Raw genomic sequence first — 57,671 nt, forward strand, 5'->3', positions numbered from 1 at the left:
AGGCATTCATGCGGTAGAGTCCATAACCCAGTCCAAAACTGGAACTGACCTGTATCGCATTGAACAACAGATAAAATCCTGCACACATCATGGCAAGTCCAATAAAAAATTGGCCAATACCGCCCTGTGTTCCTCCCGCTCCCTTCATACCAATCCTTTCTATTGACGTTGTTGAATCGCTTTGTCGACAGCTTCTTTAAGCTGTAGGTCCTCTGCAGCCTTTTTGGCTTTCTCGTGGGCTGCCAACTGTTTATCCGCCTCGGCCACGCAGCGCTGTTTATCTAGCATGGGCTCGTAGGGGTCGACATCTGTCCGGGCGGAACAGGCCAGCTCCGCACAGCCAGAGGTCAACAATAATGTGGACAAGACTAACATAATCAAAGGGGTTTTCATCTTCGGCTCCTCAACAAAATAGCTACACTTAACCAAGCTAACATTGGCAAGCTTTACTTGAGCTGTATCGATTATGTGCTCAACCATGTTGACACAGATCCACGAAAGGCAAACACTGAGTGATGTTTTTTTATCCACCAATGACCGACGCCCCATTGGTTCATCACGGGGCTAATTAAGACAAGGACTGCGCTTGAATACTCTACTCTTAGGTAAAGGTGAGCAACAGGTTCACTTAAATCTTAAATATGCCAACCGCCACGGACTGATCGCAGGTGCCACGGGGACGGGCAAAACCGTTTCGCTGATGACCCTCGCCGAAGGCTTCTCCCGCCAAGGTGTGCCGGTATTTATCACCGACATTAAAGGCGATATCTCTGGCCTTGGCGTTGCGGGCACACCAAACGACAAGCTATTGCAGCGGGCGGCCGAAATTGGCATTGAAGATTATCAAACCGAGGCTAATCCCTTGGTTTGCTGGGATCTCGCAGGGGAGCAAGGGCACCCCTTACGCACAACCGTGAGTGAGATGGGGCCGACTTTACTCGGGCGCATTCTCGAACTCAATGACACCCAAAGCAGTATTCTAGATATCGTCTTTCAACTGGCCGATGACCAAGGTTTATTGTTACTCGATCTCGACGATCTTCGCGCCATGCTCAACTTAGTCGCCGATGAGCGTAAAGAGGTCTCCGCCAAATACGGGCTTATCAGCGCCCAATCCCTCGCCGCGATTCAACGTTCGGTCCTCGGCTTAGAACGCGATGGTGGCAAAGACTTTTTCGGCGAGCCTGCGCTACAACTCGAAGACTTGATGCGTACTAACTTGCAAGGGCGCGGCATTATCAATTTGTTAGCTGCCAATAAGTTAATCCTGACCCCTAGCCTCTACTCCAGCTTCTTACTCTGGCTGCTATCAGAACTGTTTGAAAACCTGCCCGAAGTCGGCGATCTCGATAAACCCAAGTTAGTCTTCTTTATCGATGAGGCGCACTTATTGTTTGAAGGCTGCCCAGCAAGTTTGCTTAAACGCATAGAACAAATTATGCGGCTTATTCGCTCCAAGGGCGTTGGAGTGTATTTTTGCTCGCAATTCCCTGACGATATTCCCAATGAGATCTTAGGTCAGCTCGGTAATCGCATTCAGCATGCCCTTCGGGCGTATACCCCAAGGGATCAAAAAGCCGTTAAAACCGCGGCAGAGACCTTTGTGCCCAACCCTAAATTGGTGGTCAGTGAGGTGATATCACAACTCGCCGTGGGGGAAGCTTTAGTCTCGACACTCGCCGAGAAAGGCGTGCCCACTATGGTGGAACGCGCCCTAATTGCGCCGCCTCGCTGTCGTATGGGGCCAGCAAGCCCAGAGGAGTTAAGCGCCATTCGTGCCAAGAGCCCCATTGGTGGTAAGTACGATACCTTAATCAACCGAGAGTCCGCCTACGAGCGACTCAATCAGCGGCACGCCGAAGCGGCCAATGGCGCCACTAGCTCGAAAACGGCGAATACGCCCGCTACCCAAGAGGCTGAACAGGGCTGGTTTAGTGAACTGATTTTTGGCAATAAACGCCGCCAAGGGTTAGCCGAGACACTCTCTAAACAAGCGGCTCGAACCGTGGGTAATCAACTCGGCAAACAAATATTGCGCGGACTACTCGGCGGCATACTCGGCAAGTCGACCCGCAGGTAACGGTGCAGGGCTAAAACCGTGCGCTAAACCGCATATTTTATATACACATTGGCACTACCATTAGCGTGAATTATTCTAAGTAGTGAGTGGATCTTAGTTAGGATTTAGGTGATAAGATTATTTTGCGAGTACCGCTCAGAGAGGCAAATAAATTCAAGTAATTTACCAATAGTTTTAAATAGTTGTGATTTAAAAATGGTGTAATTCGAGTTTAATCGTTTCGTTTTAATCAGGACATCATGGAACGGGTTTTACGCAAATGGCTTACATGATTAGCCTGATGAACAACCACTGAAAGTACATGGAGTTAGCTATGAGTAAAGAGCAAAAAAATCGCAAAGAGGCCAAGAAAAAGCCGTTAATGACGATGAAGGAAAAACGTGCCGCAAAACACGCCAAAAATGCGTCTAAAGGTCTCCTCGATAACGTTAAATAATATTGTGGCACTTTAGGGTGCGCCTCCAATATCAACAATTAAGGGTTAACTGCGGTTAGCCCTTTTTATTGGCTCGCTCTCGGTTATTGGTTATTAATCCCGCAAACAACACAGATTCAGTTATCAATAAGGTGATGATTTAATTAGCCTAAGCCCTTAACAGAAAATGTCACCTAGACTAAAGCAACATGCACATTGCTTGAGTCTTTTGCTAAGGTTTTATTTACCTAGATCACCCAGAACCACAATCGCAGCTAAGTTACCGATTTATCAGCTTATTCCATTTTAGCCATCACAGCACCCGACGCTCGCTAGCCCTAGTGGAATATTGACGATAAGCCTCATAAGTCACGATTTAGACTGCATATAAACTCGTGTCAAAGCCTGTATTTTGAGCAGATTTGGGTATATAAGTAGTGATACTAAAGTAGCAATCAAACAGTCCGATTTACCTTACCCTATATAACACAATAAAAAATAAGGATATTTCAGCATGAAAATCAACAAACGTTTTATCGCCGTTGGCGCAGCATTAACACTCTCACTCAGCGCCGCCTCAATGGCGGCCGCACCTGCCTTTATCAATATCTTAACTGGCGGCACCAGTGGCGTGTATTACCCCATTGGTGTGGCACTGTCGCAGCTCTATGGCTCAGGCATTGAAGGCGCTAAAACCTCGGTGCAAGCCACTAAAGCCTCGGTTGAAAACCTCAACTTGCTGCAAGCGGGTCGTGGGGAATTGGCCTTAGCCTTAGGCGACTCGGTGGCTGCAGCCTATCAAGGCGATGCCGATGCCGGCTTTAAAAAGCCATTAGACAAGGTGCGCGTGCTCGCAGCCGCTTACCCTAACTACATTCAAATTGTGGCCAATAAGGAATCTGGCATCAAAACCTTAGCCGATTTGAAAGGTAAACGTATTTCTGTCGGTGCGCCTAAGTCGGGCACTGAACTCAACGCGCGCGCAATTTTTAAAGCCGCGGGTTTAAGCTACGAAGACATGGGCAAAGTGGAATTTTTACCCTATGCCGAATCGGTCGAGCTGATTAAAAACCGTCAGTTAGACGCGACCCTACAATCCTCGGGTTTAGGTATGGCGGCGATCCGCGATTTAGCCGCGACTATGCCAATCAACTTTGTGGAAATTCCCGAAGATGTGATCGGCAAGATCAATAACCCAGCCTACCAACATGGGGTGATCCCAGCAGCCACCTACGAAGGCCAAACCGCCGATGTCTCTACGGTTGCGATTCAAAACCTGTTTGTGACTCAAGCGGGTGTGTCTGACGATTTAGCCTATCAGATGACCAAACTGATGTTTGAGCATTTAGACCGCCTCGGCAACGCCCACTCAGCGGCGAAAGCCATTCAATTAGACAAGGCCACCAAAAACCTACCTGCGCCACTGCACCCAGGTGCTGAGCGTTATTTCAAAGAAGTTGGCGCACTCTAAGGGTGTAACCTCAATCTGTGCGACCCGTTTTTCACCTAAGCACTTGAGTGATAGCGTCACTCAAGTGCTGCGTCGCCCTCTGTAGTCTAATGCTGTGAGGCATAAATATGAGCGATTCCGAACAAGGACTAGGCGCTAAGACCAGTGACTGGCCCAAGGCACTGTTTTATACGGCGCTAGTTTTCTCCATTTTTCAAATCATTACCGCCGCCTTTCATCCCGTATCGACCCAAGTATTGCGGGCAACCCATGTGGGCTTTTTACTGTTAATCGTATTTTTAAGTTATCCAGCGGTGGGTAAGTCTCGCCCTTGGCAACCCTTGGGCTGGGTGCTTGGCCTTGCGGGCATGGCAACGGCCGCCTACCAATGGTTTTTTGAGGCCGATTTGATCCAACGCTCGGGTGAACTCACCGATGCCGATATGGTGATAGGCGTAGTGTTGATTGTCTTAGTGTTTGAAGCCGCGCGGCGGGTAATGGGCTGGGCACTGCCGATTATCTGCTGTATTTTCTTGGCCTACGGCTTATTCGGCCAATATCTCCCCGGTGACTTAATGCACCGCGGCTACGGCGTTGATCAAATTATCAATCAGTTATCCTTCGGTACCGAGGGCCTCTACGGCACACCAACCTATGTGTCGGCCACCTATATCTTTCTGTTTATTTTGTTTGGCGCCTTTTTAGAGCAGGCGGGAATGATCCGTCTGTTTACCGATTTTGCGATGGGATTATTCGGCCATAAACTCGGCGGCCCGGCGAAAGTGGCCGTGGTTTCTTCGGCTATGATGGGCACAATCACGGGCTCGGGTGTCGCCAACGTGGTGACCACGGGGCAATTTACCATCCCCTTGATGAAACGCTTCGGCTACCGCCCCGCCTTTGCTGGCGGTGTAGAAGCCACCTCCAGTATGGGTAGCCAGATTATGCCGCCCATCATGGGCGCGGTGGCCTTTATCATGGCCGAAACCATTAACGTGCCGTTTATTGAAATCGCCAAAGCGGCGTTAATCCCCGCATTATTGTATTTCAGCTCAGTGTTCTGGATGGTGCATCTGGAGGCAAAACGCGCCAATCTCTGTGGCTTACCCAAGGACCAATGTCCCGATCCCTGGGCAGCAGTGAAGGATCGCTGGTACCTGCTGATCCCGCTGTTTATTTTGATTTACTTGCTGTTTTCGGGTCGTACGCCGCTGTTCTCTGGCATGGTCGGTTTAGCACTGACTTCGATAGTGATCTTAGGCTCTGCGATTGTGCTTCGCCTACCTTCTAATGCGATGCGCTTCGCCTTTTGGATTGCCCTTGGGGTGTTGTGTGCTGGCTTCTTCCAGATGGGTATCGCCGTCGTCTTTGGGGTTATCGCCTTACTGGTTGCTGTCTGTTGGTTTATCAAAGGGGGCAAAGATACCCTGATCATCTGCCTGCACGCCTTAGTCGATGGTGCTCGCCATGCGGTGCCCGTGGGGATAGCCTGCGCCCTGGTTGGGGTGATTATCGGTATCGTCTCACTGACGGGGATTGCCTCAACCTTCGCCAGTTACATCCTCGCCGTCGGTCAAGATAACCTCTTCCTCTCACTGGTGTTAACTATGCTGACTTGTATGGTGTTAGGTATGGGTATCCCGAGTATCCCTAACTACATTATCACCAGCTCGATTGCCGCACCTGCCCTGCTGGACTTAGGTGTGCCGCTGATCGTCTCCCATATGTTTGTGTTTTACTTTGGGATTATGGCCGACCTCACGCCTCCCGTCGCCTTGGCCTGCTTTGCCGCCGCGCCAATCGCAAAAGAATCGGGACTGAAGATCAGTCTATGGGCGATTCGCATCGCCATCGCAGGCTTTGTGATCCCTTTTATGGCGGTTTACGACCCAGCACTAATGCTGCAAAGCGATAGCTGGCTTGCCATCGGCTTTGTGATATTAAAAGCCACCGTGGGCATTGGTATCTGGGGCGTGATCTTTACCGGTTTCTTACTGCAAAAGCTCTATTGGTGGGAACGCGTTATCGGCTTCCTCGCCGGAGCCAGTTTAATCCTTGCGACACCGCTCAGTGATGAAATCGGCTTTGGACTGGCGCTACTCTTTATCGTGCAGCACAGCCTAAGAGCGCGCAAACTGAAACGTCTTGCCGAGCAGGGGTAAGGTTTTGAGCGTATGCAAAGGTAAGGCAATAAGATGCTAGGTCTATGTTTAGGCCTAGCGGGCACACTGTGGGCACAAGTGCCCACAGAGCAGTTCACCCTAGCATGGAATCACAGCATAGAAAAAATCCGCTGGGAAGAAGACTATCGAGTCACCACTCAAGGATTACGGCTCACAGAAGCCAGAGTCAAAGGCACGGGGGCGGGAATGGAAATCCCCGATGATGCAGTGTTTAGCAATGGCAGTTGGCATTATCAACCTAAGCTGCCCATGCTGCCGAGTTTACGCTTAGGGCGCACACCCGAGGCGGGGGATTTTGAGCTGTGCTTCACTCGGGCTTCAGGAGAGGCGCAATGCCAAGCCATGAGTCATTGGATTGGTCCACCGAACAAACAAGATGCCGCCGTTGAGGTGTGGGGCTGTGAGCTGTAAATATCACAGTAGGAGGGCGCGCAAGCAAGGCGCGTCCGCCGCCCATTAGCGGTCAATAGTACTCTCATTCCGTGAGAAGCTGTAGCCGTTTTTCCCTTGATGTTTAATACGATACATAGCCGCATCGGCGCGATCGCAGCTTTGGGTAAAACGCTCGCCGTACTCAAAAATATCGATACCGATACTCAAGCTAATCGCCACTTCACAGCCATCGAGCAAGAAACGCTGTCGATAAACATCCAGTAAGGATTGCGCGAGCATGCCTAAGGCTTCGGTATGCGAAGTGGGCAGGACAATCACAAACTCGTCCCCGCCGAGCCGCGCGATCTTCGCCTGCGCGCCCGAATGCTCTACTAAGGAATGCGCCACGTGCACCAATAAGTTGTCGCCAAACTTGTGACCATGGTGATCATTCAAAGCTTTAAAACCATCAAGATCGATAAAGAATAACGCCCCGCGCTGGCCGGGTTGCAATAATTCATCGAAGGCCTTGGCGATAGCTTGGCGATTCATCAGGTTCGTGAGTGGATCGCTATGGGCTAGGCGGGCTAAATCCAGCTCGTAGCGCTTTTCTTGAGTGATATCGATATGGCTGCCCATCATCCGCAGCGGCGTGCCATCGGGGAGACGCTCAACAATGCGGCCACGATCCGACACCCAAGTAATGCTGCCATCTTTGTGCAGCATACGGTGCACGACCTGATAATAATCGGCCTTGCCATTCACATGGTCTTCAAAGGCTTTGATTACCCAGTCTTTATCATCTGGATGAAGTTTGCTTTTCCAGCTGTCGACATGGGCGCGAAGCTCCTCGCGGCTAAAGCCGAGCAGTTCGCCCCACTTCACATTGAACAGAGTGAGATTGCCACTGGGAACATGTTGCTCCCACAAACACAAGCCATTGCCATCGAGGGCGGCAAAGAGTTTTTCTTCGGCACGATTATTGAGCGCCGTTAACCGCGCATTTTCACGTTTAAGCTCGGCGATTTCGGCCTGAAGTTGCTTTATTTGTGCTGCAGAATCCGCTACCACGAAAAATCTCTGTCATTAAATTGGGGAATTTTCGTCCAGTGTAAAACAGTTCATGCTGAAGGGACATAGTAAAAAGGATAAAGCCAAAAGGGAGAGCGCAAGCCGCGTAAAAGGAGTCAGCCAAATGCTGACCCCATCTTCAACGCGTTACGCTTAATCGCGGGTGAGCACTTCAAGCAATTCAATCTCAAAGGTGAGGTCCGAATTCGGCTTGATATGGGCACCAATTTGGCGCTCGCCGTAGGCTAAATGCGCGGGAACAAATAACTTACGTTTACCACCAACCTTCATGCCCATCAGTCCTTGATCCCAGCCTTTAATCACACGGCCAGTACCGATCACGCATTGAAATGCCTGACCACGGTCAGAGGAGGAATCGAACTGAGTGCCATCCTGCAAAAAACCGCGGTATTGAGTGGTGATCAACGCGCCTTTTACGGCTTCTTTTCCTTCGCCGATAATCAGATCGACAACTTCTAATTCAGTCATTTAATTAATCTCTTCGCCGTCACTTATATTCAAGTGATTGATCAAAGCGCCTATTCTAACATAGCTAGCCGAGCTTGTCGGTGCAGCTCATCCATTTTGTGGCGCAGGTTTAGATACGTCTTTACCTCCCTTTAAATTTGCCGCAGCGCCCCAATATCTACAGCATGCATTGAGCTAAGGAGCCATTCCATGATTATTGCCTGCCCCCACTGTGACACCTTAAACCGCGTGCCCCAAGAGCGGTTAACTGAGCAGCCGACCTGCGGCAAATGTAAACAAAATCTGTTTGCGGCGGCGCCCATTGAGCTCACGAGCGCCAATTTTATCAATCACGCTCACAAGTCAGAGTTGCCACTCGTTGTCGATTTTTGGGCCAGCTGGTGCGGCCCCTGCAAAAGCTTTGCGCCCACCTTTTCGGCGGCGGCAAAAGCATGGGAACCACAATTTCGCTTCGGCAAGATTAATACTGAGGAGCAACAGGCACTGGCGGCACAATTTGGGATCCGCTCTATCCCTACGCTAATGATATTCAAACAGGGGCATGTTATCGCCCAGCAAGCGGGCGCCTTACCCAAGTCGGCGCTCGACCAATGGCTGCAGAGTTATAGCTAGAATCTATAGTTTCGCCCATAAAAATACCCAGCCTAGCTGGGTATTTTATTTGAATGAATCAGGCGCGTTTACACTTCCCAGAAGGTGTGAGCAATAATGCCCAGCACTATCATGCTGAGGAAGTTAATTATCATGCCCACTCGCACCATTTCCGACTGCTTGATATGGCCAGAGCCATAAACAATCGCATTAGGCGGCGTCGCCACTGGCAACATAAAGGCGCAGGAGGCTGCAATACCAATCAGCACGGAGAGCATCACAGGGGATACTCCTAATGCTTCGGCAATCGCCGCAAATACCGGCACTAACAGCGCCGCGCTCGCGGTATTACTGGCAAACTCGGTCAGCATCACCACAAAGGCGATCACCGCAAACACGAACAGTGACATATGGGTGCTGCCAAAAATATCCGTCATCCAGTGCGCGAGGAACACGCTGGTACCAGTGCTTTTGAGCACGGCACTCAAGGTCAAACCGCCACCGAAGAGGATCAACACGCCCCAATCTGTAGTCGATTCAATCTTCTTCCAACCCACCAGTCCTAAACCCGCCAGCAGCACGACCGCACCGAGTGCAACGACGGTATCAAATTGTGTAATTCCGCCGAGCGCTTTTGCCAGTGGCACACTGAAAATCCAGCAACAAACGGTTGCGAGAAAGATAACCAACGTCAGTTTGCCTTGGAAGGTCAGCTTTTGATCTTCAACCGCCAACTCGCACTTAGCCGATAAATCTGGCTTAAAGTACCAATAGAGCGCCAGCAGCATCATAGGCAACATTAAGATCACGGTTGGGATCCCAAACTTCAGCCAATCGCTAAAGCTCAGCCCCACCTGTGCCGCGGCAATCGCGTTTGGCGGGCTGCCGACTAAGGTACCAATACCGCCGATGTTCGCGGAATAGGCAATACCCAATAACAGGAATACATAAGTGCTGTGGTATAGCTTGCGATCGAGTTGCTGCAAAATCCCCAGCGCGAGTGGCAACATCATCGCCGTGGTGGCAGTGTTACTGATCCACATAGACAACAGCGCCGTTACCCCAAACAGCATTAAACAGGCAATGCTGAGTTTACCTTTGGAGGCCAGCAGGAGTTTTTGCGCGATCAAAGTATCGATCTTTTGATGGTGCAGCGCCGCCGCAAGTACAAAGCCACCGAAAAACAAATAGATAATCGGATTGGCAAAGTTACTCATGGCTTCTTTGGTTTCAAACACCCCAAAGAATACCGCCAAAATAGGCACTAAAATCGCCGTGATACTGATGTGAATCGCTTCGGTTAACCACAAGATAGCGGCGAACACTAAGATAGCCAGACCCGTATTGACCCCTTGGTCAAAGGGTAAACCGTAATACAGCGCAAATAGCAGCAAAATATCCGCGACTAAGATCAGCATTTTTTTCTTTTCAAGCCCGACATTCGCGGACGAATGATTGGGGGGAACAGACTTTGATTGCTCTAAGGACATGGTGACAACCTTCATACCATTATTTTTTTAGGCAAATTTAGGGCATAGGTCACACTAGTCAAAGCAGTTTATTTTGTTGTTTTGCTACCCAGCAACCACAAATACTGCTGACAAAAGGCGCACAAACGCCATTTTCGAGATAAAAATCACCTGTTTTTGATCTGAACTTATGTACATAATTTTCAAACGGATAAAATTTGAGCAAAAGACAGATAAAGCTGTAACTGAATAAATGTTTAAAACTGTGACCCATGTCAAACTTCAGTTTTACACCAAGTGATAAAGGCTGAATTTAACCTTAATAACAGTAGTTAAAACCACAATATCGACCGTATGAACGAAATTACAGATAAACATATCGACAAACCATTAACAGCATCACTATCGATTTAATTACATTCAAACAACATGTATCGCTTGTCGTGCATTTGTTCGGGTCGCCACTAATCACTTTGCAACAAAACTATGGTGAGTAAATCACCCATAGCGATCTTCAATTCCGGCTCGCACACAGCGCATAACAGCCGGTCAAGATTTAACCAAAATTCAACAAAGATTGCAGAGGTTGCCAACTCCACTTATATTTCAGTTTGAACCTCAATTGGGTATTTAAAATATCGCTTTAAATAGCCAAAGGCTTTAAGGGGCATAAGTATGGAAAGAAGATTCAACCCTTTAGACTTATCTGATAACGCCCAGGGACATCAGATCTGCCTTCCTGTCGAGTTTGTGCAAGCGCTCGCAGTGGCGAATTCACTTCAAGAAGTACTCGATACCGTTTCCCAATGGCTCTACCAACTGTTTGATGCCGAAAGGGCCAGCATTACCTTGAGGGACGACGCCAACTTTCTCAAAATCTATTCCATCCGTGGTAACAAAGCGATCCCGCTCGATTTCAGGGTACCTATCGCCAATACCCTTGTGGGTCGCGCCTTCACGGAAAAGACGGTACTCATCTGCGATGAATTAGATAAATCCACCGAACTGGACTGCATCATGCTGGCGCAACACGGCATGCAAACCTGTATGGATGCACCGCTGCTTTATGGCGATGTCTGCCTAGGCACGCTCAATGTCGCTCATAAGAAATCATCCTATTACAGTGAGTTACATGCCATAGAGTTGCAATGCTTAGCCAATTGGATTGGGCTTAATATTAGCCTGCGACTACAACTGAAAGAACTCGAATACCTTGCCTCGACCGATCACCTGACTGGCGCCGCCAATCGACGGGTGTTTACTCAAAAAATCCGCCAAGCCATTACCGAGTTCCATGAAAATGGCCAATCGTTTTTCTTTGGCTTGATGGATATTGACCATTTTAAGATGTTGAATGACCAATTTGGTCATAGTGCAGGCGACTATGTGTTGCAGCGCATCGTCGCTATTTCCGAAACTATGATGACTAGCCCGGGGAAATTCTTTCGCATTGGCGGTGAGGAGTTTGCGATTATCTTCCCCGAGCAAAGCGAGTATGAGCCCTTGCGGTTTTTTAACGATATCAGGGAAGCGATCGCCCTCGCCGCGATGGATTACGATGGCATACCTATCAGTGTGAGCGTGAGCATTGGGTTTACCGCAATGCACATTCATGACAATACCCCAGAATCCTTGCTGAGGCGCTCGGATAAGGCGCTCTACCAAGCCAAACCCGCTGGCAGAAATCGCGTGCTCATGTTTAACAGTGCGCAGGCATAAAGGTAAATAACAGGGACGTTATAAATCCTTTGCAGAAAAAACGCACAATAAAACTGCAAGTTGGTAACATTTAAAACTCATTATCTCTATGAATAATAAACACAAAAATTATTCACCATCTCAGTCAATCTAACTCACTTTACCCTGCACAACATTCGGCCTAAAGTCGCGCCCGTAATCTCCTTCTGTTTATTTTTTTACCTGTTTTGGTACCGCCAGTGGAAAATATCGCGTTAACGCCATCGACTCAAAAGCCTGGGCTGTTTGTGCCTGTAGCAGGCTTAAGCCTATTTGCCCTCGCCTCGGGCTATTTGATGAGTTTGATCCCGCTCTCCCTCAGTTACTTTGAACTCAGTCTCGATCTCGCGCCGTGGCTCGCGAGTATTTTCTACTTAGGCTTATTATTGGGCGCACCTTGTATCGCCCCCATAGTGGCACGCATCGGCCACAGTAAAGCCTTTATTCTGTTTTTGAATGTCTTATTGTGCAGCGTTGTGGTGATGGTTTTGCTACCACAGAGCAGCGTTTGGTTAGCCGCCCGTTTGGTCGCGGGCCTCGCCGTGGCGGGGATTTTTGTGGTTGTCGAGTCTTGGTTGCTAATGGCCGATACCCAAAAACAGCGGGCCAAACGCTTAGGACTTTATATGACCGCCCTCTACGGTGGTACGGCAATTGGACAACTCGCGGTCGATTATTTAGGTACCACGGGCAACCTCCCCTATTTAGTGGTGATAGGTTTACTGGCCGCCGCCAGTTTGCCCGCGTTATTAGTCAAGCGTGGTCAGCCGCAATCGAGCGAGCAACACTCGATTGCCCTGTCAGATCTTAAAAACCTGAGTAAACCCGCCGTGGTCGGTTGTTTAGTTTCGGGATTATTACTCGGCCCCATTTACGGCCTATTGCCTGTGTATGTGTCGCAGGACATGGGATTTGCCCAGCAGACGGGGCAATTTATGGCGTTAATCATTATGGGCGGCATGATAGTTCAGCCCTTGGTGAGCTATTTATCTCCACGCTTCCAGAAGAGTGCCTTAATGGCCGCCTTCTGCTTAATTGGCGCTGCGGCACTCTTCTTACTGACGCAAAAATCCCTTGTTGGACTCTGGCTAGGCTTTGTGTTGCTGGGCGCCTGCGCCTTTGCCCTCTACCCTATCGCCATCAGTCTGGCCTGCGATCATCTGCCCAGCAGTCAAATTGTGTCTGCAACCCAGATTATGTTGCTCAGTTATTCCGTCGGTTCGGTTATTGGCCCGGTTGCCGCCAGTCGCTTTAATCATATCGAACATGGCTTGCTACTCTACTTAGCCGCAAGCTTTGTGCTGACCTTTGGTTATCTTGGCGCGCACTTACTGCTACGGAGCAAACCCCGCTTACCGACGGCAAAAGCTTAGTGCTGGTTGGCCGAGTGAATAAAAATGGGCGCAGATAAGGGCGCCCATTTTATTAGGAAGTTTGTTGCCTTAACTCAGTTACTGGCTCAGCGCAGGGAATGGCCCAGACACTGTCCTGCGGGCCGTTGAACACGCGCTGGCGCGTCAGTCGGTATCCATAATAGAACACACAACTAAAGGCGAGCGCCACCAGATCGACTCCAAGCGTTGCCAACGAATGGGGCGCCCATAAGCCTAAACTTGGCACTAACAGCCCAATCATAGAAGTAATAGGCATGGCCAAAGTCGCTAAGGCGCACAGAGGTAAAATCAGTAGCGCCGCCCTCGCCGCGCCGCGCCAGAAGGCATAAGCCACTAAGGCAGCGAACACCAGATAATACAGCCACAGGTAAATATGATTAATATTACTCACATGCGCGTAAAACCATTTGCCCAGCAGCATGCTCACCGCCAGAGCGGCAACCGAACCCAAGCAAATCCCCACGGTGGCGCTCGCCATTAACCGACTGGCGCGGGTCTGCTCACTAGCCTGTTTTTTACGTCGCTTTTCCAGCCACAGCAAATTACCACTATAAAATAAGAAGGCGCCGCTCAAGCCTAAGAAGAAATATACCCAACGCCCGAGGTCGCCCCCATAACTGCCAAAATGCAGTCCAAAGAATACCGCGACCGATCTGGCCCAAATGCCATTTTCACTCGCATCAATCGTGCTATTCGACACTTTCAGATTATAAGGGTGCATGTATAAGTAGTCGGTGACTGGCCCACGCATAAAACCATTGGGGTTATATAAGCCTAAACGTAAGGTCGCACGGGGATTATTCAAGTTCATAAAGGTCATTTCATGCACTTGATACTCGGGCGCCAACTCCTGCACCTTTGCTAGAACGGTTGTGATCTTAGGTAAATCGGCGAGAGTGTAAGGCGTTCTGTCGGGCGCTGGCTGGGCAAATAATGGTTTTTCACCATAAACCATATGCTTAAGCCCATCATAAAGCTGATCATGGAAGGCAAACACTATCACGGTCAAACTGATCACCAGATGAAATGGCAAACTAGTGATGCCGACTAAGTTGTGGGCATCGAGCCAGAAACGACTCTCGCCCTTATCTTTACGTAGGGCGAAAAAGCTTTTAGTTAAGGTGGGCAGTAAGAAAATCACTCCAGAAACCAGCGCCAAGAAGTATAAGAAGGCGGCGACGCCGAGCACATAGACGCCCGCTTGATCGTGACCCACTTCACCGGCAATCCCCGCAGTGCGGTGTAATTGGTCAATCAGCTCGGCCAGCTCGCTTGGGGTACTCAGTTGAGTCACTAATTGTCCCTGCTCGTCGAGGCTAGCATGCCAAAGCTGGTTGCTCATGCTGAGTTCACGCTCCGAGCCCTGCTGATACCAAGTCATCGGCGACTGATGTTCATCATTCAAATGCAAACTAAAGCCATTTTTCGCCTTATCGTCCCGCGCTAACACCTGCAACACTAACTCATCGAGCCTATCAGCAGAGACTTGCGGCAAAGTCACAGAGGGCGGCATTGACCAAGCGTCAATCGCACCTTTAAACATAGTGAGCGATCCGGCATAAAAACCGATAAACAACACTATTCCGGCGATGATCCCAGTCCAAATATGGATAGACTGATACACCCGTAACACATCACTGCGAACTTTCATCCCTTATCACCTAAAGGTATATAAAACTATATAAGTCAAAATGTTAAGCAGGCCTAAATAGCCAATGGCCCTGAGTCCTGTTTTAAAGAGAAAACTCAAACTTAAGACAGATAACCAAATGGGCGCGATCAACCACATATTGACCTGCACCTTAGTATCGGCATCTATTCCGCCCGGACCAAACCAGGCAAATAATCCCACTAGCCCTAGGGCTAAGGTAAAACCTAACACTAACCCTGCCAGTGACTTAGTCCACCAGTCGGGTTGTAACTTGTCCTGTTCAGCTATACGCGCCATGGCTTATTTCCGACCGATAAGAGAGATAAAAGGCACTAAGCCCGAGAGCAACATCAACAGGGCTATCCAGAGAAACATTGCGGCACTGAAGGTGAACAGACTCAGCCAACCAATCAAGCTGGCGAGGGCAAGCCCATAGGCGAGTAACCGCCAAGGCCGCTTAGGCAAAGGGCGAGCTAATCGTTTTTGCTGCTTATTGGTCAGATAACACAACAGGCAAGCCGTCAGCGTCGACAACAAAAAGATAAGTTGCAACACGGGATTTATCCTCTCACGACAAAGTGTTAGCACAATTAAACTCACTGAAATCTATCGCCTTTTCGCCTGATACCCACAAAGCAATAACGGGCGAAATGATAGAAAATTGAGTTAATTTCGGGACTCTAACTTTGGTGAGAATAGTTCGCAATAACATTTACACTGTAAGGATAAGCAATGACATCTGGGTCACACATCGACAAGTCCAATGCAGTCTTGTTGCCTCATGTTAACCATTAAGATACATTTTGCTGCAAAATGTAACACCAAGTGATTAAAACTAAACCGTATTCCGCCCCAATAAATTCGCCATCGCAACATATCAGCAAAGGAAGCGACATGATAAAAACTGAACTTAACCTGCCAAGCTCTATTGGCCTCTCTAAAATCATCCCCCTGGTGATTTTACTGATCCTCTTTATTTCACTCTTTGGCAGTTGGTACACGGTCGACCAAGGTGAGCGCGGAGTGATTCTACGCAACGGTAAGATCATCGGCACCGCCGAGCCAGGGCTCGGATTTAAAATGCCACTGTTCGATACAGTAGTGAAAATCTCAACCCAAACCCACACTACCAGCTACAGCTCATTGCAAGCCTACAGCCGCGATCAACAACCCGCGACCCTCAATGCTTCAGTCACCTTCAACGTGCCGCCGGATCGTGTCGAAGAAGTCTATGCCAACTTTAAGAGTATCGATGCCATGGTGGCTCGTCTGCTCGACCGCCAAGTGCCAACGCAAGTTGAGAACATTTTTGGTAAATACACTGCGATTTCGGTCGTGCAGGAGCGGATCAAATTCGGTATCGATGTCACCAGCGCCATCACTAACTCGGTCAAAGGCCCCATCGAAATCACCTCTGTACAGATTGAAAATATCGACTTTTCCAATGCCTATGAAAAGTCTGTAGAAGACAGAATGCGCGCCGAAGTTGAGGTACAAACCCAACTGCAAAACCTCGAAAAAGAAAGAGTCAGCGCACAAATCGCCGTGACCCAAGCGCAGGCGGAAGCCGACTCACAACTCGCCCGCGCTAAGGCTGAGGCCGAAAGTATTAGGATCAAAGGGGATGCAGAGGCGTCTGCCATTAAGAGCCGCGCAGAGGCACTGGCACAAAATCAAAACCTCGTCGAACTGACCAAGGCCGAGAAGTGGGATGGTAAGCTGCCCACCACAGTGCTACCAACGGGCACTCTGCCCTTTATCGATGCTAAAAAGTCGAACTAATAAACGACTGAGCATCAGGCGTCGCTCTGCCGCGTGAGCGGAACCATTGAAGTGTCACAATAAAAAATCCCCAGTCATTGCTGGGGATTTTTAGTTAGCGTTAGCACTATGAGCAGCAGTCGCTACGGCGCAGCCAACTTCTTGGGATCTTTTCAAATACCACTTTCGCCATCAGCAGTGCGAGCACTATGCCTGAGGTAGCAACTAGCCACTCGGGCAACATTTGATGTTGCTCACCAATCTGTGGCATCACCTCAAAACCAAAGTTAGCGACCAGATAGTTCACCAAAGCGCCAGCGACTAAGGCAACACCCAAGACACCACCAAGATAGCCATAGAGCGCGCGCTTACCCAGCTCCTTAGTCACCACGCCTAAAGTCGCGATATTGGTTGCAGGACCTGCCATCATAAACACCAGCACGGCGCCGGGGGAGACACCCGCCAGTAGCAAGCCGGCGGCAATCGGCGTCGAAGCTGTAGCGCAGATATACATAGGCACAGACACTAGCACCATCACCAACATGGCCAGCAATCCATCGCCCCACTTAGCTAAAAAGTCTGCTGGAACATAGGTTTGTACTATGGCCGCGAAGAATAAGCCCACCAGCAACCAAAGTGTGGTGTCACGCACCAGATCCGTTGCCGCATATTTAAGCCCTATGCCTACACGTGCAATCACAGACTCAGACTTAAGCTCGGTCGCCATATCCTGTGTTGATGCGCAGCAGCTCTCGCCTTCGACTTGATGGCTGTCAGCCGTTTTCGCGCTTGAGCTACCACAACAAGCACCCTTTTTCACTACAACTATTTTTTCAGGCGCGGCAGTTTGAGTGCCACAGCATGAACCAGCATTTTCAATCTTAACCGCACTAACTTTAGCCACATTAACCATACCGACAGCGCCCATGCTTGGGCCGCCAGTTGCCATTAGACTTGGCGCCGCCATCGGCGTCATTTTGATTTTGGGCTCGGTTGCTGACGCTTTCGCGTTTTCACTGCCGCAGCAGGAAGACTTAACCGGCGTGATTGCGGGCGTCTTAGTCGATGCGCAGCAGCTTTTTACCGCTTCGGTTTTGACCACTTTCTCCGCCGACGGGGATTTTGAAGCACAACATGAAGCGACAGGCGCAGTGCTAGCGAATGCCTTGTCTGACTGAGCCTCGGCCTTAGCCGCAGGTTTGCCATCGTCATCATCTCGCCCGACTAAAAGGCCCGCAACAATAGCGCTGGTGATCGCCGCAATCGGCCGTACTATCGCCATAAAAGGGCCGAGCAAAACGTAAGAAACCGTTACAGAGTCGACTCCAGTTTCAGGGGTGGAAACTAAAAAGGAAGTCGTTGCCGCTTTCGATGCGCCAGAGCGGCGCAGCCCAACGGCCGCGGGGATCACCCCGCAGGAACACAGAGGTAATGGCGCGCCTAACAACGCCGCCTTCACCACGGTTTTAAAGCCATGCCCGCCGAGCTGCTTTTGCATCCAAGCCATGGGCACAAACACTTTGAGTAGGCCCGCCAGAATCAAGCCGAGCAACAGCCAAGGGGCGGAATCTAAAAACAGATCGATAAAATTCTTCAATAACATAGTTAATTCCCTGACTTATCTAGGGTTGTCGCATCTGGAGTTTGGCCATGGTCGTGCTCCACACGCACTCGCTCTGTGCTCGACTCCAGCGCCTCTAAAATCGAGCAATGTTCGGCGCTACGCGGCCCGCCGCAGCAGGCATCCGACAGTTTTTGCAAACTGGTTTGAAAATGCAGCAACTCGGCAATCTTAGTCTGCACCTGAGCCAACTTGACGTCGACCATGCCCTTCACATCGGCACAGGCCCAATTGGATTTATCCAACTCGATAGAAAGCAGCTCGCTAATTTCACTCAAGCTAAAACCCACCGCCTTCGCCCGCAGAATAAAACGCAGCCGTGCGGCATCGGCATCGGTATAGACCCGATAGCCAGAGTCGGTGCGGCTCGAAGGCGAAAGCAGGCCGTGTTTCTCATAAAATCTGAGGGTATCGGCTTTCACTTCGCATAAATCGGCTAACTCACCAATGCGGTACATAGTTCTATCCTTTGTAGCTTAGCTTGCCTCATGCCAACCTAAGCTGACAATCAACATCATGGTGCGAGTATAAACCTTAGAGCCTACTCCAAGGTCAAGGGCTATTTTTAAATTTATCCCTCAGTCAAAAACACGGCACTTTGTTCTGATATCAATATTGTGAAATCGCGCAGAAAAAACACCCGTAAATCCAGTTTTACGGTAGAATACGCGCGCCTGACGCTGGGACAAAAAATATAAGTAGGACCAAGGGGCTTTTGGAAAGCAGAATCCGATGGAAGTTGTTCTGTTTTCCGAAAGATCCTTGAAACTAAAATAACTGGACCCTGTACCCAAATGACTGTTGCAAATAATGCCAGACCCATTCGTCGCGCGCTGTTAAGCGTTTCAGATAAAACCGGAATTCTCGAATTCGCCAAAGCATTACACGCCCAAGGCGTTGAACTGCTGTCAACGGGCGGCACCGCTCGCTTGTTAGCGGATAACGGCGTGCCTGTTATCGAAGTATCTGACTATACAGGACACCCTGAGATCATGGATGGTCGCGTTAAAACCCTGCACCCTAAAGTGCATGGCGGCATTTTGGCGCGTCGCGGTCTTGATGAAAATGTCATGGCTGCCAACAACATCAATGCAATCGATCTGGTTGCGGTTAACCTCTACCCCTTTGCCGATACCGTTGCCAAAGCCGGTTGCACCTTAGAAGATGCGATTGAAAACATCGACATCGGTGGCCCGACTATGGTGCGCGCTGCGGCGAAAAACCATAAAGACGTGACTATCGTGGTAAATGCGGCCGACTATAACCGCGTATTAGCCGAAATGGCCGCCAACAATGGCAGCACGACTCACGCGACCCGTTTCGATTTAGCGATTACCGCCTTCGAACACACTGCCGGTTACGATGGCATGATCGCCAATTATTTCGGCACTATGGTTCCTGCGCATAGCACTGATGAGTGCTTCGAAGACTCTAAGTTCCCACGCACCTTCAACACTCAATTAGTGAAGAAGCAAGATCTGCGTTACGGTGAAAACAGCCACCAAACTGCAGCCTTCTATGTTGACACTAAGATCGACGAAGCCTCAGTCGCAACGGCAGTTCAACTGCAAGGTAAAGCACTGTCTTACAACAACATCGCCGATACCGATGCCGCCCTAGAGTGCGTAAAAGAGTTCAGCGAACCCGCTTGCGTTATCGTTAAACACGCTAACCCATGTGGTGTTGCACTGGGTAAAGACTTACTCGATGCCTATAACCGCGCCTATCAAACTGACCCAACGTCAGCCTTTGGCGGCATTATCGCCTTCAACGGCGAGTTAGATGCAGCAACCGCTAGCGCTATCGTTGAGCGTCAATTCGTTGAAGTGATTATTGCCCCAGTCGTGAGCCAAGCTGCCCGCGATGTAGTGGCCAAGAAAACCAACGTGCGTCTGTTAGAGTGCGGTCAATGGGATACTAAGACCAAGACCTTAGACTATAAGCGCGTAAACGGTGGTCTGCTGGTGCAAGACCGCGACCAAGGCATGGTTGGCTTAGATGACATTAAAGTCGTGACTAAGCGTCAACCGACCGAGAGCGAGCTGAAGGACTTAATGTTCTGCTGGAAAGTGGCTAAGTTCGTTAAATCTAACGCCATTGTTTACGCTAAAGACGGTATGACCATCGGTGTCGGCGCCGGCCAAATGAGCCGCGTCTACAGCGCTAAGATTGCTGGTATCAAGGCTGCCGATGAAGGCTTAGAAGTGGTTAACTCTGTGATGGCGTCCGATGCCTTCTTCCCATTCCGCGACGGTATCGATGCCGCAGCGGCGGCGGGCATCAGCTGCATCATCCAGCCTGGTGGCTCAATGCGCGATGCTGAAATCATCGCTGCTGCCGACGAGCACGGCATGGCCATGGTAATGACGGGCATGCGCCACTTCCGTCACTAATGCCACCTACAGCCAGCACGCCATGTGCTGGCTGTTTCGTTTATCGCACTCTGTAGCGCTAAAAATCTAACCACAAGAATTTAAAACTCAAAGGGATGACTTAACATGAAAGTATTAGTTATTGGTGGCGGCGGCCGCGAACATGCCCTAGCTTGGAAAGCGGCACAATCCCCACAGGTAGAGCTGGTTTATGTTGCACCGGGTAACGCGGGCACAGCCCTCGAGCCGAAGTTAGAAAACCTCAACATCAGCGCGACGGACATTCCTGCCCTGCTCGATTTTGCTCAAACCAATCAGATCGAACTCACCATCGTTGGCCCAGAAGCGCCGCTGGTATTAGGCGTGGTCGATGCCTTTAACGCTGCGGGTCTACCCATTTTCGGCCCAACCAAAGCGGCAGCACAGTTAGAAGGCTCTAAGGCGTTCACTAAGGACTTCTTAGCACGCCACAATATCCCAACGGCGGGTTATAAAAACTGTACCGAAATCCAAGACGCTAAAGCCTTCGTGCGTGAACTAACGGGCAAGACAGGTTACCCAGTCGTAATCAAGGCCGACGGTTTAGCCGCAGGTAAAGGCGTGATCATCGCGCAAGATCAAGCTGAAGCCGATGCCGCCATCGAAGATATGCTCGCAGGCAACAAGTTTGGCGATGCCGGTTCTCGCGTGGTTATCGAAGAATTCTTAAAAGGCGAAGAAGCCAGCTTTATCGTTATGGTCGATGGTAAAAATATCCTCGCGATGGCAACCAGCCAAGACCATAAAGCCCGCGATAACGCCGATCACGGTCCAAACACTGGCGGCATGGGCGCTTACTCACCAGCACCCGTGGTCACCCAAAGCGTACACGATTGGACAATCGCCAATGTTATTCGCCCAACGGTGGATGGCATGGCCGCCGAAGGCAATGTGTACACTGGCTTCCTGTATGCAGGCCTGATGATCGCACCAGACGGCAGCGCCAAAGTACTGGAATACAACTGCCGCTTTGGCGATCCAGAAACCCAACCTATTATGATGCGCTTAAAGTCTGATCTGGTTGAGCTGTGTTTAGCCGCCACCCGTGGCGAGTTAGATAAAGTCACCGCCGAGTACGATGCTCGCGCCGCAGTCGGTGTTGTATTAGCCGCTGGCGGTTACCCAGACGATTACCGCAAAGGCGATGTGATCCAGGGTTTAAGCCTAGGTAATCACGATGCCAAGGTCTTCCACGCAGGTACTGAGATGAAAGACGGCCATGTGGTCACCAACGGCGGCCGCGTGTTATGTGCGACAGCCTTAGGACACACAGTGACCGAAGCACAAAAAGCCGCTTATCTGCTGGTTGATGAAATCCACTGGGATGATGTGTATTTCCGTACCGATATCGGCTATCGCGCCATTGCCCGTGAACAACAGGGCTAAAGGCTAAATCATTCAAAAAAACCGGCTGTTAGCCGGTTTTTTTATGCCTTAAAATTGACGAGCGTCAATTTTAAGATAATGATTTATATGGAATTTAATCAATATACATCTACTTTTACCCAGATTATTCCTATACAATGCTACGCAAATGTTAATTACCTACAAATGCTAAGGACTCTCCATGGAGATTAGACTCATTTCTGCCACCATCGCCTTAATACTCGCGGGTTGTGGCGGAGGCTCAGAGGACACGGGTAGCACACCACCGACAGAGCCGCCAGTCCAACCTCCAGCGGTGACTCAATATATGGCGAGTACAAGTTCGGTCTTAGGTGGCAAACTCGCTCCCACCAGTCAAAAAGTCGATGCAGGTAAAAGTGCCAGCTTTAGTGTTCAAGCCGATAACGGTTTTGTGCTGGATAGCATTAGCGGCTGTGGCGGTACGCTAACAGAACTGACCTACACCACGACGGCTATGAGTGCCGATTGTGCTATCACCCCAAGCTTTATCAGCAATGCTGAAAATGCCATTCGCCATCAAGACCATACCCTTGCCAGCGCCCATGAGCTGATTGATTTCAGCACAGCCGAACTTGCCAAAGTAGATGCTGCCCGCAAGGCGCAAATCACCGAACTTTATCAAGGTGTGGGTAACAGCATCAGTTGGCATCCGACCCACGATTCCATCACCTTTTCGAGCTTTATGCCGGAAAACACTTTTACCTTACTGCCATCCAATGTGGATGGCAGTGGCGCCAGCGCCGTACGCGGTTTAGTGATGGCGGGCGAACAACAGGGCCAGCGTTATGCCGCCATGGGTGGCAACCTGTTTGCGGTTAATAATTCGGATCAGAGCGATAAGCTGCTGAAAAACCTCATCGGTTGGCTAACCAAAGGCGGCGATCAGCAGGATGCCCTTAGCATAGTCACGGCACAAATGCCGAGCCGTGCCGACAGCTGGTATTTCCCCCATAACGAAGGGATCCGCACTTGGCTAAGCAAGTACTACCCCGATGCTCACAGCATCAATGCCGCCAATAGCTGTGATTACAGCGCCCTTGCCAGCTGTATCGATACCTTAAAACCCGATTTAATCGTTATCAGCGATATTGATCGAGATGGCCTAGGATACGCGGGCATTCAAGCGGCCATAGCTAAAGCCAAGGCCGCGGGAATTCCGCTGCTAGTTTCAAACTACTGGCGTAATCAAAGCCCTATGCTCTCGCCACTATATCTTGAGATGGGGCTCTCTACCGCGGGAAACTATTGGTCCAAACTCAACGCCGATAATCTGAGTGTGAGCACTATTCTGGCGGAAGATAAAGCACTAACAGATGTAGAAAAACTACTTGCCAATCTGCGGGAACAACGCTTCGACACGCAAGTCCTCAATGACTGCAGCGGTAACTATTTAAGCTGCAACAGTAGCGCCTTTGTCGAGGCCTTTAAGGCGGGCGCGGATTGGTATCGCAGCAATGCCGAAACCTTAGATAACAATGATATAGATGCTTTTAACAGCCCTAATTTCAGCTTGATGAAAGCGGGGTTACTGCTCGCCGACAAGTATCGCAGTGAAATCGATTACCCCATCGCCTACACCGAATCCGCCCAGTGGCAACAGGCCCTGTTTGCAGATTGGACTGTCAGCTACGCCCGCGCCCACAACCTCGCCCAAGCTGACTTAGGTGAGTATGTTACCGCCAGGGCCAATCTAAGCAAGGACAGCAATGCCCATTACGCTTATCCTGCCACAGTGACGGAACGTAAAAGCATCACAGTGCCTTACTCCGGCCAGTGGACAACCACGGGCTGGTACGCCTTACCCGGACAGACCATCACCCTCAGCCGCTTAGATAGCACAAACGCGAATGTCGAAATTAAGCTGAATTATCATAGACGTAATACTAACCGTGCCTATGAACAAAAGGTTTATCGCGCGCCATTGGAACTTGCCCAGCAACGCCTCAAGCTCACCAAAGGGCAAAGTATTGAGTTTTCAACCCCCTATGGCGGCCCCATTTACCTCTATATCAGTGGTGGCGAAGGAGCGCTTAGTGTCGATGTGCAAGCCAAAAATGTGGCTAAGCACCCCAGCATTATGGATTTTTCCAATCCCGCGGAAATAACGGCCTTTAACGATAAGATCCAAAATACTGAGTTGCCCCATGTGGATCTTCGTACCGATGGCGCCGAGCAACATTTGCGCCGCGACCGTTTTATGAATGCGATTGGCGGTAAGATCCCGGATGTCAATGCGTTGCTTAAGAGCATTGTCGAGGATCATATCAACAGCGTGTATACACTCGCTGGGCTGAAAATCCAAGGTAAGAGCTTAAGTGAGTCTCTACCTGCGGATGTGCTTACCAGCTGTCAGGCACTGTTTGGCGCCGATTGCACCGATGCCAGTTTGCATACCCGCAGCATCATCCAACACGCTAACTATGACCAAAACGCCCACTGTGGCTCAGGTTGTAGTGGTAATCCATGGGATGCGGCTTGGAATATTTCACCCACGGGTTGGGGAGATAACCACGAACTCGGCCACAATCTGCAAACCAACCGCCTCAATGTGCAATATGCCACTGCCGCCAATAGCGACAATTGGACAGGCTATGGCAGCCGCGCGGGGGAAAACTCCAACAATATCTTCCCCTATGTGGTGCTATGGAAAACCCATTATTTGCGTGATGGTAATACCAACACCATCACCGATGGTCATATGAATCACAAAGATCTCTTCTATGTGTTTATGTCCGATGCCGCTGGCACCACGGATACCAGTGGCAAACGCGTGGTCTTCGGTGCTAACTGCAAAGTGCTCGATGCGGGCGAAGACAGATACACCGCCCCTTGGGCCAACAATGCCTACGCGGTACACAACGGCTATCGCATGGCGTTTTACATCCAAATGGCGCTAAAAGCCCATGGCATGACACTCAGCGACGGCACCAGCTTAAGCAATGGCTTCAATATCTTCACCCTGCTGTACCAGCACAGCCGCATCTTTGGCAAATACGCCAATAATGCCAGCGACTGGGAGGCTAACCGCAGCAAACTGGGCTTTGAACTCTTCCCATACGAAGGTCATAGCGTTTACGGCGGCAAAACGGTGAGAGATATTCCAGGCAATGACTTTATGCTGGTATCACTGAGTAAGCTCACAGGCAAAGATTGGCGCAGCCATTTTGATGTGTTGGGCCTGCGTTACTCAAGCCTCGCCGCGGCGCAGGTGATGGCAAACGCCAGCCAAGGTAAGGTGCCTATGGGCATGTATGAGCTTGAAACCGATTTACCGCCAGCAAATATGAGCCAAGGTTTAAACTTTATCCCTCTGTCACTTAGCGATGGCAGCACATTGTGGAAGGGCACAGGCTCACCTAGCCAATGTGCTAAACCTTAATAGGTAATAGATGTCGAGAGCCTGACACCTAAGCCCAATCACCAATAAACCTCGCCTATGCGGGGTTTATTTTTGCCCTAAAGCGTGAGCTAACGCACACAAGTCCCCCTTTGGCGGGCGCACTATCTAGACCCAACAAAAAATATCAGGGGGTATTTATGGGATATTCGATCAAAGACATTATTTATCAAGGGGAAAAGTCTGGCGTGCACAATTGGCAGACGCTATCGGGACAGAATTTTTATTGGCATCCCGACTGGCTACATATCGCAGAGGATCTGACTGGTCACAAAGCCACCGCCCATATTCAGGCCGATGGCGATAAGGCGACCCAAAGTGAGGCCGAGCAAGCCATAGTGAAGCACCTCAACCGCGGCAAATAAGCGTCAATGGCCCGACGCAATCGCCTTACGGGCGATTTTATCGATTAAACCCGGTGCAATCAGCTTTAGCCAGCGCCCGAGTCGGCCACGTAGCGACGTAATAAGCTGCCGACCTCGGGTAGCGATCACAGGGAGCATCATGTTCGCGCATTGCTCGGCGGTGATAATTTTGGCTTCCTGCATCGGGGATTTACCGAGGGGCTTACCCTCGCCGTCGAGGGCACGCTTATGAATTTGCGACACGACAAAATCGGGACAAATCACAGTCACGGCGACATTATCATCAGCAAGTTCAATCCGCAGTGAATCAAAAAAGCCGATAACCGCGTGTTTAGAGGCGGCATAGCCACTACGTGTCGGCACGCCCGTTAACCCTGCCACAGAAGCGACCACCACCACCTGACCTTGGCTCGACTTTAAATAGGGTAAAGCGGCGTGAGTTAAATACGCAGGACCTAAATAGTTGACTCGCATGATATCTTCGAGCACAGACAACTGATTGAGCTCATCGAAACGTGACCACATGGTCATGCCCGCGTTATTCACGAGAATATCGAGGCGACCATAATGGGCAATAGTGGCTTGAATTAAGGCTTCACATTGGGAGGCGCTACTGACATCGGCGGCAAACACAAATGGAGTCGGACCATAGTTCGCGATTTCGAGGGCAAGGGAGGCTAAACGTGTTTCATTGCGGGCACTGAGCACCAGTTGGCAACCCACCCGTGCCATAGCGATCGCCAGCGCGCGGCCAATACCTTCTGAAGCGCCCGTAATAATGACTACTTTCCCCCTCAGTCCATCCATAACTATTCCCTTGTTACCAATGTGTTAATTATGCTCCGAGGTAAATTGGCATAATCATCTTAAAAGCGCAATCCCCTAGGCGCGTTGTGCCGCCTGCATATCAAACTGCTGGCAATAACTGGCCAAAGGTTGCGGTCGTCCGATTGCATAGCCTTGAGCGTAGTTAATACCAATCACTTGTAATCTATCGATAATCTCTTGGTTTTCGACAAACTCGGCAACCGTTTCAATCCCTATCACTCGGCATACGTCCTGAATAGATTTAACGATAGCGTAATCCTTGGCATTGACCGCGAGGTTCTTCACGAAGCAGCCGTCGATTTTGACATAATCCACCGGCAGTTCACGCAGATAACCGTAGGATGCAAAGCCACTGCCAAAATCATCCAATGCGAAGGAAAACCCGAGTTTACGCAGCTGCCTTAACATCTCCATGCCGCGCTGGCGGTTTTGAATCGCCGTAGTTTCGGTGATTTCAAAGCAGACACATTGGCTCGGAATATCGAAAATATGTTGCTGCTGAGCTATGTATTCCACCATGCCTTCGGCGCCTAGGCTATTGCCAGAAAGGTTGATTGAAATACAGTGATCTGGCCACAACTGTGGATTTAACGACAGCCATAAGAAGGCCTTACGTATCACCTCTTTATCGATTTCAGGCATTAATTTAAAGCGCTCCGCTGCCGCAATAAACTGCGCTGGCGCTAAAATACGACCGCAGGGCTCTTGGATCCTCAGCAGGATCTCCATCCGTTGCCGTTTGGAACTCGCCCCTAAACCGCGGATCGGTTGGTAGTAGAGCAGCTGTTCGTTTTCCTCAATCGCTTGCGCGATACGTACCGCCCATTTAGGCGCGTTACGCTGATAAGTCAGCTCTTTATCCTTATCATCGTAAAAATGGATTTGGTTTGTGCCCTTAGCTTTGGCGGCGATACAGGCAATATCCGCATCCTTGAGCAGCTCCAAAGCATTGATATAAGGCGCACGGCCAAAGGCAACCCCGATACTCAAGCCGACCTTATAATTGCAGTTTTTATCGTGCAACACCTGCAGCGAAACCTGAGCAATGATCTGTTTTAACTGCTGCGCCACAGATAAAGCGGTGCTATCGCAGATCACTAAGCCAAATTCATCACCCCCGAGGCGGGCTAACAAGGTCTGCGGCCCGAGACAAGATTGAATCGCTCGTGCAACTAAGGCCAACATGCGGTCACCGGCTGTATGCCCACAACTATCGTTAATCAACTTAAACTGTTCTAAATCCAGATAACATACCGCGATGCGCTTAGCCTGACTGGCAAACTGCGGTAACTGCTCTTCAAAGGCTTGGCGATTCAATAAGCCAGTAATGCCATCGAAATTCGCGCGTTTTTGCAACTGGCGTTTAAGCAATTCTTCTTGGGTGATATCCCGCAGCAGCACCACAGTACCAGTAATTTCTTTATCATGATTCAACACATTACTGATGCTGCGCTCAATAATCCGTGGCGTGGCGGTTAAAAGCTTGATCTTGGCGACTTGCGGCGTGGTCTCACCTAAGCGCATACAGTGGAATACGGCTTGATTTAACTGCTCCCCCGCTTTTAATAACGACGCTAGGCTCTGACCCACGGCGTAACAACTAGCGACATCGAGTAAGGACTCGGCCTTGGGATTCATGTAGATCACTTTGGCATCGATATCGGTCAGGAGCACCGCCTCGGCAATCGACTCCAGAGTCGTCTTACCACGTTCTTTCTGCTGATAAATGCGGGCAAGTAAGCTGTTCACTCGGCTGGCCAACACTTCTAACTCGGCGTTGCCTTCGCCGCTCACAGGGCGATACACGCTAGCCGTAGGGTCGACCAATGCCAACTGCTTCATCATGCTCTTAAAAGGCTTTAATAGGCCTGCGCGCAGCCAAATGTAACCCAGCGCTACAATCAACACGCCGAGTAGAATAATCCCCACCGAAACCCAATCGAGGTCGAGCTTGACCTCTTGGAAAGGTTCAGTTGAAAACTGCACCTGCAGATACAAGGGAGTGTTATTCAGTAAACTCGGGATTTGAACAAATCCGACATAATCCTTTGCCGTTGCCAGATTGCTGCTGCTCATTTGCACCTGAGTGACTAATGGCACTTGGGCATATTCTAATAAGTCTTGTGCCGATAACTGGCGCACCAAGAGCACGTATTCTTCGGGGGCGACCGCAACAGCGGTAACAACAAGCCCAACATCCCCAGCAAGATAAGCTCCTGCAAGCAGAGGTTTATCGGCGGCAAGTACCGCGCGGGCTATTTCCTGTTGTGTTGGCAAGGCAATGCTAGAGGTATTGGCGAGGACACTGTGCAGTTGTCCGCCTTGCAGAATAAACCAATGCAAATTGGCGGATATGGCACTCTCACGCCATGATGATTCGATTGACTCTAGCAGATCGCCATCGACCCGAGACAGAGGCGAAGCGTAGATATTAGTCAGGAAACTTAAGCGGTCGAGATCGATATGAAACTGTTGTTGAACATTGGTCAGCTCATGCTGCACATTGTCTTGGCGCAACTGCTCGACCCTATGGTCGAACCAATAACCGAGGCAATAGGACACAAGCACAACTGCAGGCAGACAAAACCCCGCAATAAATACCAATATTTTGTTGCCTATGCGCATCTTCTACCACGGCTTTCGTAATTAAATTGATTAACGGCTTTACATAGTCCCTTATAGCGCCATGCAACATAGCTTATTTGCAAATAGGATTAAATATCACTTTGCTTTATCCGTTGCTAAAGTAAGCAATAGCATGCATTTAATTGTTTAAAACACCTTTGATTTAGCACAGCTATTCGATAAATAAGTTTCTAAAAGTTAGATGTTAATCAAGATCCTATGTTCTAAATCCGTTTGTAAATACTTTGTTTCCCATATTGTTTTGATTGAGCTGCGCGTTATCAGGCAGTGTATTTCGCGCTTAATCAATCCAGCTCAGCGAAGGAAACACAGCAATAAAAAACGGACCCTAGGGTCCGTTTCTTCTTCAGTATCGCTTACTTATGGTACTGCTTAGATTGAGCATGAACCGCCTTGATAAAGGCACCCGCATGCTCAGGGTCAACGTGCTGGTGAATACCATGGCCTAAGTTAAACACATGGCCTGTACCTTCACCGTAGCCCGCCAGAATTTGAGCCACTTCTTCTTCAATACGTGGAATTGGCGCGTACAGCATAGATGGATCCATGTTGCCTTGCAGTGCCACTTTGTGACCAACACGGCGACGGGCGTCGGCAATATCGACAGTCCAGTCTAACCCTAAGGCGTCACAGCCCGTTTCAGCCATGGCTTCTAACCATAAGCCACCGCCCTTAGTGAATAAGGTCACAGGCACTTGGCGACCATCGGCAAAGCGAGTCAGGCCATCGACAATCTTCTGCATATAACGCAGTGAGAATTCACGGTAAGCCGTGTGCGATAACGCGCCGCCCCATGAGTCGAAAATCATCAGCGATTGCGCGCCGTTAGCAACCTGCGCATTCAGGTACAGAGTCACTGAATCGGCTAACTTGTCGAGTAACATATGCAGCGCCGCTGGCTCTGCGTAGGCCATCTTCTTAATTTTTTCGAAGGTTTTGCTCGAGCCACCTTCAACCATGTAAGTCGCGAGTGTCCAAGGAGAACCAGAGAAACCAATCAATGGCACTTGGCCATTCAGTTCACGGCGAATAGTGCTAACCGCTTTCATCACATAACCCAGATCATCTTCTGGATCGGGAACGGCTAATTTTTTAATGGCATCGATAGTGTCTGTTGGGCGCTCAAAACGTGGGCCTTCGCCCGCCTCAAAATACAGACCTAAACCCATCGCATCGGGAACAGTCAGAATATCGGAAAACAGAATCGCTGCATCCAGCTCGTAACGACGCAGCGGTTGTAGCGTTACTTCACAGGCCAATTCATGGTTTTTGCATAAAGACATGAAGTCACCCGCTTGAGCGCGAGTCGCTTTGTATTCAGGAAGATAACGACCTGCTTGACGCATCATCCACACTGGAGTCATATCAACAGGCTGTTTTAGTAGGGCGCGTAAATAACGATCATTCTTTAATTCTGCCATTTGGCTTGATTCCTAGACTTATTGAGATCCGCTGGGTCGGTAGTTTAGCATTTACGCGAATAATGTAACCAATATGAGCTAATTTATGTGAGCTAATCCCCATCATTGCTGTCCATTTAAGCACTTATCGTCAAAATGCTAGCCAGATAACATACTGTTTATTAATCGAACCCAAAGTCACACTAAGACAGAAAAAAGTTGCGCTGGTTTCCTGCCTTTGGTATAAAAAGTTTGCGCTAGCAAGAACAATCAAGAAGCTCGTCGCATCGAGCCTGCTATATACATTACTCGCCCAACGATAGGTTTCTATCGTTGGGCTTTTTATTTCCGCATTTTTTTATACAAAACAGCTGGTTTGTCCATCTGCCAATTCTCGCAAATCCCAACAAAAAGGGTTGATCCAAGAGCTATTTCTCCCCTACATTAGAGTCATGTCCTGGCACTTAAATGGAATGCATCATGCTGAGAGAACTCGAAAAAGCAGAACAAAAGTGGGGCGGTTCAAATAAGCTTATAGATCAATGGCTAGAAAATCGTCGTAAACTCTTGGTGCATTACTGCCAGATAGCGGGCCTTCCTCCCTATGGGAAAGCCGAAAAATCCCTTCCTTCCTTCGACCATGTAAAATCCTTTTGTGATTTATTAGTCGATTACGTCTCCGAAGGCCATTTCGAAGTCTATGACCAAGTGGTCAATGCCTGTGAAAAGTTTGGCGCCTCGAGCAAAACCTTAGCCCAGCAAGTACTGCCAAAGATCACCCCGACCACCAATGCGGCGTTAGATTTTAATGATAAGTACGCCGAAGCTCAGGATGACCAAGTGTTATACCAGCTCGATAAGGATCTTTCCGAACTGGCCCACACTATGGAAACCCGTTTCGAATTAGAAGATAAATTACTCGAAGTGTTACATAACCAGTATTCAGAGCACGCCCAACAAGCCTAATTAGTGCTAACCGTTATGCGCCGCGAGTCGCATGATGACTCGTCGCTTGGGGCAAGTCGCCATCCTTGATAAATGTTTGAGATTGGCATTCACCTCTTAACCAAGCACTTAGCAATAAAATCCACAAACAAAAAAGCCAGCTTTCGCTGGCTTTTTTATTGTCATATCAATCAATTATACAGCTGATTGAAAGATCACTTGTGATGCTTTCTTAGTGTAAGAATCGATTTGATCGAAGTTCAAGTAACGGTAAGTGTCAGCTGCTGTTGCATCTAACTCTTTCGCGTATTCTTGGTATTCTTCAACCGTTGGCAGACGACCTAACAGGGCTGCAACTGCCGCTAACTCCGCAGAGGCTAAGTAAACGTTAGCGCCTGTACCTAAACGGTTCGGGAAGTTACGGGTAGAAGTTGATACTACAGTTGCACCTTCGGCCACACGTGCTTGGTTACCCATACACAGTGAACAGCCTGGGATCTCGATACGCGCACCAACGCGACCGAAAATACCGTAGTAACCTTCTTCGGTCAGCTGGTCTTTATCCATCTTAGTCGGTGGAGCAATCCACAGACGAGTTGGCAGCGTCTTAGCGAACTTGTCTAACATCTTACCGGTCGCACGGAAGTGACCGATGTTAGTCATACAAGAGCCAACGAATACTTCGTCGATTTGCGTTTGCGCAACAGAAGACAGTAATACTGCATCGTCCGGATCGTTAGGCGCACACAGGATTGGCTCTTTGATCTCGTTCAGATCGATTTCGATCACAGCAGCGTACTCAGCATCCTTATCGGCGCTCATCAGCTCAGGATTCGCTAACCACTCTTCCATGCCTTTGATACGACGTTCGATAGTACGACGATCACCGTAACCTTCGGCGATCATCCACTTCAGCATAGTGATGTTCGAGTTCAGGTACTCGATGATTGGCTCTTTGTCTAACTTGATAGTACAACCTGCTGCAGAGCGTTCTGCAGAAGCGTCAGACAGTTCGAAAGCCTGTTCTACTTTCAGGGTTTCTAAGCCTTCGATTTCCAGTACGCGACCAGAGAAGATGTTGATCTTACCTTTCTTCTCAACGGTCAGCAGACCCATTTCAATGGCTTTTAATGGAATCGCGTGTACTAGATCACGTAGGGTGATGCCAGGTTGCATCTTGCCCTTGAAGCGCACTAATACTGATTCTGGCATGTCCAGAGGCATCACACCGGTCGCCGCTGCGAAAGCAACTAAACCAGAACCCGCTGGGAATGAAATACCGATTGGGAAACGCGTATGTGAGTCACCACCAGTACCGACTGTGTCTGGTAATAACATACGGTTTAACCAAGAGTGGATAACACCGTCACCTGGACGCAGAGACACACCGCCACGGTTCATGATGAAGTCTGGCAGAGTGTGGTGAGTGTTAACGTCTACTGGTTTTGGATAAGCGGCAGTGTGGCAGAATGACTGCATAGTCAGGTCAGCACTGAAACCTAAACAGGCTAAGTCTTTCAGCTCGTCACGGGTCATAGGGCCGGTAGTGTCCTGAGAACCCACAGAGGTCATCTTAGGCTCACAGTATTGGCCTGGACGCACGCCAGCAACACCGCAGGCCTTACCGACCATCTTCTGCGCTAAAGTGTAACCTTTGCCAGAGTCAGCGATGTCTTGAGGACGTACGAATACGTCAGAGGCTGGTAAACCTAACACTGCGCGCGCTTTGTCAGTTAAACCACGACCGATGATCAATGGAATACGACCACCCGCACGCACTTCGTCTAACAGTACGTCGGTTTTCAGGCTGAACTCAGAAATCACTTCGTCTGAGCCATGACGCTTCACTTGGCCAGCGTATGGGTAAATGTCGATCACATCGCCCATTTCCATTTTGCTAACGTCAAGTTCGATTGGCAGTGCGCCCGCATCTTCCATAGTGTTGAAGAAAATCGGTGCAATTTTGCCACCTAAGCAGAAACCACCAGCACGTTTGTTAGGTACGAATGGGATATCATCGCCCATGAACCACAGTACTGAGTTAGTCGCAGACTTACGTGATGAACCTGTACCCACAACGTCGCCCACGTAAACTAATGGGAAACCTTGGGTTTTCAGTTCTTCTAATTTCTTGATTGGACCTACGCTGCCAGGTACATCTGGCTCGATACCATCACGCGCGTTTTTCAGCATAGCTAAAGCGTGCAATGGGATATCTGGACGTGACCAAGCATCGGGTGCTGGTGACAGGTCGTCGGTGTTGGTTTCACCTGAGACTTTGAATACGGTCAGGGTCACTTTGTCCGCTAATTTTGGACGGCTTAAGTACCAGTCTGCATTTGCCCAAGCTTCAACGACTTGTTTAGCATAGGCATTACCCGCTTCCATTTTCTCAACCACATCGTGGAAAGAATCAAACATCAGTAGCGTGTGAGATAAGGCTTTAGCGGCTAAAGGCGCCAGAGCAGGGTTATCTAACTGAGCGATCAGCGGCTCGATGTTATAGCCACCTTGCATAGTGCCTAATAACTCAGTCGCACGTTCGGCAGACAGGATGGGTGAAGTTGCAGTGCCTTTAGCAACCGCATCTAAGAAAGCGGCTTTTACGTAAGCAGCTTCGTCAACACCTGGGGGAATTCGATTTTCTAGCAGGTCAAGAATAACGGCTTCTTCACCAGCGGGGGGATTTTGAACCAATTTAACCAGTTCAGCCACTTGATGTGCATCTAATGGCTTAGGGACTACGCCCTCTGCAGCACGTTCTGCGACGTGTTTACGATATGCTTCTAGCACGGCAACATTCCTCTTTGTTTGGCGCTCTAACAACGAAACTGCACGTCTTCTCAATTGAAGCTGACAGTCCGACATGATCGACCCGTATTTCCGGCCAGCAGTATACTACAGCTTTGCAAAAGTATGAATCAGGTCACACTCGGCGAAAGACGAAATAAGGGCTAAATCCGGAGGTGCAGCTCAACTTACGGCAAGAATAAAACAAGGGAAATTAGACAATAGTTTGAAAACAGACAAAAAACCATAATCGACAAATAGTTAACATAAGTTAATCAATTTAAAATCGAACGATTATTTTTTTGCTCACAACCGCAGGTTAAGCGTAAATATTTTTAAACTATGCGCTTTTAGACTTTGAAGATGCCAAGCTTAAACATACACTCAAGTTCCCAGAGCATAGCGCTTAGTAATCCTTCCCATCCCTTGGAGTAGTAATGACATCCCTTAGTATTCAAGCTGTTATTTTTGATATGGATGGTGTGTTAATCGATTCAGAACCCCTTTGGCAGCGGGTTGAATATGAAGTGTTATCGGCGCTTGGCGTGCCAGTCACTATCGAAACGATTCAACAAACCACGGGTTTACGCATCGACCAATGTGTCGACTATTGGTATCACAAAGCCCCTTGGGCCGATTACGACAATGCTAAGGTGAGCAAAGCCATCGTCGATAGAGTCGCAGAGGAAATCCTGATAACGGGCGAAGCCATGCCAGGGGTTCAGCAGGCGATGGAATACTGCCAAGCCAAAGGCTTAAAGATAGGCTTAGCGACCTCCTCTTTTTACACCATTATCGAAGCCGTACTCAGTAAACTCGGCCTCAGCGATAAGTTTATGGCGGTACAATCCGCCGAAGGACTCACCTATGGCAAGCCGCATCCCGAGGTTTACTTAAATTGTGCGGCCGCCTTAGGAGTCGACCCGCGTTATTGCCTCGCGATTGAAGACTCTTTTAATGGTCTGATCGCCGCCCGCGCCGCCAATATGCAAACCGTTGCCATTCCCGCACCAGAGCAACGCGGTGAGGCGAAATGGATTGTCGCCCACCACCAAGCCGACAGCCTGTTAGATTTACCGGCGATCTTGGGCTAATCACAGCACCAAATTGCGAAAAGCAAAAAGCCAGACATCCGTCTGGCTTTTTCATTTTCATCCTATGGATTACCAGATTTTCACGCGCTCTTCTGGTTTTAAGTACATCTTGTCGCTCTCTTTCATCTCGAAGGCTTTGTAGAAGGCTTCGATATTGCGAGGCGTACCCATAGCACGGTAGTGGCTAGGTGAATGTGGATCCGTCAGTAAACGACGACCTAACTCTTCATCACGGTAGTTACGGCGCCATACCTGTGACCAACCGACGAAGAAACGCTGCTCGCCCGTTAAGCCATCGAGCACTGGCGCAGATTTACCGTTTAAGCTCATCGCATAGGCACGCGCCGCTACGGTTAACCCGCCTAAGTCACCGATGTTTTCGCCTAAGGTTAAATCACCGTTCACAAACTTACCGGGCAAGGCTTCATAGCCAGAATACTGAGCCGACAGTTGCTTACCGCGTTTTTGGAATTCTTCACGGTCTTTATCCGACCACCAGTCACGCAGGTTGCCATCGCCATCGTATTTAGCACCTTGGTCGTCGAAACCATGGCTGATTTCGTGGCCAATTACCGCACCGATACCACCGTAGTTGACCGCATCATCGGCTTCCATATTGAAGAATGGCGGTTGCAGAATCGCTGCTGGGAATACGATTTCATTACCTACAGGGCTGTAATAAGCGTTGACCGTTTGTGGCGTCATATGCCACTCGGTACGGTCGATTGGCTTACCTAGCTTGTTGATCATGTCTTGATATTCGAAGTTGGCGTAACGCATATAGTTACCCACCAGCTCATCAGGTTTGATCTCTAAGGCTGTGTAGTCTTTCCACTTGTCTGGATAACCAATCTTGTAGGTAAACTTAGACAGTTTTTCCTGAGCCGCGACTTTCGTTTCTGGCGTCATCCACTCGAGTTCATTGATGCTGACTTCGAAGCCCTTGATCAGGTTTTTGATCATGGTTTCCATGCGGGCTTTCGCTTCTGGCTTGAAGTATTGCTTCACATACTCCTCACCCACTAATTCACCAATCACTTGGTCGGCACCATCTACAGCCTTTTTCCAGCGTGGTTGTTGCTCTTCAATACCCATTAAGGTTTTGCCTTTGAAGGCAAAGTTAAGGTCTACGAAGTTTTTGCTGAGTAGCTCAGCATAGCTATCCACTAAGTGGAACGTTAAGTAATCCTGCCAAGCAGAAACAGGGAAGGCATCAAAATTAGCGCCTAACTTTTCTAAGTAAGATGGCTGACGCACGATGACTTCAGTCACTTTATCGCCAAGACCTGCGCTAGTCGCAAAGGCATTGATATCAAACTTGCCGGTCAGCTTTTGCAGCTCTGCACGGCTCAACTTGTTGTAAGACTTGTTAGCATCGCGAGATTCAACGCGGCTCCACTGGCTCTTCGCGATCATCATCTCGATGTCGGCCACGTTTTTCGCCGCGCGTTTAGCATTCTTGTAGCCGGCTTCGGTCAAAATATCAGTCACATATTTCGCCATCGCTTCGCGGGTTGCGGCAAACTTAGCGTCATCTTTGAGGTAGTAATCACGATCTGGCAGAGTTAAGCCCGACTGGCTGATATACACCGCATATTGGGTAGAGTTTTTCGCGTCGTTATTGACGTAGAAACCAAAGGGAATGCCTGAGCCGCTGGTCAGCAATTTGCCCATCACAGCGGGTAATTCGCCGTGGGTTTTCACCGCCGCGATATCCGCCAGCAAAGGATTAAGCGGGGTCACACCTAAGGTTTCGAGCAAATCGGTATTCATAAAGCTGGCGTTAAAGTCACCGATTTTTTGATTATTAGAGCCAGGAGCAGCATCTTTTTGCGCTGCGGCGGCATCGATGATTTTTTTCAACGCATCTTGGCTTTGATCGTACAGCACAGAGAATGCACCGTAGTTAGACTTGTCGGCAGGGATAGGCGTATTCGCTAACCATTTACCGTTCACGCTGTAGTAAAAATCGTCTTGATGGCGAACTGAGGCATCAAAGTTTTGTAATTCAATGCCAGAAACCGCGGCGACTTCAGTTTTAGGCTCGCTGCTGCAAGCGGCTAAACCTAGGCTCAGGGCAATCCCCAGCGCCAGTGTGCTAATCTTCTTCATTGTTTTCCCCAGCTTCCGTTGAGAGTGTTGTTATTTTTTCCAGCAAAACCTTAGCATTTTGCCTAGTTTGGCTGTAGCAAGATTTTGTAAAAGGTTATGACACTTAGTGATATTTGCGCAAACGAGTATAAACAGGATTTTCAGGCCATGCGGGATAATGTGCCGATAAAAAGATGAAGGGCATAACCTCAGTTATGCCCTTCGCTCAATTTAGAAGGCTTTACCGACGAATAGATACAGGGATTTATCACCCATGTCAGTCACACCAAAGCCAAGTGCAGCCGGCCCCATGGAAGTATCTGTGCCTATGTAAAGGCTAGAAGCATAGATAAGATCTGAGAGCGAGACTTCATCCCGTTCAAACCACACGTTACCCGCCTCTAAACTTAAGCCTAAATAGAGTGGATAATCCGTCATTCCGAGGGCATCGCGACCTAAATCATACTGATAGACAAAGGCACCGAAGAGCTTATGGGCGCCTGTTAACGAGTCTTTGTGATAACCAGAAAGATTTAAGAAACCGCCTAAATCCGACAAGTGCAAGGTATTGAGCCCATCGTTATTGTTGGTCGCTATCGAGGCTTTCCCCACAAAGGCATGATTGCCAACACTCAGCGCCCCTTTCCAATCGGCCTCAATCTGCACGCTATATTCGTTCTCATTGTTGTCGACGAGATCGTCAAAATCCTCATTGCGCACATACACATTTAAGGTGATTCGGTTACCCGATGTCGGGAAGCTGATACTGTCTAAGCTGTCATAACCCGCTCTTAAGTAGGCGCCGTAGGATTTAAAATCGAAATCCTTAATCAGCCAGGCATCGTTGACAATAACGCCCTTTTCCGCCACAAGACCAAACTCGATAAACCCTTGTAAAACATAATTATAGCCAATACCTAGTTCAACTGTGTGAGTCTTCTTGTCGAAGATTAGGGCGCGGTTGTTGTTATCGTACAAGTCCCAATTATGGATATCGTATTGATAACGGGCTCGGCTATAAAACTCTTGGTCCCTGTCCAAGGGTTGATAAAACTCAGTCGCAAATAGTTTTTCAAAGCCTAATTTGACTTCGTTACGCCACTCGCCGCCATTAAAGGTTAAGTCGGTCATGGTATAAGCCATGTCGAAACTGATGGCCGAATCGGTACTAAAATCATCTTCCCAGTTAAAGCCAAGTTGGAAGTAATTTGGCCCCCAGGATTTCGCACGGGTAGTCACAGTCAGTACCCGGCCTTCTTCGCCTTCCACAAACTCGGCATCCACGCGCTCAAATTTGTTTAAGGCATAAATCCGTTTTAACGCCTCGTTTAGCTCATCCTTAGTGACAGCTTGGCCGGCTTTCAGATCTAAGGTTTCCTTCAATAGGTTCAGACTAACCTTAGACTGGTTATCGAATACGATTTCTTTAATAGGATGCGCCACATCCGCCATTAATAACTTGCCCTTGGCCTTCTTCGCATCCACATAGGCGGCATATTCTTCAGCGCTGACACTCATGCCCTGCAATTTATCTAGCTGGCCGTTGGCGGCTTCTTTCCCTAACGTCAGGGCCAAGGGCATGATGGTAAAGTCTGTGGTGCTTAAGGCATCGATAGCGGGACGGATCAATACGTCTTTATCTGTTAGTAATTGTTTTTGCTTTTCGGTACTGGCATTGGTCAGGAAGTTAGATAACTGGTCGAGCACCGCAATCGTGCTATCCAATTTGTCTTTTTTCACCAGCGGCGAGCCGATATCTACGGCAATGATGATATCCGCGCCCATAGCCTTAACCACATCCACGGGCATATTGTTGGCAATACCGCCATCGACTAATAACTTGCCATCGATCTGAGTCGGTTGCAGTGCACCCGGCACAGTCGCAGATGCCTGCATGGCTTTGACTAAACTGCCGTGGTCGATGACGACGGGCAAACTGGTTTCTAAATCCGTCGCGACCGCACGATAGGGAATGGCTAAGGCATCAAAATCGCCAAATTGCTGTACCAGATCGGTTGATTGGCGTAATAGCTGCGACATGGTTTGCCCACGCAACAATCCACTCGGTGCCCTAACCTCTCCTTCGTTGTAACCTATGTTGAGCGGAATATTGTAACGATCACGTAACTGCTTATCTCGATAACTCAAGACGTTACGCGGAATGGTATCCGAATAACCGCTGTCCCAATCGACCCCCATCATAATGGCTTCGACTTCACTCGCGCTGTAGCCCAAAGAGTACATGCCAGCAACATAGGCACCGATACTGGTACCTGCGATGTAGTCCACGGGAATATGATGTTCTTCTAGGATTTTAAGCACGCCCACGTGCGCAGCACCTTTAGCGCCGCCACCACTGAGTACCAGCCCAACCTTAGGTCGTTCCGCCGCATACAAGGGCGTTAGCAAAAAACATAAAAAGACAGAAGCGAGTATTCGACGCATCATAATGGGCTACTTTTTATTGGATAAAAAATTCAACTTATCTTAACAAATTTATTGATTTAACCGTCAGCGATATTTTATCTGAACCGATGAGTGATTAAGCAATACAAGATAAACACAGTTCGCTATTCCGCAACGAAATAGCGAAGTGAATGCAATAGACAAACGCTCAAAATAACGACCAATATTTCACAAGTAAACCGCATCAGCATGACTTGGAAATAACCCTAAACTTAAGATCCAAGAGTCGTTTTTTGCAGTAAATATCGTTCGAACTCTGTCACCGACATAGGCTTAGCAAAATAATAGCCCTGCACTATATAACAGCCGCGGCTAAAGACCTGTTCCAACTGTTCGACCGTTTCGACCCCTTCGGCCACCACGGTTAATTTCAAGTTGCGAGCCAGCTCGATAATACTGCTAACAATCGCCTGATCCGCAGAGTTAGTCGCGATATCAATCAAGAAGGAGCGGTCAATCTTCAAGGTATTCACATCAAAATGACGTAGGTAAGCCAAGGAAGAATAGCCAGTGCCAAAGTCGTCAATAGCCACTTCAATTCCCAATTCTTTAAGCTGAGTCAGATGGCTTTTTGCCGCTTGCACTTCCTTCATCAACACGCCTTCGGTGATTTCTAACCCGAGGGATGAGGTCGGCATTTGGGTATCGGCTAAGATTTTTTTCAAGCCTTCGATAAAATCCGGCTGGCGGAAATGCACCGCAGAAATATTCACCGACAATTTAAAGGGGGCCGCACAACGTTTTACCCACTTAGCGCCCTCCAAGCAGGCGCGGCGGAATACCCAGCGGTCGATTTCAACCACTAAACCACAGGCTTCGGCGACCTTAATAAAAATATCGGGGCGGATATAACCTTCCTTCGGATGGCGCCAACGGATTAAGGCTTCCATCCCAATAAATTTATCGCCCCGCAAGATATCAATCTGAGGCTGATAATAGAGCTCAAACTCTTCGCGCTCGATGGCCTTACGTAAATCCGCCTCCAAACGTAAATGATAAAGCGCTTGGGCATTACGCTCCGACGAATAATATTTAAAGTTGCCGCGCCCTTCTTCCTTGGCGTGGTACATGGCAAGGTCGGCATTTTTAATAAAGGCTTCTGGCTGCACCGCATCGTCGGGCCAAATACTGATCCCGATACTGGTGGAGATATAAAACTCCCGACCAAACAATTTAAATGGCGCCACAATTTGCGCCAGTAACCGCTCGGCAATGTGGTTTATCTCGTTTAAGTTATTGGCGTTTCTTAGCAGGATCACAAACTCATCGCCACCGAAGCGACAGAGCAAATGTTCGCTACCGATGCAAGACTGTAAGCGGTTGGAGGCTTCCACCAGCAAGGCATCGCCCATACTGTGGCCATAGGAGTCGTTTACATGCTTAAAGCGGTCGAGATCGAGGAATAACAGCGCCAGCTTTTCGCCACTCTGCTGCGCAGTCTGAATCGATTGCAATAAACGGCTGGAAAACAGCGAGCGGTTTGGCAGCCCAGTTAGCACATCATAATTCGCCAGCCGCCTTAAATCCGCCTCGGTACGTTTCCGCTCGGTGATATCTGAAAAAACAATCACATAATGCAGTGAGCTATCGTTAGCCGATTGCATCACCGAGACGTTAAGCCACACTGGGCAAATCAGTCCATTCTGTCCCACTAACTCGCGCTCACCCGTCCACGAACAGTCTTGGCCGAGCAACTGATGCACTTCGGTCGAGAGGCCATCCTTCATTTGCACAAATTGAGAGAAAGATTGGCCGACAAGATCATGCTGCTCTGAACCAATAATCTGCTGCGCCGCATGGTTTGCCACTCGAATATTTTCATCCACATCCAAGATCAGCACACCCTCCGAGGTATTCTCAAAGGCTTGGGCGAGGAGATTAATTTCATCCTCTAGCTGACGCTGCAGGGTAATATCACTGTAGATCCCCGCCACCCGCTCAATCACTTTGGTATGGCGATTGCGCGACACAGGGCGCCCCCTCACCCTTAGCCAGCCCCAGTTACCGTCTCGACGTTGATAGCGATACTCGGCCTCAAATCTGTCAATCTCGCCAGCCAACATACTGTTCCACTGCGCGAGGGCCTTATCCCTATCCTCGGGGTGAACGGGGAGTGTCTCGAGGGAAACGACTATCTCATTGGCATGGGTGCCCAGCACCGCGCCTCGGTTATCGAGGTAAAAGCTTTGGGTATCTCTATGCCACTCCCAAAGATCGGAATCACTGCCACGCAGTGACTGCCGCAAACGATCATCACTCTCGGTCAGCGCTTGGTTCATCGTCATAAAAGTGCGCACCTGACGCTGACGATACCAAGCAAGGCTCAGGGCGATGATCGAAAACGTTAGCAATAATACGCCTTTAAAACCCTGAGTCAGCCACCAATGCTGCTCAACATAGAAGGGATAGGCGAAGGGTTTATCCGACCAGATGCCATTCACTTGGCTTAAGATTTCCAATTCATACTCGCCCGCCGCCAGTCCCGCGAGGTTTATCTGTGACTCGCCTTGCAGCAGCACATAGTTATCCTCTTCCCCCTGGTAACGCAGTCGGTATTTAAATTGGATAGGCGAATCATCGAGATAATCGAGGTTAGTGATCTGCAAACTCACCATATTGGCATCGGGTTTGACGACCATCATAGGTTTTGGCAGTAGCGAAACTTCCGTGCTGTTATCGTAATAGACAGACACTGACTCGAGCATTACATGATCGTCGGTAATACGGTTGACTAACTTGTCCACATCGAGGTGCATCACCCCTTCCGGGGTGCCGAGATACAAACCGAACTCGGGCGAATAAAAGTAAGCCCCCTCGTTCAACTCATTGGAAATCAAGCCATCGAGCTGATCGAACATAGCGATGTGGCCAGTCGCGATATCTTGGCGGATCAATGAATCGGCGCAGGCGACTAGATTAGCTTTAGGCGTCTTTTGGATAAAAAACACTGAGCTGCAATTCACTTGCCACAGGGCTGTGAGCGAGACCAGCTCACTGCTATTGAGGTGATACTCGAATAATCCCTTTTCATAGGAGCCAAACCACATCACCCCGGGTGACATTTCTTCAATATGGCTCACAGTCGGCATGGCACTTAAACCATTGAATAAGTTTCGTTGATCATGGAACTCATTCGACTCGTCGATATAGCCGAAGACCCGTTTGCCACCTACCCACAGCTTACCGTCGGAGGCTCGATACAAGGTTCTAATCGCTGGGCGTTTAGGCTCTGCATCCCCTTTCACAGGCTTATCGATATTAAAGGCTTGCGGCGTTAATAACCCCGGCTCCCAGAAGTACAGCCCTGTAGAACTCGCTATCCACACACGCCCCTTCAATTGAGGATCGGCATAAGTGCGATAGATGAGTTTATTTTTAAACTCATCACGCCCATCGAGCCACTCGGCAAAACTTTCGCCTTTTAGAGTTCGCCTATCGACAACAAATAAGCCACTGGTGCTTGAAACCAGCAATGAATGATCGGCAAACTCGCTAATATCGTAAATGCTCTCGTGCGATAGCAAACCTTCGATCTGGATATCTATGGCTTGCTGGGTGTCCTTGGCAATAAACATCACACTCGAAGAACCAAGCCACAACCCCTCCGGAGTGGCAAGCACTGACCAAATCATGGCATCGCTTAGTGCGTAGGGTTTGTCTGCAGTATAGGTCTCTAAGATAAAATCGGGCTGGGATGCCAGTAACGCCAAACCATCACCCGAGCCGCCCACCCACATCAGGCCTGACTCATCGAAGAGCATGGCCTTAAGGATTTCCATATTGGCTTGTTTTTTCAGTTCTTCTTGATAGTTTTCTATCTGGTGTGTCTCTGGCGTCCATTTTAATAAGCCAAAACGACTGGCAAACCACAGTGCGCCCTTAGGACCTTCGACAATCACAGTGCTCCAATCGGGCAATTCAGGCACGGGTTCAAGTTGCTGCGAGTTAGTATCGAGTCGATACACCCCGCGACTCGTCGCCAGCCAAACTCGATTTTTAGAATCCTCAAGCATATCGAGAATACTGCCCATAGACTCAGTCCAAGGGTATCGATGCACTGTCTTGCCCGCATTATCGAGCAGCTGTAACTCAAACTGCCCAGCCAACAACATCTGTCCATTAGGCAGAGACAGCAGCTTGCGCCAAGGCAGATCGCGATTAACCGTCAGTTGAGTGACTAGAGTGAGTTCAGCTTTAACAGGCGAGTATTGATAAATCTGTCCATTATCAATCAGTAATAACCAGTTTTGTGCATTCATCCGCGCAGCAGAGACGAGAGCACCACCGGGAAAATGTGGAAATAAATTGGGGGAGCCAAACAGAATAAATTGGTTATTACTGATATCGTAGAGATACAGTGCTGCGTTAGTGCTCACCAACAGCTTATCTTGCCCAACATTGACTACCGAGTTGAGGAAATCATCCGCAATGCGGGACTCAGTACCCGTTTTGTCGATACGTCTGACCTTAGAATTGCTCACACGATATAAGCCCTGCTCGGTCGCCGCCCAAACAAAACCATGGTCATCTAAGGTCAAGCCGCGGATACTGGTGGCGGCTAATCCATCTCTATCGGTGAATACACGTTGCACAAATCCACCAGCCCAAACCATGTTCAGACCAGAGATAAAAAGGATGAAACATGCCAGAAGTGTTTTAGTTATTCTTGTTTGCATTTGATGGCTTACTTCATACATATACCCAAACCACCTCAAAATGCAGAATTCAGCGGGAATTTAACGCACTTTAAGCAAGGCGGCTATTTGTAGGCCTAGTGGGCTAAGTCAAAAATAGCCAACACGGCATAAAGTGCGTTAAACCCCGCCGGGACGGAGCGCCTAGAGCACTCCACTTCCGTGTTGCATCAATTCAAAAGGTGGCCGACATTTTTCATTGATGCGCCTTGAATCGAAGCACCCTAGGCGCTCTGAAACTCGTATTTTGAGGTCGCTTGGGTATAAATGTACTTTAGCAGCTCAAAAGCCTCAATTCACCCGCTTGTTCACATTAAAGTTACAATTTTATCAATGCAATAAAAAAGCGCCCTAATGGACGCTTTTTTAAGAAAGGTATCAGCTTACTTTTTCTTTGCCTTTGGGTTTGGCAGGTCAGTAATAGAACCTTCGTAGATTTCAGCCGCTAGACCCACTGACTCATGCAGCGTTGGGTGCGCGTGGATAGTTAATGCTAAATCTTCAGCATCACAACCCATTTCGATTGCCAGACCAATTTCGCCTAACAGTTCGCCACCGTTCACACCCACGATAGCACCACCGATAACACGGTGAGTGTCTTTATCGAAAATCAGCTTAGTCATACCTTCGCTGCAATCAGAAGCGATTGCACGGCCAGATGCTGCCCATGGGAAAGTCGCTGTTTCGTAAGCAATACCTTGCTCTTTCGCTTCTTTCTCAGTCAGACCTACCCAAGCCACTTCAGGGTCGGTGTAAGCGATTGATGGGATGACTTTTGGATCGAAGTAGTGCTTCATGCCCGCGATAACTTCAGCCGCTACGTGGCCTTCGTGCACGCCTTTATGAGCCAACATTGGTTGACCAACGATGTCACCGATTGCGTAGATGTGCGGTACGTTTGTACGTAATTGCTTGTCTACGTTGATGAAACCACGCTCGTCGATCTTAACGCCTGCTTTTTCAGCGTCGATCAGCTTGCCATTTGGCGTACGGCCGATAGCCACTAACACTGCATCGTAACGTACTGGCTCAGTTGGCGCGCTCTTACCTTCCATCGAAACGTAGATACCGTCTTCACGGGCTTCAACCGCTGTCACTTTAGTTTCGAGGATCAGGTTGAATTTCTTCTTGATTTGCTTAGTGAATACGCGAACGACGTCTTTGTCAGCCGCAGGGATCACTTGGTCGAACATTTCAACCACATCGATTTCACTGCCCAGAGAAGAGTAAACCGTACCCATTTCTAAACCGATGATACCGCCGCCCATAACCAGCAGTTTGCCAGGCACTTCTTTCAGTTCTAATGCGTCGGTCGAATCCCAAATACGTGGGTCTTCATGGGGAATGAATGGCAGTTTGATTGGGCGAGAACCCGCAGCGATGATCGCTTGGTCAAACTTAACAACGGTCACAGTACCGTCTTCAGCGGTCACTTCTAAGCTGTTAGGGCCAGTAAATTTACCGAAGCCGTTAACAACGTTAACTTTACGCATTTTAGACATGCCGCCTAAGCCACCAGTCAACTGGCTGATCACTTTTTGCTTGAAGCTGCGTAACTTGTCTAAATCGATTGTTGGCTCGCCGAACACAACACCGTGTGCAGCAACGGCTTTGGCTTCTTCGATAACTTTAGCAACGTGTAACAGGGCTTTAGATGGGATACAACCCACATTCAGACACACGCCACCTAAAGTGCTAAAACGTTCAACGATAACGGTTTCCAGACCTAAGTCAGCCGCACGGAAGGCAGCAGAATATCCAGCAGGACCTGCACCTAATACCACTACCTGAGTTTTGATTTCGTTACTCATGTTTTCCTCTAATTCTCATTCAATCCGTTGGAGGAGAGTAATCCTGCCAACCGAAAATGCGCCAGCGCGTAAGGTGGGCGCATTTTAACCTGTGTTTGATACTGATCACAATAAACAAAAGGCCACTCAAGATGAGCAGCCTTATTTGTTTACAGAATCAAAGTACGAATATCGGACAGAATTCCTGACAGGGTCACGCTAAAGCGTGCAGCCATAGCACCATCGATCACGCGGTGATCGTATGATAGCGACAGTGGCAACATCAATTTAGGCTCGAATTCTTTACCATTCCACTTAGGCTTAATTTCAGATTTAGACACACCTAAAATCGCCACGTCCGGGTAGTTAACGATTGGGGTAAATGCAGTACCACCAATGCCACCTAGGCTTGAAATAGTGAAGCAGCTACCCTGCATATCGGCAGACTTCAGCTTACCGTCACGGGCGCGGATAGAAATATCGGCCAGCTCACGAGATAACTCGATAATGCCTTTCTTATCCACATCACGCACCACAGGTACCACTAGACCATTTGGCGTATCAACCGCCACACCGATATGGTAGTACTTCTTCTGGATCAGTGATTCACCGTCGCTGCTTAAGCTTGAGTTGAACACTGGGAACTGTTGCAGCGTTTTCGCCACAGCTTTCATCATAAAGACCAGCGGAGTGATCTTATAATCGGCTTTTTTCTTCGCCGCCGCGTCGTTCTGCTGCTTACGGAACTCTTCCATTTCGGTGATATCAGCTTCATCGAACTGAGTCACGTGAGGAATGGTTACCCAGTTACGGTGCAGGTTTGGACCAGAGATCTTCTGGATACGGCTTAATGGAATCTCTTCCACTTCACCAAACTTGCTGAAATCCACTTTCGGAGCAGCAATTACTTGCAGACCACCACCGTTACCCGCTGCAACTGAGGTTGCTGCTGTCGCCTTAGGACGAGACAGTTCGTACTTCACATACGCCTGTACGTCTTCCTTCATGATGCGACCTTTACGGCCAGAACCCGTCACTTGAGTGAGGTCCACACCAAATTCACGGGCCAAACGGCGAACCGCAGGAGACGCATGAACCACACCGGTTGCCACTGGCGCACCCGCACTTGGGTGATGTGGAACAGGTGGACGGCTAGGAGCGGCAGCAACAGGCGCTGGTGCCGCTTCTTGGGTAACTGGAGCAGGTGCTGCGGCTTGAGCTACTGGCGCTGGTGCACTGCCTGCACTTGCTGTTGCAACGGAAGTAGTTTCAATCGTCGCGATCACGCTACCTTGAGAAACCTTGTCACCCACTTTAACGGTTAACGACAACAGTTTACCGGCGAATGGCGCAGGTACTTCCATGGTCGCTTTGTCGGTTTCAAGGGTAATTAAGCCTTGGTCAACAGTGATGTCATCGCCCACAGACACTAGCACTTCGATCACATCGACATTGCTCGCATCGCCAATATCTGGCACTTGGATTTCTTTAACCGCAACCACTGGTGCCGCAGCTGCGACTGGAGCAACTGGCGCTGCAGGAGCCGCTTGAGCAACAGGTGCAGAGGCGGCTGGCGCGCTCGCTTGTGGCGCTGCGGCAGGTGCCGCGCCGCCCACTTCGAGCATGATCACTAAGGAGCCTTGAGAAACCTTGTCACCCACAGCCACTTTCACTTCTTTCACCACACCGGCGAATGGCGATGGTACGTCCATGGTCGCTTTGTCGGTTTCTAGCGTGATAAGGCCAGCGTCAACCTCAATCTTATCGCCAGCGGCAACTAAGACTTCGATAACTGACACATCGGTGTCACCACCGATATCCGGCACAGTAACTTCAACCACTTGGGTTGCGCCCGTCGCTGGCGCGGCAGCCACAGGGGCTGGAGCCGCTTGTACTGGTGCAGGTGCTGCTGGGGCTGGCGCAGGAGCGGCAGCTTGAGCAACAGGCACAGCTTGAACATTAGCCGTGCCCGCTGCTTGCATCATCGCAATTAAGGTACCTTCGCTGACTTTGTCACCGACGGCCACTTTCAATTCGGCTAACACTCCCGCGAAAGGCGCAGGAATGTCCATGGTCGCCTTGTCGCTTTCAACGGTCAGAATCGACTCTTCCGCTGCTAAGGTATCGCCCACAGAAGCACAGATTTCGATAACCTGTACTTCATCGCCGCCGATATCAGGAACAAAAACTTCTTTTAATTCAGCCATTTTTATTGCCTCTTACGCGTACTGTGGATTGATCTTGTCAGCGTCGATGCCGTATTCCTTGATGGCATTCGCTAACACATCAACAGGCAGCTCTTTACGATCAACCAGTGACTTCAGTGCCGCGATAACGATGAACTTAGCGTCCACTTCGAAGTGGTGACGCAGGTTGTCACGGCTGTCTGAACGACCGAAACCGTCAGTACCTAACACTTTGTAATCGGTTGGCATGTATGCACGTAACTGCTCACCGTAGATCTTCATGTAGTCAGTCGCTGCGATTGCAGGCGCATCACTAGAGATCACTTGGCTGATATACGCTTGTTTTGGCGTTTCAGTTGGGTGCAGCATGTTCCAACGCTCAACGGCTTGACCATCGCGAGTCAGTTCGTTGAAGCTGGTTACGCTGAATACATCGGCAGTGATACCGAAGTCTTTTGCCAGTGCTTGAGCCGCTTTGCGGGTTTGCTCAAGAATGGTGCCACAGCTCATTAACTGAACTTTGCCTTTACCCGAGCCGGCTACGGTTTCTAACTTGTAGATACCTTTAACGATGCCAACTTCTGCGCCTTCTGGCATGGCTGGCTGCTCGTAGTTTTCGTTCATTGTGGTCAGGTAGTAGAAGATATCTTCTTGATTCTCGCCGTACATACGACGAATACCATCTTGTACCACAACGGCAATTTCATAACCGTAAGTTGGATCGTAGGTAATACAGTTAGGAATGGTGTTAGCCAGTACGTGGCTGTGACCGTCCTGATGCTGCAGACCTTCACCGTTTAGGGTTGTACGGCCAGAAGTACCACCGACTAAGAAGCCACGTGCACGCATATCACCCGCTGCCCAAGCCATGTCGCCAATACGTTGGAAACCGAACATTGAGTAGTAGATGTAGAATGGGATCATTGGCACATCATTCACTGAGTAGCTGGTCGCTGCCGATACCCAAGATGACATTGCACCTAATTCGTTAATACCTTCCTGCAGTACTTGGCCTGACTTATCTTCACGGTAGTAAGCCACTTGGTCAGAGTCTTGCGGAACGTATTTTTGGCCTTCGTGAGCATAAATACCCACTTGACGGAACAGACCTTCCATACCGAAGGTACGCGCTTCGTCAGGAATAATTGGCACGATGTTTTTGCCAATTTTCTTGTCTTTTAACAGTGCTGTCAGCACGCGAACAAACGCCATCGTTGACGAAATTTCACGGCCGTTAGAACCCTGCAGAATCGAGTCGAAAATCTTCAGTGATGGCACTTCCAGCTCTTCGCTGAACTTCTCGCGACGTTGTGGCACGCTGCCATGCAGCTCGGCACGACGGCTCATCATGTACTTCACTTCTTCCGAATCTGGACCTGGGTGGTAGAACGGCAGATCTTCTAATTGATCGTCTGGAATTGGGATATTGAAACGATCGCGGAAGTAACGGATAGACTCGATACCCATTTTCTTCACGTTGTGGGCGATGTTCTTACCTTCACCCGCATCACCTAGGCCGTAACCTTTAACGGTTTTCGCTAGGATCACAGTTGGACGACCTTTAGTCTTACGCGCATGGTCTAATGCCGCGTACACTTTAACTGGGTCATGACCACCACGGTTTAAGCGCCAAATGTCATCATCTGACATATTCGCCACCATTTCGGCGGTTTCTGGGTATTTGCCGAAGAAGTGTTCGCGAGTATAAGCGCCACCTTTGGCTTTACAGTTTTGGTATTCACCGTCAACGGTTTCTTCCATTAACTGCAGTAACTTACCGCTGGTATCACGAGCCAATAATGGATCCCAGTAACGACCCCAAATCACTTTTACCACTTCCCAGCCAGCGCCGCGGAATTCGCCTTCCAGTTCTTGGATGATTTTACCGTTACCGCGTACTGGGCCGTCCAGACGTTGCAGGTTACAGTTGATGATGAAGACTAAGTTGTCTAATTCTTCACGGGCAGCTAAACCGATAGCACCTAAGGCTTCTGGCTCGTCACACTCACCGTCACCTAAGAAGCAGTAAACGGTTTGGTCAGAACAATCTTTCAGACCACGGTCAGTCAGGTATTTTAAGAAGCGAGCTTGGTAAATCGCTTGGATTGGACCCAGACCCATAGAAACCGTTGGGAATTGCCAGTAGTCAGGCATCAACTTAGGGTGCGGATAAGAAGATAAACCTTTGCCATCCACTTCTTGACGGAAGTTAGCCAGTTGGTCTTCAGTTAAACGACCTTCCAAGAATGAACGCGCGTAGATACCTGGAGCGATATGACCTTGGAAATACACTAAGTCGCCGCCGTCTTTCTCATTTGGCGCGCGGAAGAAGTGGTTGAAGCACACGTCATAAATGGTTGCGCTCGATGCGAAACTCGAAATATGGCCGCCTAACTCTAAATCTTTCTTAGAACCACGTAGAACCATAGCTAAGGCGTTCCAACGGATGATGGCGCGAATGCGACGTTCCATCTCTTGGTTACCTGGCATGTGCGGCTCTTGACCCGCTGGAATGGTGTTCAAATAGGCCGTGGTCGCAGTGTAAGGCAAGTGCGTGCCATTGCGACGGGCTTTATCGATCAGTTTCTCTAATAAGAAATGGGCGCGTTCAGGGCCTTCCTGTTCTAATACAGCTTGCAGGGCGTCAACCCATTCCTGAGTCTCTAACGGATCTAAGTCTTGTAGCATATCTTCAGACATGACACTGTCCTTCTCTATATACATGATGATGAATGGTGTTTGCGGCATATTCCGCTTTAGCGAGTGCTAAAGTCGGGAACTTAAGCGCCACTCTTTAAACGGCGCAAACTTCGCTGCAACCGGCTATCTTCTTCCCGCACAGATAACATCACCTCTTCGATGTAACTTAAGTGTTCATTCGAGGCTTCTCTGGCGGCTTCAGGATCACGACGAACGATAGCAGCGAGCAGAGCACGTCTGTGATCGTTGGCCATAGTGGAGGCTTCTTCGCGGCGGCTTAAAAGCTCCAAGTTTTGCGCCACATTCTTATGCAGCACAGGGGTTAAACTGAGTACGAGATGCAACATAGCCACATTGTGTGACGCTTCGGCGACGGCGCGGTAAAAACGTACAATCGCGGCGGCTTGTTGTTCAATATTGGTGGCGGCTTCCACCTCAAGGATCATACGCTTGATATTCTGCATATCGGCGTCTGTGCCACGCAATGCGGCAAAATAGGCCATCATGCCTTCGGTCGCATGACGGAATTCCAGCAAGTCGTATTGGCTTTCTGGATCGGCAGTCATTAATTCAACGATAGGATCGGCAAGGCTCTGCCAGAGTTGTTCTTTGACATAAGTACCGCCGCCTTGACGGCGCATTAACAGCCCTTTCGCCTCAAGCTTTTGAATGGCTTCACGCAGTGAAGGGCGAGACACTTCAAACTGGATGGCCAGTTCGCGCTCCGGCGGTAATTTCTGACCCGGCTGTAAACTGCCTTCGAGGATCATCTGCTCGAGTTGCGCCATGATCACATCAGAAATTTTTGGCTGATTAATTTTACTATAGGCCATTAGGCGCTCAGCTCCGTTGTAAATTGGTCTTACCAATTTTTATGAGTGAGCGCACTTTATCAAATCACACTTTTGATGTCTAGATTGAAAATCGACCTTAAAAGGTGATCCCATTCAAAACCGCTCACGATGTGAGAGCATAGCCTAAAAATGTCACTATGGGGTCAGACCATTTGACATAAGTAAATGAATGCCACATAAGCCTCTGAGTAAAAGGCATTTTCACCGAAAATCATTCCAAAAGACAGTGGCGAAATAGCATTCTGTGACGTAGCAGAAATGTCGATTACAGTGCACTAAAAACAAAAAAGGAATTGGCGAATCACCTTCACCCATTCCTTCTATAAAATGTCACGTGGCGACTACGGCTTAAGTCACTAGGCCAAAAATGGTCAACAGCGACAACACAGCAACCATCAGAGTAAAGTTGCGTTTACTTAAGACTAATAATGCCAAGGTCGATTGTACACAAACTGGTGCACTCGACTCCTCTGGCAGCGGCTGAGAGGCTAACGCCGTTTCTGTCACTACCCTTCTGGCACTCGCATTGATATTTAAGGCATGGTCACGCCAAGCCGAAAGCCCTTCACTAAACTGACCGCTGAGCGCATAGCCAAAGGAAAATACCCGGCTCGGGATCCAATCTAGGACAAACATAATATCTTCGATAAGCGGTAGGTTAAGGGATTTACGCACATTCTCTTCGGCATAAAAACGCGCGGTGCAATATAAGACAGCGCCAACTGGGCCTAGGAAGATAAAACATAATGCCACTGCGCCGTAATAACGATAGTTTATCCAGGCAACACTCTGCCCGACCTTGGCGCCTAAGTCTTTTTCAGACACAGCATCTAAACACTCACTGCAATCTAATTCAGCGGCATAATGGTAACAGGCTTGCACATCGGAGCGACACGCCGCCTGCATATACTTTTTAAAGCTATCGCGCTGTTTTTGATGATTAAAGCAAATAATTGCCACTAGCACCCACAGGGCAAGGGTTAACAACCCCCAAAACATGCCTGATGCAACCCAACCCAAAACATGCACTACCAAGGCTGGCAACACTATGGCGAGCAACATACTGGTATTGGTTAACGAGGCTTTGTCACCAAAGAAAGTGGATTGATAGGATTGCAGCACGCGATCGCTCTGCCACGAAGCGGGAAGGAACTTTAATCGTTCCACAAGAATGGCGACCAGTAATGAAAATAATGCCATCGGTAATACTCCTTGTAAAAAAGCCGGAAACGCGCAGGGTGATGAGAAAAATACCTCCCCTTCGCTTACTCCTCTTTGCTTCTAGCCTAACGCTGTTAAATACCTTTCCCAGTCGAAGCTTGGGCCTGGATCCGTCTTGCGCATCGGTGCAATGTCACTATGCCCCACAATCCGCTGTGCTGTTAATGCGGGATACTGCGCTAATAAGGCCCGAGTCAACTCTGTAAGCTGCTGATATTGGGCCGCAGTATAGGGCTCAGTATCTGTGCCTTCAAGCTCGATACCGATAGAGAAATCATTACAATTTTCCCTTTCGCCATAACGAGATACGCCTGCGTGCCAGGCTCTATCTTCGCAACTGACATACTGCACACATTCACCATCGCGGCGAATTAAAAAATGTGCTGACACTTGTAGCCCCGCTAAATCGGCGAAACTTTCATCGGCTTTGGTATCTAAACACCCTTGAAATAATTGATCAATATAGGGAAGTCCAAAGCATCCCGCAGGCAGACTGATATTGTGGATCACCAACAGGCTAATTTCCCCAAATGGGCGACGGTTAAAATGCGGTGACTCACAGCGTCGAGCCGAGGAAAACCATCCGGCATCAAAGCGCATAAGCTCTTCCTATATTACAGGCATAATGCCACTACTCTAACAGCATTAAGTGACTGAATATATGCAATTCAATGACAAAGGTGAAATAACTAGCCACATCCCAAAGCCATCATCAGTTAGCCGGATAATCTCAATCGGCACACTTCCTGTGACTTTTTATCACTCGCACTAGGTGGTAATCTTAGCCCTAAATGCAAGCAAGCAATTTCAAGCACGCCATCTGTGGCATGCAAGAATGCAAGGACCCAATCATGCTAGAGAACGATATTCGCCACGCCGTAAAAACCGCCCTCAATGAAGACCTTGGTGGCACCGAGATCAACGAGCACAGCAAAACCATTGCCTACGGCGATATTACCGCCCAACTTATTCCTGCTGATAAATATGCCGAAGCGACCTTAATCACTCGCGAAGAAGGTGTTTTTTGCGGAAAAGCTTGGGCCGAACAAGTCTTCAATCAATTAGGTGGCGAAGTCGCACTGCACTGGCATGTTGATGATGGCGATCTGGTGCTACCAAACCAAGTGTTATGTGAACTTTCAGGGCCAGCCCGCACTATTCTTACGGGCGAGCGCACTGCAATGAACTTTATTCAGACCTTGTCAGGAGTGGCAACGCTGACAAAACATTATGTGGATAAGTTAGCGGGCACTCACACACGCTTACTCGATACTCGCAAAACCATCCCAGGACTTCGCACTGCTCAAAAATACGCAGTCACCTGTGGCGGCGGTAAAAACCATCGAATCGGTTTGTTTGATGCCTTCTTAATTAAAGAAAACCACATTATGGCCTGCGGTGGCATTTGCCAAGCGGTGGATGCTGCGCGCAGCTTGCACCCCAATAAACCCGTAGAAGTTGAAGTCGAATCCTTAGAAGAGCTCGCATTAGCGCTAGATTCAGGCACAGATATCATCATGTTAGATAACTTTGACATCACCATGATGGTTGAAGCTGTTGAGCTGAATAATCAATACAAAGCGAAAGGCAGCGGTGCCAAGCTGGAAGTCTCAGGCAACGTCACCTTAGATACCTTGGCAGAATTTGCCAAAACTGGGGTTGACTATATCTCCGTCGGCGCACTCACAAAGCACGTTCGCGCCCTCGATCTCTCACTCAGACTCAAGTCTTATTGAATCCAAGCTTGGGCTATCAATAGCACTCTGATCCACTAGATGCCCACCTTCAAACTACCCAACCAAAAGCGGCTTAACACTAAGCCGCTTTTATCTACCAGTTTTGCCTGCGTTCTTAGCTATTCTTTGCTGACTTTTCTTTATTGATTTTGTTCAAAGTCTTCTCGGCATTTATCGTGTTTTTCTCAATATATAAAACAGCATATTGCTATAACATTTTCGTTTTACGCATTTCTTAAACACAAAAACGCCAGCCTTGGTAATGATAAATCGCTCACCGAGGAGCGCTTTCGTTATTAATTCATAAATACTGGCTAAAATAGCTTCGATATTACGCTAAATTATAAACAATAAAGACAAAGTGTTAGTCCTACACTGTCCACAATCAGACATTGGACACAATACGCTAAACCAATAAGCGATTGATTAAAAATCACTTTAAATCATATTCATTCTTTTTATTAATCAAAGAGTACTAAAAACTAATGCGTTTATCGCCAAACTTCGCCTAACTCAATAATCACTAAAATCACGTCGTAGTTTTGACATAAAGTTAAATAACGCCAACATTTGTATCACTGTCAATTTTTTGTTAGAACGCAATACGTTTTAACGTCAACTTTTTAGACAAAATAATCATTTTATTAGTGTTTTTTACCAAAAAGCAGTTCCCTTTTTTTTAACTTTGTACTAACTTTTACAGAAGTGGAAATAGCGGCATGCTAGACACACTAAAGACATGGAATTTCTGTATCTCACTTACTGTATGACGGGATACAGAAAGACAGCAAAGGATTGACGCAAGGGATATGTGTAGTGCTTATCCATGACACATAGCTTCTTGCCAAAAGAGTTAAGTATATCAAGTTAGGTATAGCGTCTGTAACGGGTGAGATTGTTTTGGGCAAATTGAACCCTTTATGCGCGAAATCAGAGCAAGAAACCTGTGCAATTTGGTGCGGCTTGCGACCTCAATAGCAAATTCGCCACATTTAAAGAGCACATTGATAGATGCAAAATGTTTGACGATACATCAAACGATGACCTATACAAGATGGTATGTTGGTAAATTGTTACAGTTTAAATCGATTTATCAGCCAATATGGTATAGGCTTAACGGTTGTAAGCACTGTCCACAGTGACTAAAGCTAAAAGTAAAACAGATAAGTAAAAGTGATTGTAAAATAAACATTTTTACTTATCATCGGGTGACTACAAGTTAACTTGTTAATTAATACTGCGTAAGCTGGAGAAAGAAATGAAAGCAATGAATAAAGGTTTAAACAAGCAAGCTCAGGGTTTCACCTTGATCGAGTTAATGATTGTAGTTGCCATTATCGGTATTTTGGCTGCAATCGCATTGCCTGCTTATCAAACTTATACTGATAAAGCAAAATATACAGAAATAGTACAAGCTGCTTCGTCTTTCAAAACTGCTCTTGAAGTTTGCGGACAAGTAGAGGGAACTCTAGCAGCTGCAAACTGTGGTCATGGTAAAGGAGGTGTACCATCTGCTGCAGGTGCATCAGGATTAGTAACTAAAGTCGAAGTTGCAAGTACCGCAGCAGATAAAGTAACTATAACTGTAACTCCAGTTGCTTTTGGTGGGGTAACGGCAAGTGATACTTACATTCTTACAGGTACATTAGCAGGCGGCCAAGTAACTTGGATAGATAACTGCACAAAATTCTGCTAATTTATTTTTATTTTCAAGAGTATAGGTGAGAAGATTGTGTTACTGACTGCTTCTCACCGATTTATTAAGACTAAGGTTTTATGCCAACAACAGGTCTTCATTTAGGTTTATCAACCTTATTTATCCGTAAAGGCCTGCTTAATGAAGAGCAGATGGCTAATGCCATCACTAAATCCCGTCAAACTAAACAGACTCTCGTTACTACTTTAGTTCAAACTAAGCTGATTTCGGCACGTTCCATTGCTGAACTTTGCTATGAAGAATATGGCACCCCACTACTTGATTTAAATGAATTCGAATTAAGTGCTATACCTGAAGAATTTACCAATAAAAAACTCATAGAAAAACACCGCTGCTTACCACTATTCAAACGTGGTAACCGCCTCTATATAGCCACCTCAGATCCAACCAATATTGCCGCCCTCGAAGAGTTTCAATTTAGTGCCGGCCTACATGCCGAAGCGATTTTAGTAGAGGAAGATAAGCTCACTAAAGCTCTTGAAAAAGTATTAGAAGAAGATATTACCGGCTTAGATTTAGGCGGTATGGACGAAGCCGCTTTAGCTGGCATTGAGATTACCGATACCGATAAGTGCCAAGAGGAAAACGCTGGAGACGGTAGTGATGACGCACCTATCGTCATTTATATCAATAAGATTCTTACAGATGC

41 protein-coding genes (2 of these 41 only partly in view) are annotated in these 57,671 nt (G+C 48.7%); 18 read left to right on the forward strand and 23 right to left on the reverse strand.

All coding sequences use genetic code 11. The features are described from left to right. Together M0415_RS11855 and M0415_RS11860 are read right to left on the reverse strand one after the other, a co-directional pair. Positions 1-148: the beginning of an NfeD family protein gene (locus M0415_RS11855; protein ID WP_011621267.1), read on the reverse strand. Its footprint begins 278 nt before the window's first position; 148 of the gene's 426 nt are visible here — the first part of the coding sequence; its start codon is at positions 146-148; the stop codon falls past the left edge of the window. Between the two features lie 11 nt (positions 149-159). Continuing rightward, on the reverse strand, positions 160-393 hold the full coding sequence (locus M0415_RS11860) for a hypothetical protein (RefSeq protein ID WP_249553424.1): 234 nt from the start codon (positions 391-393) through the stop codon (positions 160-162). A 193-nt stretch (positions 394-586) separates the two neighbouring features. Here M0415_RS11860 and M0415_RS11865 point away from each other — a divergent pair, with 193 nt between their 5' ends. The 5 genes from M0415_RS11865 to M0415_RS11880 all read left to right on the forward strand — a co-directional run bounded on the left by M0415_RS11865 (position 587) and on the right by M0415_RS11880 (position 6,539). After that, positions 587-2,080: a helicase HerA-like domain-containing protein gene (locus tag M0415_RS11865; protein WP_249553422.1), complete on the forward strand. Its 1,494-nt coding sequence runs from the start codon at positions 587-589 to the stop codon at positions 2,078-2,080. Between the two features lie 313 nt (positions 2,081-2,393). Continuing rightward, a complete protein-coding gene (locus tag M0415_RS21460; protein WP_039978852.1) occupies positions 2,394-2,516 on the forward strand; it encodes a hypothetical protein in 123 nt (40 codons plus the stop codon). 493 nt (positions 2,517-3,009) lie between these two features. Continuing rightward, positions 3,010-3,966: a TAXI family TRAP transporter solute-binding subunit gene (locus M0415_RS11870; RefSeq protein WP_011627359.1), complete on the forward strand. Its 957-nt coding sequence runs from the start codon at positions 3,010-3,012 to the stop codon at positions 3,964-3,966. A 107-nt stretch (positions 3,967-4,073) separates the two neighbouring features. Beyond that, entirely contained in the window at positions 4,074-6,107 is a 2,034-nt protein-coding gene (locus M0415_RS11875) for a TRAP transporter permease (protein WP_249553420.1), read from the forward strand. Between the two features lie 33 nt (positions 6,108-6,140). Further along, positions 6,141-6,539: a DUF1850 domain-containing protein gene (locus M0415_RS11880; RefSeq protein ID WP_249553418.1), complete on the forward strand. Its 399-nt coding sequence runs from the start codon at positions 6,141-6,143 to the stop codon at positions 6,537-6,539. Between the two features lie 45 nt (positions 6,540-6,584). Here the strand turns inward: M0415_RS11880 and M0415_RS11885 are convergent, their stop codons facing one another. Both M0415_RS11885 and M0415_RS11890 read right to left on the reverse strand, forming a co-directional pair. Continuing rightward, positions 6,585-7,571, reverse strand: a complete 987-nt coding sequence (locus M0415_RS11885) for a diguanylate cyclase domain-containing protein (protein WP_249553416.1) — start codon at positions 7,569-7,571, stop codon at positions 6,585-6,587. Positions 7,572-7,724: 153 nt separating this feature from the next. Beyond that, positions 7,725-8,060, reverse strand: a complete 336-nt coding sequence (locus tag M0415_RS11890; protein WP_249553414.1) for an FKBP-type peptidyl-prolyl cis-trans isomerase — start codon at positions 8,058-8,060, stop codon at positions 7,725-7,727. A 189-nt stretch (positions 8,061-8,249) separates the two neighbouring features. Here M0415_RS11890 and trxC point away from each other — a divergent pair, with 189 nt between their 5' ends. After that, positions 8,250-8,672 carry a thioredoxin TrxC gene (gene trxC, locus M0415_RS11895; RefSeq protein ID WP_249553412.1) on the forward strand — a complete coding sequence of 141 codons (423 nt, stop codon included), beginning with the start codon at positions 8,250-8,252 and terminating at the stop codon, positions 8,670-8,672. A 68-nt stretch (positions 8,673-8,740) separates the two neighbouring features. Here trxC and M0415_RS11900 read toward each other — a convergent pair whose 3' ends face one another. Next, positions 8,741-10,141 carry a DASS family sodium-coupled anion symporter gene (locus tag M0415_RS11900; RefSeq protein WP_088211888.1) on the reverse strand — a complete coding sequence of 467 codons (1,401 nt, stop codon included), beginning with the start codon at positions 10,139-10,141 and terminating at the stop codon, positions 8,741-8,743. 654 nt (positions 10,142-10,795) lie between these two features. On the opposite strand from M0415_RS11900, the gene M0415_RS11905 reads away from it, so the two are divergent. Both M0415_RS11905 and M0415_RS11910 read left to right on the forward strand, forming a co-directional pair. Then, positions 10,796-11,839 (forward strand): sensor domain-containing diguanylate cyclase, encoded by a 1,044-nt coding sequence (locus tag M0415_RS11905; protein WP_249553410.1) that lies wholly within the window; start codon positions 10,796-10,798, stop codon positions 11,837-11,839. 218 nt (positions 11,840-12,057) lie between these two features. After that, positions 12,058-13,230 (forward strand): MFS transporter, encoded by a 1,173-nt coding sequence (locus tag M0415_RS11910; RefSeq protein WP_249553408.1) that lies wholly within the window; start codon positions 12,058-12,060, stop codon positions 13,228-13,230. Between the two features lie 52 nt (positions 13,231-13,282). Here M0415_RS11910 and M0415_RS11915 read toward each other — a convergent pair whose 3' ends face one another. From M0415_RS11915 to M0415_RS11925, 3 genes are read right to left on the reverse strand one after another with little or no spacing between them, the layout of a single operon-like run. Next, the gene (locus M0415_RS11915; protein ID WP_249553406.1) at positions 13,283-14,902 is read right to left on the reverse strand and encodes a PepSY-associated TM helix domain-containing protein; all 1,620 of its coding nucleotides are present in this window, start codon (positions 14,900-14,902) and stop codon (positions 13,283-13,285) included. Between the two features lie 6 nt (positions 14,903-14,908). Next, positions 14,909-15,199, reverse strand: a complete 291-nt coding sequence (locus M0415_RS11920) for a hypothetical protein (RefSeq protein ID WP_089068612.1) — start codon at positions 15,197-15,199, stop codon at positions 14,909-14,911. Between the two features lie 3 nt (positions 15,200-15,202). Then, on the reverse strand, positions 15,203-15,457 hold the full coding sequence (locus M0415_RS11925) for a hypothetical protein (protein ID WP_249553404.1): 255 nt from the start codon (positions 15,455-15,457) through the stop codon (positions 15,203-15,205). A gap of 339 nt (positions 15,458-15,796) precedes the next feature. Between M0415_RS11925 and M0415_RS11930 the strand changes: the two genes are divergently transcribed. After that, positions 15,797-16,684 (forward strand): prohibitin family protein, encoded by an 888-nt coding sequence (locus tag M0415_RS11930; RefSeq protein WP_086903802.1) that lies wholly within the window; start codon positions 15,797-15,799, stop codon positions 16,682-16,684. A 106-nt stretch (positions 16,685-16,790) separates the two neighbouring features. Here M0415_RS11930 and M0415_RS11935 read toward each other — a convergent pair whose 3' ends face one another. Then, positions 16,791-18,266: an SO_0444 family Cu/Zn efflux transporter gene (locus M0415_RS11935; protein ID WP_249553402.1), complete on the reverse strand. Its 1,476-nt coding sequence runs from the start codon at positions 18,264-18,266 to the stop codon at positions 16,791-16,793. Between the two features lie 2 nt (positions 18,267-18,268). Continuing rightward, the gene (zntR, locus tag M0415_RS11940) at positions 18,269-18,742 is read right to left on the reverse strand and encodes a Zn(2+)-responsive transcriptional regulator (RefSeq protein ID WP_011621248.1); all 474 of its coding nucleotides are present in this window, start codon (positions 18,740-18,742) and stop codon (positions 18,269-18,271) included. Between the two features lie 336 nt (positions 18,743-19,078). On the opposite strand from zntR, the gene purH reads away from it, so the two are divergent. The 4 genes from purH to M0415_RS11960 all read left to right on the forward strand — a co-directional run bounded on the left by purH (position 19,079) and on the right by M0415_RS11960 (position 25,864). Then, complete coding sequence (purH, locus tag M0415_RS11945; protein WP_249553400.1) at positions 19,079-20,677, forward strand: bifunctional phosphoribosylaminoimidazolecarboxamide formyltransferase/IMP cyclohydrolase; 1,599 nt, start codon at positions 19,079-19,081, stop codon at positions 20,675-20,677. A 105-nt stretch (positions 20,678-20,782) separates the two neighbouring features. Beyond that, positions 20,783-22,081, forward strand: coding sequence for a phosphoribosylamine--glycine ligase (gene purD / locus M0415_RS11950; protein ID WP_249553398.1), 1,299 nt, complete (start codon positions 20,783-20,785; stop codon positions 22,079-22,081). Between the two features lie 181 nt (positions 22,082-22,262). After that, positions 22,263-25,481 (forward strand): ImpA family metalloprotease, encoded by a 3,219-nt coding sequence (locus M0415_RS11955; protein WP_249553396.1) that lies wholly within the window; start codon positions 22,263-22,265, stop codon positions 25,479-25,481. A 158-nt stretch (positions 25,482-25,639) separates the two neighbouring features. Further along, positions 25,640-25,864 carry a hypothetical protein gene (locus M0415_RS11960; protein WP_088211897.1) on the forward strand — a complete coding sequence of 75 codons (225 nt, stop codon included), beginning with the start codon at positions 25,640-25,642 and terminating at the stop codon, positions 25,862-25,864. A 3-nt stretch (positions 25,865-25,867) separates the two neighbouring features. Here M0415_RS11960 and M0415_RS11965 read toward each other — a convergent pair whose 3' ends face one another. The 3 genes from M0415_RS11965 to hemE form a co-directional block, all read right to left on the reverse strand. After that, positions 25,868-26,671, reverse strand: coding sequence for an SDR family oxidoreductase (locus M0415_RS11965; protein ID WP_249553394.1), 804 nt, complete (start codon positions 26,669-26,671; stop codon positions 25,868-25,870). A gap of 75 nt (positions 26,672-26,746) precedes the next feature. After that, positions 26,747-29,317, reverse strand: coding sequence for a putative bifunctional diguanylate cyclase/phosphodiesterase (locus M0415_RS11970; protein ID WP_249553392.1), 2,571 nt, complete (start codon positions 29,315-29,317; stop codon positions 26,747-26,749). A gap of 377 nt (positions 29,318-29,694) precedes the next feature. Further along, entirely contained in the window at positions 29,695-30,759 is a 1,065-nt protein-coding gene (gene hemE / locus M0415_RS11975; RefSeq protein WP_011621241.1) for a uroporphyrinogen decarboxylase, read from the reverse strand. A gap of 459 nt (positions 30,760-31,218) precedes the next feature. On the opposite strand from hemE, the gene rsd reads away from it, so the two are divergent. After that, positions 31,219-31,704: a sigma D regulator gene (rsd, locus tag M0415_RS11980; RefSeq protein WP_086017236.1), complete on the forward strand. Its 486-nt coding sequence runs from the start codon at positions 31,219-31,221 to the stop codon at positions 31,702-31,704. Between the two features lie 174 nt (positions 31,705-31,878). Here the strand turns inward: rsd and acnB are convergent, their stop codons facing one another. Next, the gene (gene acnB, locus M0415_RS11985) at positions 31,879-34,476 is read right to left on the reverse strand and encodes a bifunctional aconitate hydratase 2/2-methylisocitrate dehydratase (RefSeq protein WP_249553390.1); all 2,598 of its coding nucleotides are present in this window, start codon (positions 34,474-34,476) and stop codon (positions 31,879-31,881) included. A 434-nt stretch (positions 34,477-34,910) separates the two neighbouring features. Here acnB and hxpB point away from each other — a divergent pair, with 434 nt between their 5' ends. Next, positions 34,911-35,567: a hexitol phosphatase HxpB gene (gene hxpB / locus M0415_RS11990; protein ID WP_249553388.1), complete on the forward strand. Its 657-nt coding sequence runs from the start codon at positions 34,911-34,913 to the stop codon at positions 35,565-35,567. 69 nt (positions 35,568-35,636) lie between these two features. On the opposite strand, the gene M0415_RS11995 is transcribed toward hxpB, so the two are convergent. From M0415_RS11995 to ampD, 9 genes are all read right to left on the reverse strand, one after another. Further along, positions 35,637-37,679, reverse strand: a complete 2,043-nt coding sequence (locus M0415_RS11995) for a M13 family metallopeptidase (RefSeq protein ID WP_249553377.1) — start codon at positions 37,677-37,679, stop codon at positions 35,637-35,639. Between the two features lie 210 nt (positions 37,680-37,889). Further along, a complete protein-coding gene (locus M0415_RS12000; protein ID WP_249553375.1) occupies positions 37,890-40,106 on the reverse strand; it encodes a patatin-like phospholipase family protein in 2,217 nt (738 codons plus the stop codon). A gap of 230 nt (positions 40,107-40,336) precedes the next feature. Further along, positions 40,337-44,821 carry an EAL domain-containing protein gene (locus M0415_RS12005; RefSeq protein ID WP_249553368.1) on the reverse strand — a complete coding sequence of 1,495 codons (4,485 nt, stop codon included), beginning with the start codon at positions 44,819-44,821 and terminating at the stop codon, positions 40,337-40,339. A gap of 380 nt (positions 44,822-45,201) precedes the next feature. After that, positions 45,202-46,629, reverse strand: coding sequence for a dihydrolipoyl dehydrogenase (gene lpdA, locus M0415_RS12010; RefSeq protein ID WP_011715641.1), 1,428 nt, complete (start codon positions 46,627-46,629; stop codon positions 45,202-45,204). A 149-nt stretch (positions 46,630-46,778) separates the two neighbouring features. Beyond that, positions 46,779-48,815, reverse strand: coding sequence for a dihydrolipoyllysine-residue acetyltransferase (gene aceF / locus M0415_RS12015; RefSeq protein WP_249553366.1), 2,037 nt, complete (start codon positions 48,813-48,815; stop codon positions 46,779-46,781). Between the two features lie 12 nt (positions 48,816-48,827). Next, positions 48,828-51,494 carry a pyruvate dehydrogenase (acetyl-transferring), homodimeric type gene (gene aceE, locus M0415_RS12020; RefSeq protein ID WP_088211906.1) on the reverse strand — a complete coding sequence of 889 codons (2,667 nt, stop codon included), beginning with the start codon at positions 51,492-51,494 and terminating at the stop codon, positions 48,828-48,830. A gap of 80 nt (positions 51,495-51,574) precedes the next feature. Further along, on the reverse strand, positions 51,575-52,327 hold the full coding sequence (pdhR, locus tag M0415_RS12025) for a pyruvate dehydrogenase complex transcriptional repressor PdhR (RefSeq protein ID WP_011070781.1): 753 nt from the start codon (positions 52,325-52,327) through the stop codon (positions 51,575-51,577). A 369-nt stretch (positions 52,328-52,696) separates the two neighbouring features. Beyond that, a complete protein-coding gene (ampE, locus tag M0415_RS12030; RefSeq protein WP_249553364.1) occupies positions 52,697-53,548 on the reverse strand; it encodes a beta-lactamase regulator AmpE in 852 nt (283 codons plus the stop codon). Positions 53,549-53,629: 81 nt separating this feature from the next. After that, the gene (gene ampD, locus M0415_RS12035; RefSeq protein ID WP_249553362.1) at positions 53,630-54,169 is read right to left on the reverse strand and encodes a 1,6-anhydro-N-acetylmuramyl-L-alanine amidase AmpD; all 540 of its coding nucleotides are present in this window, start codon (positions 54,167-54,169) and stop codon (positions 53,630-53,632) included. A 251-nt stretch (positions 54,170-54,420) separates the two neighbouring features. On the opposite strand from ampD, the gene nadC reads away from it, so the two are divergent. The 3 genes from nadC to pilB all read left to right on the forward strand — a co-directional run. Further along, complete coding sequence (nadC, locus tag M0415_RS12040; protein WP_249553360.1) at positions 54,421-55,305, forward strand: carboxylating nicotinate-nucleotide diphosphorylase; 885 nt, start codon at positions 54,421-54,423, stop codon at positions 55,303-55,305. Between the two features lie 1,258 nt (positions 55,306-56,563). After that, positions 56,564-57,001: a pilin gene (locus M0415_RS12045; protein ID WP_283771383.1), complete on the forward strand. Its 438-nt coding sequence runs from the start codon at positions 56,564-56,566 to the stop codon at positions 56,999-57,001. 80 nt (positions 57,002-57,081) lie between these two features. Next, positions 57,082-57,671: the start of a type IV-A pilus assembly ATPase PilB gene (gene pilB, locus M0415_RS12050; protein ID WP_249553358.1), read on the forward strand. It continues 1,120 nt past the right edge of the window; only the first 590 of its 1,710 coding nucleotides appear in the window; it begins with the start codon at positions 57,082-57,084; the stop codon falls past the right edge of the window.

Origin of the sequence: Shewanella sp. 10B (assembly GCF_023475885.1) — a bacterium.
GTDB classification, from domain to species: Bacteria; Pseudomonadota; Gammaproteobacteria; order Enterobacterales; family Shewanellaceae; genus Shewanella; species Shewanella mangrovisoli.

What these genes read in the sequence shown, in the direction of transcription:
- M0415_RS11860 (WP_249553424.1), bottom strand. Translation starts at nt 393, where the DNA reads ATGAAAACCCCTTTGATTATGTTAGTCTTGTCCACATTATTGTTGACC.
- M0415_RS21460 (WP_039978852.1), top strand. Translation starts at nt 2,394, where the DNA reads ATGAGTAAAGAGCAAAAAAATCGCAAAGAGGCCAAGAAAAAGCCGTTA.
- M0415_RS11870 (WP_011627359.1), top strand. Translation starts at nt 3,010, where the DNA reads ATGAAAATCAACAAACGTTTTATCGCCGTTGGCGCAGCATTAACACTC.
- M0415_RS11875 (WP_249553420.1), top strand. Translation starts at nt 4,074, where the DNA reads ATGAGCGATTCCGAACAAGGACTAGGCGCTAAGACCAGTGACTGGCCC.
- M0415_RS11880 (WP_249553418.1), top strand. Translation starts at nt 6,141, where the DNA reads ATGCTAGGTCTATGTTTAGGCCTAGCGGGCACACTGTGGGCACAAGTG.
- M0415_RS11890 (WP_249553414.1), bottom strand. Translation starts at nt 8,060, where the DNA reads ATGACTGAATTAGAAGTTGTCGATCTGATTATCGGCGAAGGAAAAGAA.
- trxC (WP_249553412.1), top strand. Translation starts at nt 8,250, where the DNA reads ATGATTATTGCCTGCCCCCACTGTGACACCTTAAACCGCGTGCCCCAA.
- M0415_RS11900 (WP_088211888.1), bottom strand. Translation starts at nt 10,141, where the DNA reads ATGTCCTTAGAGCAATCAAAGTCTGTTCCCCCCAATCATTCGTCCGCG.
- M0415_RS11905 (WP_249553410.1), top strand. Translation starts at nt 10,796, where the DNA reads ATGGAAAGAAGATTCAACCCTTTAGACTTATCTGATAACGCCCAGGGA.
- M0415_RS11915 (WP_249553406.1), bottom strand. Translation starts at nt 14,902, where the DNA reads ATGAAAGTTCGCAGTGATGTGTTACGGGTGTATCAGTCTATCCATATT.
- M0415_RS11920 (WP_089068612.1), bottom strand. Translation starts at nt 15,199, where the DNA reads ATGGCGCGTATAGCTGAACAGGACAAGTTACAACCCGACTGGTGGACT.
- M0415_RS11930 (WP_086903802.1), top strand. Translation starts at nt 15,797, where the DNA reads ATGATAAAAACTGAACTTAACCTGCCAAGCTCTATTGGCCTCTCTAAA.
- M0415_RS11935 (WP_249553402.1), bottom strand. Translation starts at nt 18,266, where the DNA reads ATGTTATTGAAGAATTTTATCGATCTGTTTTTAGATTCCGCCCCTTGG.
- zntR (WP_011621248.1), bottom strand. Translation starts at nt 18,742, where the DNA reads ATGTACCGCATTGGTGAGTTAGCCGATTTATGCGAAGTGAAAGCCGAT.
- purH (WP_249553400.1), top strand. Translation starts at nt 19,079, where the DNA reads ATGACTGTTGCAAATAATGCCAGACCCATTCGTCGCGCGCTGTTAAGC.
- purD (WP_249553398.1), top strand. Translation starts at nt 20,783, where the DNA reads ATGAAAGTATTAGTTATTGGTGGCGGCGGCCGCGAACATGCCCTAGCT.
- M0415_RS11955 (WP_249553396.1), top strand. Translation starts at nt 22,263, where the DNA reads ATGGAGATTAGACTCATTTCTGCCACCATCGCCTTAATACTCGCGGGT.
- M0415_RS11960 (WP_088211897.1), top strand. Translation starts at nt 25,640, where the DNA reads ATGGGATATTCGATCAAAGACATTATTTATCAAGGGGAAAAGTCTGGC.
- M0415_RS11965 (WP_249553394.1), bottom strand. Translation starts at nt 26,671, where the DNA reads ATGGATGGACTGAGGGGGAAAGTAGTCATTATTACGGGCGCTTCAGAA.
- M0415_RS11970 (WP_249553392.1), bottom strand. Translation starts at nt 29,317, where the DNA reads ATGCGCATAGGCAACAAAATATTGGTATTTATTGCGGGGTTTTGTCTG.
- hemE (WP_011621241.1), bottom strand. Translation starts at nt 30,759, where the DNA reads ATGGCAGAATTAAAGAATGATCGTTATTTACGCGCCCTACTAAAACAG.
- rsd (WP_086017236.1), top strand. Translation starts at nt 31,219, where the DNA reads ATGCTGAGAGAACTCGAAAAAGCAGAACAAAAGTGGGGCGGTTCAAAT.
- hxpB (WP_249553388.1), top strand. Translation starts at nt 34,911, where the DNA reads ATGACATCCCTTAGTATTCAAGCTGTTATTTTTGATATGGATGGTGTG.
- M0415_RS11995 (WP_249553377.1), bottom strand. Translation starts at nt 37,679, where the DNA reads ATGAAGAAGATTAGCACACTGGCGCTGGGGATTGCCCTGAGCCTAGGT.
- M0415_RS12000 (WP_249553375.1), bottom strand. Translation starts at nt 40,106, where the DNA reads ATGATGCGTCGAATACTCGCTTCTGTCTTTTTATGTTTTTTGCTAACG.
- M0415_RS12005 (WP_249553368.1), bottom strand. Translation starts at nt 44,821, where the DNA reads ATGTATGAAGTAAGCCATCAAATGCAAACAAGAATAACTAAAACACTT.
- lpdA (WP_011715641.1), bottom strand. Translation starts at nt 46,629, where the DNA reads ATGAGTAACGAAATCAAAACTCAGGTAGTGGTATTAGGTGCAGGTCCT.
- aceF (WP_249553366.1), bottom strand. Translation starts at nt 48,815, where the DNA reads ATGGCTGAATTAAAAGAAGTTTTTGTTCCTGATATCGGCGGCGATGAA.
- aceE (WP_088211906.1), bottom strand. Translation starts at nt 51,494, where the DNA reads ATGTCTGAAGATATGCTACAAGACTTAGATCCGTTAGAGACTCAGGAA.
- pdhR (WP_011070781.1), bottom strand. Translation starts at nt 52,327, where the DNA reads ATGGCCTATAGTAAAATTAATCAGCCAAAAATTTCTGATGTGATCATG.
- ampE (WP_249553364.1), bottom strand. Translation starts at nt 53,548, where the DNA reads ATGGCATTATTTTCATTACTGGTCGCCATTCTTGTGGAACGATTAAAG.
- ampD (WP_249553362.1), bottom strand. Translation starts at nt 54,169, where the DNA reads ATGCGCTTTGATGCCGGATGGTTTTCCTCGGCTCGACGCTGTGAGTCA.
- nadC (WP_249553360.1), top strand. Translation starts at nt 54,421, where the DNA reads ATGCTAGAGAACGATATTCGCCACGCCGTAAAAACCGCCCTCAATGAA.
- M0415_RS12045 (WP_283771383.1), top strand. Translation starts at nt 56,564, where the DNA reads ATGAAAGCAATGAATAAAGGTTTAAACAAGCAAGCTCAGGGTTTCACC.